At 53.2% G+C, this 57,671-nt stretch carries 50 protein-coding genes and 1 tRNA gene (2 of these 51 only partly in view); 19 read left to right on the forward strand and 32 right to left on the reverse strand.

The window, feature by feature from the left end; all coding sequences use genetic code 11:
* A protein-coding gene (locus JMJ04_RS14840; protein WP_201371237.1) for an ABC transporter substrate-binding protein crosses the window boundary here: on the reverse strand, positions 1 to 1,147 show its 5' portion. 152 nt of this gene lie to the left of the window's left edge; the window shows 1,147 of its 1,299 coding nt (coding positions 1-1,147); the start codon lies at positions 1,145 to 1,147; the stop codon falls past the left edge of the window.
* Positions 1,148 to 1,363: 216 nt separating this feature from the next.
* Positions 1,364 to 2,422, reverse strand: a complete 1,059-nt coding sequence (locus JMJ04_RS14845; protein WP_201371238.1) for a LacI family DNA-binding transcriptional regulator — start codon at positions 2,420 to 2,422, stop codon at positions 1,364 to 1,366.
* A 587-nt stretch (positions 2,423 to 3,009) separates the two neighbouring features.
* Here JMJ04_RS14845 and JMJ04_RS14850 point away from each other — a divergent pair.
* Complete coding sequence (locus tag JMJ04_RS14850; RefSeq protein ID WP_201371239.1) at positions 3,010 to 3,549, forward strand: SMI1/KNR4 family protein; 540 nt, start codon at positions 3,010 to 3,012, stop codon at positions 3,547 to 3,549.
* A gap of 212 nt (positions 3,550 to 3,761) precedes the next feature.
* On the opposite strand, the gene JMJ04_RS14855 is transcribed toward JMJ04_RS14850, so the two are convergent.
* From JMJ04_RS14855 to JMJ04_RS14905, 11 genes are all read right to left on the reverse strand, one after another.
* Positions 3,762 to 4,718 carry a hypothetical protein gene (locus JMJ04_RS14855; protein WP_201371240.1) on the reverse strand — a complete coding sequence of 319 codons (957 nt, stop codon included), beginning with the start codon at positions 4,716 to 4,718 and terminating at the stop codon, positions 3,762 to 3,764.
* A gap of 561 nt (positions 4,719 to 5,279) precedes the next feature.
* Positions 5,280 to 5,738, reverse strand: a complete 459-nt coding sequence (locus JMJ04_RS14860) for a RidA family protein (RefSeq protein WP_201371241.1) — start codon at positions 5,736 to 5,738, stop codon at positions 5,280 to 5,282.
* Positions 5,739 to 5,857: 119 nt separating this feature from the next.
* Complete coding sequence (locus JMJ04_RS14865; RefSeq protein WP_201371242.1) at positions 5,858 to 6,970, reverse strand: alanine racemase; 1,113 nt, start codon at positions 6,968 to 6,970, stop codon at positions 5,858 to 5,860.
* 19 nt (positions 6,971 to 6,989) lie between these two features.
* Positions 6,990 to 8,606 carry an N-acyl-D-amino-acid deacylase family protein gene (locus tag JMJ04_RS14870; protein WP_201371243.1) on the reverse strand — a complete coding sequence of 539 codons (1,617 nt, stop codon included), beginning with the start codon at positions 8,604 to 8,606 and terminating at the stop codon, positions 6,990 to 6,992.
* Between the two features lie 207 nt (positions 8,607 to 8,813).
* Positions 8,814 to 9,836: an ABC transporter ATP-binding protein gene (locus JMJ04_RS14875; RefSeq protein WP_201371244.1), complete on the reverse strand. Its 1,023-nt coding sequence runs from the start codon at positions 9,834 to 9,836 to the stop codon at positions 8,814 to 8,816.
* A gap of 11 nt (positions 9,837 to 9,847) precedes the next feature.
* Positions 9,848 to 10,927, reverse strand: coding sequence for an ABC transporter ATP-binding protein (locus JMJ04_RS14880; RefSeq protein ID WP_201371245.1), 1,080 nt, complete (start codon positions 10,925 to 10,927; stop codon positions 9,848 to 9,850).
* A gap of 22 nt (positions 10,928 to 10,949) precedes the next feature.
* The gene (locus tag JMJ04_RS14885) at positions 10,950 to 11,885 is read right to left on the reverse strand and encodes an ABC transporter permease (RefSeq protein WP_201371246.1); all 936 of its coding nucleotides are present in this window, start codon (positions 11,883 to 11,885) and stop codon (positions 10,950 to 10,952) included.
* Between the two features lie 11 nt (positions 11,886 to 11,896).
* The gene (locus JMJ04_RS14890) at positions 11,897 to 12,859 is read right to left on the reverse strand and encodes an ABC transporter permease (RefSeq protein WP_201371247.1); all 963 of its coding nucleotides are present in this window, start codon (positions 12,857 to 12,859) and stop codon (positions 11,897 to 11,899) included.
* A 238-nt stretch (positions 12,860 to 13,097) separates the two neighbouring features.
* A complete protein-coding gene (locus tag JMJ04_RS14895) occupies positions 13,098 to 14,786 on the reverse strand; it encodes an ABC transporter substrate-binding protein (protein WP_201371248.1) in 1,689 nt (562 codons plus the stop codon).
* 263 nt (positions 14,787 to 15,049) lie between these two features.
* Positions 15,050 to 16,654: a response regulator gene (locus JMJ04_RS14900; RefSeq protein WP_201371249.1), complete on the reverse strand. Its 1,605-nt coding sequence runs from the start codon at positions 16,652 to 16,654 to the stop codon at positions 15,050 to 15,052.
* A 100-nt stretch (positions 16,655 to 16,754) separates the two neighbouring features.
* Positions 16,755 to 20,513 carry a GAF domain-containing protein gene (locus tag JMJ04_RS14905; RefSeq protein ID WP_201371250.1) on the reverse strand — a complete coding sequence of 1,253 codons (3,759 nt, stop codon included), beginning with the start codon at positions 20,511 to 20,513 and terminating at the stop codon, positions 16,755 to 16,757.
* Between the two features lie 235 nt (positions 20,514 to 20,748).
* On the opposite strand from JMJ04_RS14905, the gene JMJ04_RS14910 reads away from it, so the two are divergent.
* From JMJ04_RS14910 to JMJ04_RS14920, 3 genes are all read left to right on the forward strand, one after another.
* Entirely contained in the window at positions 20,749 to 24,315 is a 3,567-nt protein-coding gene (locus tag JMJ04_RS14910) for a WD40 domain-containing protein (RefSeq protein ID WP_201371251.1), read from the forward strand.
* 194 nt (positions 24,316 to 24,509) lie between these two features.
* Entirely contained in the window at positions 24,510 to 25,049 is a 540-nt protein-coding gene (locus tag JMJ04_RS14915; protein WP_201371252.1) for a DUF4126 family protein, read from the forward strand.
* A 224-nt stretch (positions 25,050 to 25,273) separates the two neighbouring features.
* Positions 25,274 to 26,725, forward strand: coding sequence for an aminotransferase class V-fold PLP-dependent enzyme (locus tag JMJ04_RS14920; RefSeq protein ID WP_201371253.1), 1,452 nt, complete (start codon positions 25,274 to 25,276; stop codon positions 26,723 to 26,725).
* A gap of 71 nt (positions 26,726 to 26,796) precedes the next feature.
* On the opposite strand, the gene JMJ04_RS14925 is transcribed toward JMJ04_RS14920, so the two are convergent.
* The gene (locus tag JMJ04_RS14925) at positions 26,797 to 28,962 is read right to left on the reverse strand and encodes a serine/threonine-protein kinase (protein ID WP_201371254.1); all 2,166 of its coding nucleotides are present in this window, start codon (positions 28,960 to 28,962) and stop codon (positions 26,797 to 26,799) included.
* A gap of 188 nt (positions 28,963 to 29,150) precedes the next feature.
* Here JMJ04_RS14925 and JMJ04_RS14930 point away from each other — a divergent pair, with 188 nt between their 5' ends.
* The 3 genes from JMJ04_RS14930 to JMJ04_RS14940 all read left to right on the forward strand — a co-directional run bounded on the left by JMJ04_RS14930 (position 29,151) and on the right by JMJ04_RS14940 (position 31,200).
* Positions 29,151 to 29,807 (forward strand): hypothetical protein, encoded by a 657-nt coding sequence (locus tag JMJ04_RS14930; RefSeq protein ID WP_201371255.1) that lies wholly within the window; start codon positions 29,151 to 29,153, stop codon positions 29,805 to 29,807.
* Between the two features lie 119 nt (positions 29,808 to 29,926).
* Complete coding sequence (locus JMJ04_RS14935; protein WP_201371256.1) at positions 29,927 to 30,481, forward strand: hypothetical protein; 555 nt, start codon at positions 29,927 to 29,929, stop codon at positions 30,479 to 30,481.
* A 251-nt stretch (positions 30,482 to 30,732) separates the two neighbouring features.
* On the forward strand, positions 30,733 to 31,200 hold the full coding sequence (locus JMJ04_RS14940; RefSeq protein ID WP_201371257.1) for a hypothetical protein: 468 nt from the start codon (positions 30,733 to 30,735) through the stop codon (positions 31,198 to 31,200).
* A gap of 63 nt (positions 31,201 to 31,263) precedes the next feature.
* On the opposite strand, the gene JMJ04_RS14945 is transcribed toward JMJ04_RS14940, so the two are convergent.
* Positions 31,264 to 31,848 (reverse strand): hypothetical protein, encoded by a 585-nt coding sequence (locus tag JMJ04_RS14945; protein WP_201371258.1) that lies wholly within the window; start codon positions 31,846 to 31,848, stop codon positions 31,264 to 31,266.
* Positions 31,849 to 32,062: 214 nt separating this feature from the next.
* Here JMJ04_RS14945 and JMJ04_RS14950 point away from each other — a divergent pair, with 214 nt between their 5' ends.
* The gene (locus JMJ04_RS14950; RefSeq protein ID WP_201371259.1) at positions 32,063 to 32,455 is read left to right on the forward strand and encodes a hypothetical protein; all 393 of its coding nucleotides are present in this window, start codon (positions 32,063 to 32,065) and stop codon (positions 32,453 to 32,455) included.
* A 127-nt stretch (positions 32,456 to 32,582) separates the two neighbouring features.
* Here JMJ04_RS14950 and JMJ04_RS14955 read toward each other — a convergent pair whose 3' ends face one another.
* On the reverse strand, positions 32,583 to 33,122 hold the full coding sequence (locus tag JMJ04_RS14955; protein ID WP_201371260.1) for a hypothetical protein: 540 nt from the start codon (positions 33,120 to 33,122) through the stop codon (positions 32,583 to 32,585).
* 375 nt (positions 33,123 to 33,497) lie between these two features.
* Between JMJ04_RS14955 and JMJ04_RS14960 the strand changes: the two genes are divergently transcribed.
* Positions 33,498 to 34,592 (forward strand): class I SAM-dependent methyltransferase, encoded by a 1,095-nt coding sequence (locus JMJ04_RS14960; RefSeq protein ID WP_201371261.1) that lies wholly within the window; start codon positions 33,498 to 33,500, stop codon positions 34,590 to 34,592.
* Positions 34,589 to 35,635: a proline racemase family protein gene (locus JMJ04_RS14965; RefSeq protein ID WP_201371262.1), complete on the forward strand. Its 1,047-nt coding sequence runs from the start codon at positions 34,589 to 34,591 to the stop codon at positions 35,633 to 35,635. The genes JMJ04_RS14960 and JMJ04_RS14965 overlap by 4 nt, the downstream gene beginning before the upstream one ends.
* On the opposite strand, the gene JMJ04_RS14970 is transcribed toward JMJ04_RS14965, so the two are convergent.
* Complete coding sequence (locus JMJ04_RS14970) at positions 35,625 to 36,194, reverse strand: hypothetical protein (RefSeq protein ID WP_201371263.1); 570 nt, start codon at positions 36,192 to 36,194, stop codon at positions 35,625 to 35,627. The two genes, JMJ04_RS14965 and JMJ04_RS14970, sit on opposite strands and share 11 nt — an antisense overlap.
* Positions 36,195 to 36,576: 382 nt before the next feature.
* On the opposite strand from JMJ04_RS14970, the gene JMJ04_RS14975 reads away from it, so the two are divergent.
* Both JMJ04_RS14975 and pheA read left to right on the forward strand, forming a co-directional pair.
* Positions 36,577 to 36,765, forward strand: coding sequence for a hypothetical protein (locus JMJ04_RS14975; RefSeq protein ID WP_007906583.1), 189 nt, complete (start codon positions 36,577 to 36,579; stop codon positions 36,763 to 36,765).
* Between the two features lie 148 nt (positions 36,766 to 36,913).
* Positions 36,914 to 37,831, forward strand: coding sequence for a prephenate dehydratase (gene pheA / locus JMJ04_RS14980; protein ID WP_201371264.1), 918 nt, complete (start codon positions 36,914 to 36,916; stop codon positions 37,829 to 37,831).
* A gap of 91 nt (positions 37,832 to 37,922) precedes the next feature.
* Here pheA and JMJ04_RS14985 read toward each other — a convergent pair whose 3' ends face one another.
* The 3 genes from JMJ04_RS14985 to JMJ04_RS14995 all read right to left on the reverse strand — a co-directional run bounded on the left by JMJ04_RS14985 (position 37,923) and on the right by JMJ04_RS14995 (position 41,146).
* Positions 37,923 to 39,455: an alpha/beta hydrolase gene (locus JMJ04_RS14985; RefSeq protein ID WP_201371265.1), complete on the reverse strand. Its 1,533-nt coding sequence runs from the start codon at positions 39,453 to 39,455 to the stop codon at positions 37,923 to 37,925.
* Positions 39,456 to 39,785: 330 nt separating this feature from the next.
* Positions 39,786 to 40,631: a sulfite exporter TauE/SafE family protein gene (locus tag JMJ04_RS14990; RefSeq protein ID WP_201371266.1), complete on the reverse strand. Its 846-nt coding sequence runs from the start codon at positions 40,629 to 40,631 to the stop codon at positions 39,786 to 39,788.
* Complete coding sequence (locus tag JMJ04_RS14995; protein ID WP_201371267.1) at positions 40,631 to 41,146, reverse strand: DUF1634 domain-containing protein; 516 nt, start codon at positions 41,144 to 41,146, stop codon at positions 40,631 to 40,633. The genes JMJ04_RS14990 and JMJ04_RS14995 overlap by 1 nt, the downstream gene beginning before the upstream one ends.
* Before the next feature lie 353 nt (positions 41,147 to 41,499).
* Here JMJ04_RS14995 and JMJ04_RS15000 point away from each other — a divergent pair, with 353 nt between their 5' ends.
* Positions 41,500 to 42,522 carry an alpha/beta hydrolase gene (locus JMJ04_RS15000; RefSeq protein WP_201371268.1) on the forward strand — a complete coding sequence of 341 codons (1,023 nt, stop codon included), beginning with the start codon at positions 41,500 to 41,502 and terminating at the stop codon, positions 42,520 to 42,522.
* A 67-nt stretch (positions 42,523 to 42,589) separates the two neighbouring features.
* Here JMJ04_RS15000 and JMJ04_RS15005 read toward each other — a convergent pair whose 3' ends face one another.
* Both JMJ04_RS15005 and JMJ04_RS15010 read right to left on the reverse strand, forming a co-directional pair.
* Positions 42,590 to 43,501, reverse strand: coding sequence for a ribonuclease Z (locus tag JMJ04_RS15005; protein ID WP_201371269.1), 912 nt, complete (start codon positions 43,499 to 43,501; stop codon positions 42,590 to 42,592).
* Between the two features lie 19 nt (positions 43,502 to 43,520).
* Entirely contained in the window at positions 43,521 to 43,706 is a 186-nt protein-coding gene (locus tag JMJ04_RS15010; protein ID WP_007906563.1) for a hypothetical protein, read from the reverse strand.
* A 181-nt stretch (positions 43,707 to 43,887) separates the two neighbouring features.
* Here JMJ04_RS15010 and JMJ04_RS15015 point away from each other — a divergent pair, with 181 nt between their 5' ends.
* The gene (locus JMJ04_RS15015; RefSeq protein ID WP_201371270.1) at positions 43,888 to 44,568 is read left to right on the forward strand and encodes a DUF3267 domain-containing protein; all 681 of its coding nucleotides are present in this window, start codon (positions 43,888 to 43,890) and stop codon (positions 44,566 to 44,568) included.
* A gap of 30 nt (positions 44,569 to 44,598) precedes the next feature.
* On the forward strand, positions 44,599 to 45,525 hold the full coding sequence (gene mutM / locus JMJ04_RS15020; protein ID WP_201371271.1) for a DNA-formamidopyrimidine glycosylase: 927 nt from the start codon (positions 44,599 to 44,601) through the stop codon (positions 45,523 to 45,525).
* Here the strand turns inward: mutM and JMJ04_RS15025 are convergent.
* Complete coding sequence (locus JMJ04_RS15025; protein WP_201371272.1) at positions 45,512 to 46,006, reverse strand: hypothetical protein; 495 nt, start codon at positions 46,004 to 46,006, stop codon at positions 45,512 to 45,514. The genes mutM and JMJ04_RS15025 overlap by 14 nt on opposite strands.
* A gap of 456 nt (positions 46,007 to 46,462) precedes the next feature.
* Here JMJ04_RS15025 and larB point away from each other — a divergent pair, with 456 nt between their 5' ends.
* Positions 46,463 to 47,329, forward strand: a complete 867-nt coding sequence (gene larB, locus JMJ04_RS15030; protein ID WP_201371273.1) for a nickel pincer cofactor biosynthesis protein LarB — start codon at positions 46,463 to 46,465, stop codon at positions 47,327 to 47,329.
* Between the two features lie 89 nt (positions 47,330 to 47,418).
* Positions 47,419 to 47,700: a KGG domain-containing protein gene (locus JMJ04_RS15035; protein WP_007906556.1), complete on the forward strand. Its 282-nt coding sequence runs from the start codon at positions 47,419 to 47,421 to the stop codon at positions 47,698 to 47,700.
* A gap of 154 nt (positions 47,701 to 47,854) precedes the next feature.
* Here JMJ04_RS15035 and ftsZ read toward each other — a convergent pair whose 3' ends face one another.
* The 7 genes from ftsZ to JMJ04_RS15070 form a co-directional block, all read right to left on the reverse strand.
* Positions 47,855 to 49,471, reverse strand: coding sequence for a cell division protein FtsZ (ftsZ, locus tag JMJ04_RS15040; protein WP_201371274.1), 1,617 nt, complete (start codon positions 49,469 to 49,471; stop codon positions 47,855 to 47,857).
* A 426-nt stretch (positions 49,472 to 49,897) separates the two neighbouring features.
* The gene (locus JMJ04_RS15045; RefSeq protein WP_007906554.1) at positions 49,898 to 50,317 is read right to left on the reverse strand and encodes a response regulator; all 420 of its coding nucleotides are present in this window, start codon (positions 50,315 to 50,317) and stop codon (positions 49,898 to 49,900) included.
* Between the two features lie 802 nt (positions 50,318 to 51,119).
* Positions 51,120 to 51,695 carry a hypothetical protein gene (locus JMJ04_RS15050; RefSeq protein WP_201371275.1) on the reverse strand — a complete coding sequence of 192 codons (576 nt, stop codon included), beginning with the start codon at positions 51,693 to 51,695 and terminating at the stop codon, positions 51,120 to 51,122.
* A gap of 54 nt (positions 51,696 to 51,749) precedes the next feature.
* Positions 51,750 to 52,013, reverse strand: coding sequence for a hypothetical protein (locus JMJ04_RS15055; protein ID WP_201371276.1), 264 nt, complete (start codon positions 52,011 to 52,013; stop codon positions 51,750 to 51,752).
* A gap of 129 nt (positions 52,014 to 52,142) precedes the next feature.
* A complete protein-coding gene (locus tag JMJ04_RS15060) occupies positions 52,143 to 52,979 on the reverse strand; it encodes an endonuclease/exonuclease/phosphatase family protein (RefSeq protein ID WP_338001069.1) in 837 nt (278 codons plus the stop codon).
* 355 nt (positions 52,980 to 53,334) lie between these two features.
* Positions 53,335 to 53,868, reverse strand: coding sequence for a TetR/AcrR family transcriptional regulator (locus JMJ04_RS15065; protein WP_201371278.1), 534 nt, complete (start codon positions 53,866 to 53,868; stop codon positions 53,335 to 53,337).
* Between the two features lie 256 nt (positions 53,869 to 54,124).
* Positions 54,125 to 54,382 carry a sigma-70 family RNA polymerase sigma factor family protein gene (locus JMJ04_RS15070; protein ID WP_201371279.1) on the reverse strand — a complete coding sequence of 86 codons (258 nt, stop codon included), beginning with the start codon at positions 54,380 to 54,382 and terminating at the stop codon, positions 54,125 to 54,127.
* 123 nt (positions 54,383 to 54,505) lie between these two features.
* Between JMJ04_RS15070 and JMJ04_RS15075 the strand changes: the two genes are divergently transcribed.
* Entirely contained in the window at positions 54,506 to 55,918 is a 1,413-nt protein-coding gene (locus JMJ04_RS15075; protein ID WP_201371280.1) for an ATP-binding protein, read from the forward strand.
* Positions 55,919 to 56,003: 85 nt separating this feature from the next.
* On the opposite strand, the gene JMJ04_RS15080 is transcribed toward JMJ04_RS15075, so the two are convergent.
* Together JMJ04_RS15080 and JMJ04_RS15085 are read right to left on the reverse strand one after the other, a co-directional pair.
* Positions 56,004 to 56,642, reverse strand: coding sequence for a hypothetical protein (locus JMJ04_RS15080; protein WP_201371281.1), 639 nt, complete (start codon positions 56,640 to 56,642; stop codon positions 56,004 to 56,006).
* A 283-nt stretch (positions 56,643 to 56,925) separates the two neighbouring features.
* A tRNA-Arg gene (locus JMJ04_RS15085) sits at positions 56,926 to 56,999 on the reverse strand.
* 323 nt (positions 57,000 to 57,322) lie between these two features.
* Between JMJ04_RS15085 and JMJ04_RS15090 the strand changes: the two genes are divergently transcribed.
* Positions 57,323 to 57,671: the beginning of a YncE family protein gene (locus JMJ04_RS15090; protein WP_201371282.1), read on the forward strand. 827 nt of this gene lie beyond the right edge of the window; 349 of the gene's 1,176 nt are visible here — the first part of the coding sequence; the start codon lies at positions 57,323 to 57,325; the stop codon falls past the right edge of the window.

Consider the following 57,671-nt stretch of genomic DNA (forward strand, 5'->3'; position numbering starts at 1 on the left):
TAAGCGCATTGACAAATACAGCTTGTTTGGGGTCCTGGATGAATGCGGAATCCTTGCCTAGATCTATACGACTTGGTAGTGTTCCGTTGCCCAGCAGGCACTTCTTGAGAACAGACAGTTCCTGTGTCCACTTGATAAACTCCCATGCTTCGGCCTGGTGCTGGCTGGTTGCAGTGATAGCCCAGTTCTCACCGCCCAGAATAGATGCTGCTTGCTTGCCTTGTGGCAGAGGAACAACGTCCCAGTTAAACTTGGCATTCGAGCGAGCAGCAGGAAGGTTCCAGGGGCCATTAATACACAATGCAGATTTGCCAGCGGTCCACTGCGTCATAGCGTCCTGCTGTGTCCAGTTCAAAGCATCCATTGAGAGCAGTCTCTCTTTGGTCAGATCGACCAGGTATTGTAAGGCGGTCGTAGCCTCAGGACTATCCAGCGAGTTCAGGTCCGCTCCTGCTTCCCACAGGAACGGCAAGAACTGGAAGGCCCCCTCTTCACTTTGTACCAGAGACATCGATAGCCCATAGACACCCTTGGTGGTCAACTTCTTCGTCGCATCATGCAGTTCATCCCAATTTGTAGGCGGGTTGATACCGGCCTTCTTCAGCATATCCGCGTTATAATAGAGCGCCAGGCAATTACTATTATTTGGAATGCCGTAGTTTTTATTTTTCCAGGTTGTTGATGTCCAGGGACCGGTAATATATTCGTTTCCTTGCCCCCACGAGGAGATTTGTGAGGTTAAATCTGCCAGAATACCCATGGAAGAAAATGCCTGGTGATCAGGATTATCAATAATCAAGATGTCAGGAAGCTGGCGGGCGGCTGCACCCTGAATAATTTTCTGTTTGAGGTCAGCGAAAGGGATGGCCGTGCGCTGAATCTTCACATTTGGCTTGGCTTTGGAGTAATCGGCCAGGAGCTGTAGATATCCAGCACCAGGCGGGTTGAAATAATCCCAGATGGTCAACGTCACGGGTCCGGAACCGGCACTACCAGCAGTGCCACCACATGCCTCAAGAAGCGTAATTGCAGCGCTCGTGCTGATGCCCAGGGCCGCCGTTTTTGCAATAAAAGCTCGACGGCTCATTTGTCCGGTACGAACTTCGGTCATCATGTCTTTCCAGGGTTCTTGTTGTTTGTGGGTCATCTATGACCTCCTTGTAAATGATGAAAATACTGAAACTCTCTCAGAGATACATCATCCTCTTCCATTGAGGAACATTGTCATCATTCAGACCAACCAACCATAACGAGAGAACGTCTGACCACTTCCATACGAAATTCGTTGCCAATCAACTGATCATACAACGAAAGATGTCTCCATGAACTCCATCCTGTGCTGATTAACCTCCATTCTTGCTCACTACCCCGGTTGTGAGGGATCACTTGAACCGCGTAAAATCAAGCTACAGGGAAGACGCACAATACCAGAGCGTTGTTCACCAGCAAACAGCGCTAGTAAGCTTTCACCCACATAACGTCCCACCTGTGCAAGGTTCATATCTACAGTTGTCAACGGCGGTCGAGTCGCACATGCCATGGGTTCCCAATTGTCAAAACCTACGACTGAAACATCGGTTGGAACACGTAGGCCGCGCGCTTGCAATGCCTCCATAGCTCCTCTTGCCAACTGGTCACTACCACAAAAAAGCGCGTCAATCGAAGGATCTTGATCAAAGAGAAAATTCGTTGCGGTATATCCCCAGCTTTCCTGCCAGGGACCCGATAGGACACGATTGTGGGGCAGCGCAATATCATGCTCAGCAAGCACTTGGCGCATGGCCCCTTCGCGTAAACGGACCGCTTCAAAATAACTGGGGCCTGTAATATGGGCCAATTGACGCCGTCCCAGATCAACAAGATGTTCAGTTGCTAGTCTCGCGCCTTGAGCATCATCGGGTAAGACGCACAAAGCGTTGGGATCTTCGACATAGGTAAACGCATAGACAACAGGTATTGCTGTCCTCCCTATGTTTATTGGCGGGCGCGAATCTTCACGCCGGGCAGATACCACGATCCCATCAACTTTGCGCGCCAGTAAATGCTGCAAATGTTGTTGCTCGCGACTCTGATCGCGTGAATTACAGAGCATCGCTGAAACCGGACGTGTCCCAAAGGCGTCTTCAATCCCCATCAAGAGGGGAAGACTAAAACGTCCATAGTTGTCGGTTGTTAATACGCCAACCATGACTCCATGACTTGCTGGAACATCCTCTTGGAGGCTAAAAAAACGAAAACCCAGGCGCCTGGCTTCAGAACGCACACGTTCTCGCGTTTCCGGGCTTAATTTCCCCCTCCCATTTATTGCTTTAGAGGCTGTCCCCAATGTCACACCAGCGGCATCTGCAACATCACGCAAGGTAACATTCTGCCTTGGCTGTGGTGATAGATCAAATAATTGTTTGTCCGGTTCAGACACCATCTAGCTATTTTCCTTGAATTTCATCCATACACGAGGAAACTTTTCACTCATAAATGGAAATATATAACCCCTCGAATCGAAGAATACCTAATATGCGCCATAAAGTCAAGCATGTTTCCCACCAAAAACGAAAAAAACAGCGTAATCACCAAAATTTGCAGCAGACAATGGCTCCAATAAGGAAAACTTTCCTGTATTTGAGAAAAACAAGATGCGCGAGTATTATCACCATCCCGAGAACGATCAGGCTCGCTAGGCCTGATGAGGCATGCGTGAGAAGGATCGTTCTCGGGATGGTGCTCACGCTGCTGCTCATTCTCATGGTTCTGCCAGAACTAAGAAGAACATCGGGCAAGGTGGACGGATCAAACGACAGGGACAAGCCGGAACCTTCTGGTATGTGCCCATTCAACGAGGGGAGAACAAGAAGGAGACCTCAAACGAGAGCGGGGTTATCAATGAGGAGAACAAATGGAATGAGAAACCCTCTTTCTCTCTCCCCTTTCTGGCACTCTCCCAAGAATAGATCATGAGTAGACCTCGTGTCCAGAGAACATAGTTCATTGTGAAGGAATGACATGTACACGATGCAAGCAATCTGGGGGCGTATTGAAGCGTGGTTAAGCAACTATGCCCCAGAACTTCTGGAGAACCTCCTTCCTGGAGTAGATGACGATGACATTCAAGAGATTGAAGCAGAGCTTGGATATATGTTTCCTGAAGACATCCGAGCTTCTTTGCGTCTTCATAATGGCACAATTGATAATTTCGCTGATATCTGGAGTCTCTTGAATATCGATGAAATAGCCGAAGCACAGCAGAGATTGTCTTCTGAAAATTCTTTGAAGCGCGCCTCCTGGATACCTCTAGTGAGGGATGGGTGCGGCGATTTTTTGTGTGTTGATATGCAGTCAGAGGCAGACGAGCCTCTGGGACAGATTGTGCATTATGATCGTGAAACCGTAAGTATCTGGGTTGCTTCCAGTTTTCAGGCCCTGTTGTCTGCATTTGCAGATCATCTCGAAATGGGGAAATATGCTCTTGACGAAATAGGGAGATTACATAGTCAGGAGCTTCTGTTTGATCGGCCTCAGCTTCCGCCTGGCTCGAAGCTAAAATACTATTGATTGTAGGCGAAAACAGGTACTCACAAGTGTTCCATTTCTCAAGTGGCCTGCCAGATGAGTCTACACCAGCATAATGGTAATTGGGCTGAAAGTTTCGATGGTGGCAAAATGGGCGATCCACACTTTTTTGAGGTAGCAATGACCCGCATCATTATGCTGGTTTCGCCCATGTCGTTTCCACATTTACAGTGACCGGCAAAGTGGTATCTATATTATGAGGTCTTCACCTTTTTGTCTGGTTGAGCTAATACTGCCACTAGACCCACTACGCAGGCAATGGTTATCAGGAGGGGAAGCAGAAGGTTCCCGGTGCTGATATCCCCTGGAATGGGATGGAGAAGATCGCTCTTTTCACCCAAATTCTCAAGGATGAGGAAGAGAATAAAGAAGCCGATGGCTGAAATGACAATAGCACCAAGTACCATCTGAATCGCTTCCTTCATACGCGATGCCGTCCCGGCTGTGGGACGTTGTGTGCTAGTTCGCGAGCGCGCAACGAGGGCCCGCATCAGGGCAACAATTGTGAGCAGGATCAGCCCGGAGCAAAGAGCGATATCTGCCCAGTAAAAGATCTGGAATGGAAGATATCCGCTTGTCCAGAGGAAGCTTCCCTGGGACTCCAGTTGAATCTGAATAGGTGTATTTACATTCACGGTCTTATTGTGGAAAGCAAAAAGTGGACCTGAAGAATCGCTGGAATTGGGATCTCTCCCAGGGGCGGGATAGTCGATGCTACCACTAAGGGCGCCTTTGAGGGTATGCTGGGAGTCACTAATGGAAGAGGGAATGGTGAGCGTGCCAATCACGTCTAGGGAATTGCCGGGATCTGAGAGTGTGGTATGGATACTATCATTCCAATCCCTCTCTTTTGGCTCCACAACCGTCAATGGCTGATTTATTCCATCAAGAGTGAGTGTCAGACCATTGGGGCTTGCCCAGTAATTGTTTAAACTGCCATCGATCTGAAAACCTAGCAGAACGTTTGTGCCCTGCGCCGCCGTGAGCGTAAGTGGCTTGTCCTTGTGAGCAACAAAGACCGTATGGGAAGCATATGAATGCGATGTGATGATGTATCCAGGGATGCCGAGCAGCAAGAGTAGAAGAAAATCCAGTAACGCGAGAGAAAACAATGCATGATTTTTTGCGAATGAGGGGATAGATAATGACATAACATTCTCCTACAAATATTTCGTGTGCAACCTGGCTCTTAATTCAATCGCGGCATGGACGATTGCTTTTCAGAACATAGTTGTGCAGAGAGTATGGCACCAAAGGCGTATGGCATCAAAGGGAGATAATGTTGTTTGTCTAAATTCTTTTCAGTTTTCCTCCACATATATTTTTCACATTTACAACCAGTTCTCCCCATAATTGTCAGGATAACGGCCTCTGCTCCAAATACATACTCTGCTTGCATTATAACATTTCTATCCCTGGTGTATGATTTATCGTGGCTGTCACACACCAGTGTGAATGAAATCCAGACGGGCTTTTTGCGATGTCTTCCTGATGCAGTAGGGAAGGATTCGCCAGCAGTATCACCAAAAGTGATACTGCTGGCGAATCCTTCCTCTCAAAGGTGATTTTTTATATTGAGGTTACTGATCTGCTACAAGGCGTGGAGAACATGCTGGATATTTGTGACTGCCCGAAGAGACAGCTGAGGGCATCGGCGAACCAGAAGGTGACTCGACCTGGCCTCCAAATAGAGAGCGCCCAACCCGCCAGTATTAGCGGACCTCGACGACCATTTCCACTTCGACCGGGGCGCCAGCAGGCAACTCCGCGACGCCAAGAGCGGCACGAGCATGTTTTCCCGTCTCCCCAAAGATTTCTTCAAGAAGGGTAGAGGCACCGTTGATGACGCGTGGCTGTTCCGTAAAACCTTCCGCCGAGGCGACATACCCATTCAACTTGACAATGCGCACTATAGCATCCAGCGAACCCGTCAGGCCACGTACCTCGGCCAGGCAGTTGAGCACCGCCAGGCGGGCTGCCTCCTGTCCCTGCTCAATCGAGACCTCGCGCCCCAATTTGCCTTGTATTGTCAACTTCCCCGCCACAGTTGGGGTCTGACCAGAGGCAAAAACGAGCTTGCCCACCTGAACGGCGGGAACATAGCTAAAGGCCGGCTTGGGCAGTTCCGGCATGGTGAAACCCAATTCTTTTACTCGTTCTTCAAAAGACATCGTATGCTTCCTTTCCTAGTGCTTGCTATAAATAGAGATAAGCAGGCAAGTAAGACGGTATCTCCAAAGGGTACCCTTACATGTTGCCTTTTTTCAGGAGGGGGAAACCAGTGTTTTTGTTACTGCCTTCGCCCACGTGCCGCAACGCGCCAAATAGCCTTGACAACCCCTCCCTGTGTCACAATGACTTCATCCGACAGATTGACTGTCGTACAAACGTGATTTGGGAAAAACAGTAGTTTGTCGCCAATTTCAGGGCTAAAACCTGGAGCAAGGCGTACTGTTCCATGCTCCTCGTTCATACGAATCACCACCCCGTTCTGACCGTCTATTGTGGCGCCGTATCCCTCCAAGCCTGCATTGGCGGGGATGACATCGCCACAAAAGGTTTTCGACCCGGCATCGATGATGGCCAGGTCGGGTGTAGGACGGCTAACCACTGTTGCTAGAATGGAGAGCGCGAGCTCATCTGGTGCGCTCGTTCCCACTTGCGTGGTCATGCGATCAAAAAAGACGTAGGTTCCCGGACGTACCTCGGTTATGCCTGGTACCTCGGCGGCCGATGACGCAGTCGGTGTTGAACCCACACTGATCTCTTGAATCGGGATACCAGCATGACGCAGCCGTTCAGCGATCGCAACCATCATCTCTCCCTCCATACGGCCTAAGATCTGTGGGTCTCTACTGGACGCCTCGGGGAAAGAGGCTCCGCGAAAGGTAAAAATGCCATCCAGGCTCAAACCTGGAGCGTCCAGCACTTGGCGGCACAGCTTTCCTACGGCCTCCTGCCCCACTCCCGTACGACCCAGGCCTGAGTCGATCTCTACGCGTACCAGGAGCGTGGAACCAATCTGGCTGGCGGCCTCAGAGAGTTGTTGTACCCCTTTCTCGCTCTCGACGCCCACAATCAGGCGACAATGTTGAGCCAGTCGCGCTGCGTGCCGCGCTTTTTCGGGCCCTATGATGGGGTATGCGACAAAGATGTCCTCGATGCCTGCCTCTGCGAAGACTTCTGCCTCGCTTAATTTGGCCGCGGTAATTCCTCCCGCCCCAGCCTTGAGTTGCATCTTTGCGATTTCTAACGTTTTATGCGTCTTGATATGGGGTCGCAAACGTACCCCTGCCTTCGCGGCGCTATCGGCATAGCGGCGGATATTCTTCTCTAATCGCGCAAGGTCGACAAGCAAAGCTGGCGTATCTACCTCTGTGATTGAGTGACCAATCATCGACATCCACTTCTCCTTCCTGATACTATTCCACGACGTATGTATCTTCATGAGCTGGGGCTATCAACTGTCCAGGCCGGTGCGGCGTGAGTTGCTTTTCTCGCACAACTATCTGACCTGAGACAATAACGGCCGAAATCCCTTCAGGATACACACGGGGTTGCTCATAGGTAGCGAGATCACTAATGGTTTCGGGATCAAAGATCACGAGATCGGCGACCTTGCCCACTGCAATCATACCGCGATCCGCAAGACGAAAACGCTCCGTGGGCAGAGCCGTCACCTTGCGCACAGCCTCTTCCAAAGCCAGGCTCCGCGTCTCGCGGACGTAGCGCTTAAAAAAACGGGGAAAGGTGCCATACAGCCTGGGGTGAGGACGTCCCGAGCGAAGAGGCAAACCATCCGAGCCAATCATCGAGAAGGGCGCTCGCACCACCTCGTCTACATCACGTTCATCCATATGGAAGATGAGAATGGTCATCTGTCCCTGCTCTTCTACGATCAGGTGAAAGAAGGCCTCTTCCGGCGCCATACCCAGGGTCTCAGCCACTTCGACCATGTTCAAGCCCTCAAGCGATCGCAAACGCTCCTGGCGCACCGTTGAGACAAATACACGATCCCAGCCGTTCGCGCCAACCTGGTTCTCCCAGCCCTCAATACCATGCGCGAAATCACGACAGACCTTGTGCCGTGTCTCTGGCTCGCGTAGTCGCTTGAGCATCGTTGCAAGGCCACCTTCTTGCAACCAGGGTGGGAGAAGTTGCGTGCCTAGCGTCGATCCTGCATTGTATGGATAGACATCGATGGTCACATCCAGGCCGCGTGTACGTGCATCCGAAATAAGATTCAATGCTCGCTGAATACTGCCCCAGTTATTGCGCCCGGTTACCTTCAGGTGGCTGATATGTATTGCGACCTCTGCGCGCTCAGCGATGGTGAGCATCTCTGTAAGGGAGCTTAGAAGTTGGTCCCCTTCGCCACGCATATGTGAGGTCACTACGCCACCATAACGGCCTACTACAGACGCAAGCCGTATAAGCTCAGATGTGGGCGTATACATGCCGGGCACATACATCAAACCCAGGGACATCCCGGCCGCGCCCGCCTCCATCGCTTCTCTCACCAACCCTTCCTGCGTGGTCATCTCCTGCTCCGTAGCATCACGCGGCTCAAAGCCCATGACCGCCACACGCACAGGGCCATGCCCAAACAGGGGACGTATATGCTGCCCCAGCGCCACGCTGCGCAACGTCTCAAATAAAGCCTCCGTTGTATACCAGTTCCATGGGTGCGTGTCCTCCCCCAGCACAGGGGCTGAATAGTTTTTCACCGCGTCCGCGTGCGTGGGAGCCAGAGGAGCCAGGCTGAAGCCACAATTGCCGGTTATAACGGTGGTGATGCCCTGCTGGACCTTCATCGGGACCACACCCTCTCTCAGCACCGTCAGGTCATCATGTGTGTGTGCATCAATAAAGCCAGGTGCGACGACCTGCCCTCCGGCGTCAAGTACGTGATGCGCCTCCGAAACAAGCTGAGAACCAAGCGCGACGATACGCTCACCGACGATGCCGATATCGCCTAGAAAGGCTGGAAAGCCTGTGCCATCGACGATACGAGCATTCCTGATGCAAAGATCATACATTTATATTCACCGACCTGCCATTTTTCTGCGTTCTTGAGGAATACCTTTTCTGCTCTTTCTCTCCAGGTGAGCGAAAAGGCAAAGAAGAAATCACACAGCTCTATGCAGCGTACCATATGAACCGCTATCTTGCCTACCTAACGCACCTGGGGTGTGGAAATGAGAAGAGGGGCCTGTCAACGGCGTTGACAGGCCCCTCTTCTCATTTCAATTTGCTCCGAGCCGGGCGACCTGCTCGGAGAAGTGGCAGGCAGCGTAGTGCTCACGCCCCTCTTTGGCCTCGAAGGCAGGTTCTACCTCGCGGCAGATATCCTGGGCCATGGGACAGCGGGTGTGGAAGCGACAACCCTTGGGGATATTGATCGGGCTGGGCAGGTCGCCGGAGAGGATGATGCGCTTACGCTGCTTCTCAATCTGGGGACTGGGAATTGGCACGGCTGAGAGCAAGGCCCGGGTATAGGGATGTTGAGGCGCCGCGTAGAGTTCATCTCTATCCGAGATCTCAACGATCTTGCCCAGGTACATGACGGCGATGCGGTCGGCAACGTGTCGGACCACGCTCAGGTCATGCGAAACGAAGAGATAGGTCAGGGAGAACTGGCGCTGTAGGCTTTGGAGGAGATTGAGCACCTGGGCGCGTACTGAGACATCCAGGGCCGAGACCGGCTCGTCGGCGATAATAAAATCGGGGTTGATCGCCAGCGCGCGTGCCACGGCGATACGTTGGCGCTGCCCACCGCTGAACTCATGAGGATAGCGGTCATAGTATTCTGGACGCAGACCTACCACGCGCAGTAGTTCAAGGATGCGCTCATGAACATCTGTTCCCTCCGCGACCCCGTGGATGTGCATTGGTTCCCCAATTAGTGAGCCGATGGTGAAGCGTGGGTTGAGTGAGGCGTAGGGGTCCTGAAAGACCATCTGAATGCGCTGGCGCACCTTGCGTAGCTCTTCTCCCTCTAAACTGGCCAGGTTCTGCCCATCGAAGACGATCTGGCCTGCGGTTGGCTTATAGAGGCGTACCAGGGTTCTGGCGATGGTCGTCTTCCCCGAGCCACTTTCGCCGACCAGGCCCAGCGTTTGCCCACGCACAATGCTGAAACTGACATCATCGACTGCACGTATATCTCCGACCTTGCGCTGGAAGACCAGGCCCCTGGTCAGGGGAAAGTAGGTCTTGAGGCCCTGCACCTCCAGGAGTGTCTGACTCCCTACGGCTGTGTCTGTCATGATTTTCCCCTTTAGCTTGAATGCAGAACTTTCTCGATGCTTTCCTGGCCCAGGCGGCGCATGGCTTCAGTGCGTGCCTCCTGTCTACGGGCCGCGTATGCCTTTTCCTTGGGATCAGTGATATCGGGCCAGCAGGCCTTATGGTGCGCAATGTTCCCAGGTATGGCCTCCAGAGGCGGCATCTCGCGACACTTTGGCCGGGCGTAGAGGCAACGTGGCATAAAAGGGCAGCCCGTAGGAGGATGCAGCAGGTCGGGCGGCGCGCCCTCGATAGTTTTTAACTCTACCTGTCGCGCTTCATCCAACCTGGGGACAGAGGCCAGCAGACCAAGTGTATAGGGGTGGCGTGGATTGGCAAAAATCTCGTCGGTTGGCCCCTCTTCAACGACTTTCCCCGCGTACATGACGATGACGCGGTCGGTCATGCCCGCGACAACCCCCAGATCATGCGTGATAAGCATCAGGGCTGTCTGAAACTCTGTGCATATCTGACTGATGAGTTCCAGAATCTGGGCCTGTACGGTGACATCCAGGGCTGTGGTTGGCTCATCGGCGATGAGCAGGCGCGGGTTGCAGGCCAGGGCGATGGCGATCATGACGCGCTGGCGCATGCCGCCGCTGAACTGATGAGGATAGGCGTTGAGGCGCTCCGCCGCCGCTGGAATGCCAACCTGCTCCAGCAGGGTAATCGCGCGCTTGCGTGCCTCGCCCTGCGAGACCTTGAGGTGAATGCGCAAGGCCTCGATAATCTGGTTGCCAATGTTCATTGTGGGATTAAGACAGGTCATGGGGTCCTGAAAGATCATACTCATCTGGGCACCGCGTATCTTACGCATCTCGCTCTCAGGCACGCTGAGCAGGTCGTCGTCCGCGAAAATGATGCTGCCATCGGCATACTTTCCAGGCGGTTGGGGAATCAGGCGCATGATTGAGAGTGCAGTGACGCTCTTGCCGCAGCCACTCTCGCCGACGATGGCCACCTTCTCTCCGGGCCGAATGCCAAAGTTGACGCCATCGACGGCATGCACATCGCCCTGTTTCGTCTTGAAATAGGTTTTGAGATTCTGGACATCTAAGAGATACTCACTCATGGTTGCTTCCCTTTTTTCGCTACTAGCGCTCAGTCATATGGGGGTCGAGGGCATCGCGCAGGCCATCGCCCACCAGGTTGCAGCTCAGGACGGTCAGGAAGATCAGAATGCCGGGAATAAACACTAGCTTGGGATCGATATCAAGCTGTCCCTGTCCGTCGTTGATAAGTGTGCCCCAGCTGGGGAAGGGGACCTTGACGCCAAAGCCAAAGAAGCTGAGAACTGATTCTAAGATGATGTTATTGCCTACTTGCAGGGTCGCGTTCACGATAATCGGACCGATGGCATTGGGCAAGATATGGCGAAACATCAGGCGGAAGTCACCGGCGCCAATCGTACGCGCCGCCATCACATATTCGCGCTCTTTTAAGGCCAGGAACTCACCGCGCACCAGGCGAGCAGCCGTGGTCCAACCAAAGACCGCGATAAGCGTGATAATGCTCAGCGTTGATCCATTAGTAAACGAGGCCGAAAGCACGAAGAGCAGGAGATAGGTGGGAACTGAGAGGAAGACGTCGGTCACGCGCATAAGGACATTGTCGATCCAGCCGCCATAGAAGCCAGCCAGCGCGCCAATAGTGGTGCCAAGAATGATCGCGGCCAGCATGGAGGAGAGTCCCACCAGTAGCGAGACCTGGCCGCCAATCGCCGCACGCGCGAAGAGGTCGCGTCCCAGGTCATCCGCGCCAAGGGGATATTGCCACGAGGGCGCGGCCGAGGGATCGGTCAGGGCGGGCTGTGTCGCGTTGTTATGCCCGGTGATGATGGGTCCCACAAAGCAGAAGAGGAAGAGCAGGATCAGGCAGCAGGCGCCAACAGTTGCCGCGCGGTTGCGTACAAAGCGATCAAAGATGATGCGTGCCTGGCTGCGCCGCTTGCGCGCAAGCTCTGGCGTGACATCGAGCAAGGGCTCTAGTTCATCTTCTGGTGTCATGTCGAGTTGTTTGGGTGTCTCCATACAAAGCCTCCTCATGCATAGCGTATGCGCGGGTCCATGACGGCATAGAGGATATCCGCTAGTAGATTAAAGAGAACCACAAAGACCGCGCTTAGTATCAGGATTGCCAGCAAGACGGGATAATCGCGGTGCTCTGCCGAGTCCAGGAAGAGTCTTCCCATGCCGGGCCAGGCGAAGACGCTTTCGGTAATTGCCGCGCCGCCGGCGACCGAGCCAAAGTCGATGGCGACAACCGTAATTAGTGGGATAACCGCGTTGCGCAACGCGTGTCGCCTCAGAAGCGGAATGGGGGGGAGTCCCTTGGCGCGGGCGGTGCGGATATAATCCTGGCGTGTGACTTCAAGCATACTTGAGCGCATATAGCGGCTCCAGCGTGCGGTAAAGGTCAGGGCCAGGACGGTCATGGGCAGGATGAGGTGAATGAGATGGTCGAGCAAACCATTAAAAAAGTCATAGGTGTAACCTGCGGTCACGTCTCCCGATGGGGGCAGCCAGCCAAGCCAGCGTGAGAAAATCTCCTGCATGAGTAGGCCCAGCAAGAAGATAGGGAGCGAGATACCTACATAGGTCAGTGTCGTCACAAAGTAATCTGTCAGTCTCCCCTGACGCGTCGCGGAGAGCGTTCCCAACGTGATCGCGATGAAGAGCGCCAACAGCAGGGCCAGGGAGAAGAGCTCCAACGTCGAAGGAAAGTGGTCGAGAATGACGGAGGAGACGGTCTGGTTGGTGAAGAATGAGTAGCCAAAGTTGCCATGTAGTGCGCTCACCAGCCATTTAAGGTACTGGATAGGCACCGGGTCATCTAATCCCAGGCTGGCGCGTAAGGCCTGGCGTCCCGCTTCATCCAAGTTGGGGTTATAGAGCACCTCTTCGGGTCCACCCGGCAGGAGGTGGATGAGGGTGAACATAAAGATGGAGAGCAGGAAAAGGAGTGGAAGCGCTTGAAGCAAGCGCCTGATCACATATCGTCCCATAGAGATCTCCAGTACTGCTAGAGGTATATGGACAACCAACATTTATAGTGTAACATAGCCATCCCTGCGTAAAAGCCATTTCGTATGATGCGCTCTAGTTGACTAGATATACAAGCTATTCCGGGTAATGAGTGTGATGCGGGTTGGCAGCCTTCGGCTGCCAACCCGCATCACACTCATTACCCAGGCGAGCGTCATAGGCGCGAGAAGTCACGCCAACACGTTGCCTCTAGAATGTCTAGGCGGGACACTTGCCGTTGTCGCACCACCACTGTGCTACACCAACGGTCTCGGAGTTGGCGAAGGGCCCCGGCTTATAGTTGTGGGTACCCTTCTTATGGATTTCAAGGTCGATCAGGTTGTAGAGGCCGATAAACGGTAACTTGTCCAGCATCGCCTGGTGAATCTGGTTAAAGATCTGCTGGCGCTGTGTGGGATCGGATATGGCCTGCTCCTGCTGAAAGAGCTGATCAAGGCCTGAGTCGCAGAAGAAGTTCAGATTCTGCCCATGTGGTGGAATCTGGTTGCAGGCGAAAGAGGCAGCGTCATCGGGATCATATGTGTAAGAACTGGCCCACTCCGCCAGGTCATACTTTCCAGGTTGCCCAGCATTAAGGAAGGGGCCGAAGAAGGTGCTACCGGGATAGTTGGTGATGTCCAGCTTGATACCAATCTTGGCGAAGTTGGCTTGGATCAAGGCCTGGTCTTTCTCACGCCAGTGGTTATTGGCCGTGGTCGAATACTGGAACTCCAGCCGTTGTCCACCCTTCTGGCGCACATTATCGCTGCCTAGCTTCCAGCCAGCATCGTCGAGCAGCTTGTTTGCTCCCGCGATGTCAAATGCAGGACACTGTAAGTCTTGCTGGTAGCCAGGATGATAGGCAGGACCGTGATCGGTACACAGGGGAATAGCCTGTCCTAGGCGCGCCACCTGCTGTAGTTGCTGGCGGTCGATGGCCATGGCCATGGCCTTACGTACGTTGATGTCTTTAAAGATGGGGTTATTGGAGTTAATGTGTAGGCCCTCATAGCTCGCGGACGGATTGGTCACGATCTCGTAGTTTGAAAGGGCTTTATAGGATGGCGTCTTGGTGACGTCCAGGAACCAGGCCGAGTCGGCGGTGCCAGCCTGGAGATCCTTCAGGATGGTATCCTGGCTGGGGACGGCGCGGAAGACGATCTCATCCAGGTAAGGTAGCCCCTGGGAGGCCAGGTAGTAGTTGTCGTTGCGTACGACGGTGTAGTGATCTCCAGGCTTGCTCTCCTTCATCTTGAAGGGGCCACTGGTCACCTGGGGATCGAGTCCCTCGGTCTTTTTAATTTCCCCCGGATTCATGCTCTCGAAATGATGCTTGGGCAGGGGCGCGAGAGCACCATCGGTCCAGGACGCGATAAAGGGAGCATAGGGCTTTGAGAGGTGGAATGTGATCGAGAGCTTGTCGGAAGAGACCTCTGCCGACTCGATCAGGTGAATAGCGACGGTGTTGGCTGCTGCAAAGCTCGGATTACTCCAGGTCTTCCAGCTAAAATAAACATCGTCGGCGTTCAGTGGTTGTCCATCGGACCATTTTAAGCCAGGCTTGAGGGTGAATTTCCAGGTTTTAAGATCAGAGCTGATCCCGCCATTCTGCTGCGTTGGCAGGTCGGTGGCGAGCGCAGGATGAATCTGTCCAGAAGCATCGCCTTCAAAGAGTGCGGAGTAAAGGGTTCCATCTACCATGTTCGCGAACGTCTGCACTGACGCGTTAGGGATGAGTGCATCTGGCTCGTTGAAGAGATCGTCAACCCAGATACCACCACGCTGGGGTTTACTCGTATTGCTGGTAGTTGGCGTCCCCTGAGGGGCGCAGGCGCTGGCGAAGAGCATCAGCACCGAGGAGAGCGCGACAAGTATCGTCAGGAAGCGTGAACCAGGTCGCTTGACCATTTGATCCTCCTTGCAGATAAGGGCGAACAGGTAGCGTGTTGAGATTGGCTGTATAAGCATGTTCCCTCGTGCTTATTTTTACGCTACCTCTTCAACAGTTTGAAAATGCGTTTCCTTTGTCGCTGGCTTGCTTGGGGATATATACGTAGCATAACATACAAACAAGCCTTTATTGAAGTCTAGTTTGTATTTGCCATATACTACGCAAACTATCCCTTAATACTCACAAGGAAGAGCTAATAGCGGTCAGTTGTCGAAGCGTTTTATTTGTGCCCATCGATGTTGTCCAGGAGCAGGCTGGCGCAGAGGAGTGCATGCTGGCGTTGCTGGGGCGAGAGGGTCGAGAACGTCAGTGTGCGCAAGGCGTTGTGAAGGAGCGCAATAAAGTATTCGCTCATATCGTCATTGCTGAGCCTATCCAGGTGGCGAACCATACGGCGAATGTGGATGACGGTGAGGTAGGCCTTGCGTAGGGCGGCATTCTCTGTCTGGAAGGTAGCTTCAGCCTGTGCTAACTGGGTGAAACGCGTGATGCGGCAGAGCGCCTCCTCCATGTGCAGGCGTTCCTCCAGCGAGGCTGCGCGCGAGGTCAGTAATTGGAAGCGTACGACAGAGTCAAGCATCGCCAGGTCGCGTAGGTAATGTCCCTGACCTGTGCTACAGAAATCAATCAGCCATGCTCGGTGCTCCTCGTCAATGAGAATGTTATGCTGATTGAGATCGCCATGCGTCGTGCTGATATAGGTGGAGCGACGGAAGGGGCGTGTTGCTGCGGGCAGGGGATCGGTGAAGGTGCGCTCATCGTCGAGGGCGCGTAACGAGAAGCGCTGTTTGGGGTGAGGTACAATCAGGCCATCCAGGGTCTCCTCTAGCGGACGCGAGGCCTCACCAAAGGTCTGGTTATAGTTTTCGGTGAGATCACAGAGCTGCTGGCGTCCCAAATTCGCGTACCAGGATTTACAGGTATCAAAAAAGAGGTTATCGAGAACTTGCTGGATGGCCTCGCTGTCTGCCTTCTGGTAGAAGGTGCCAAAATCTTCCAACTGCTCATTCGCCGTTCCGAGCAACGAATAGATGATACCTCCCAATAAGGGCGTATAGCGTACGCTCTGGACCATCGTGTTACGCCCGCCACCGATAAAGGGGAGAACATAGGTATTAAAGTTGGTGTTCTCCTTCTCGATCTTCTGCGTTGCGCCAAATTTGGTGACCACGACGCGTGCCCCACCATACGGATTAAAGGGCTGCACGAGCATGACCCCTGTGCCACTAAAACCCGGGGCCAGCGGCCTGACCAGAACACTGTTCGCCGTGCCAAAAAGGCGGCAAAGAAGATCTGCCAGTTCTTCACGTATCTGCTGATAGCGCTGGGTGCCGGGGCGAATCCGTTCACGCTGGATATCGATGTGTGAGAGTACCTGTTCTTCGGCTTCGAGTGGCTCCCAGTGGATTTCTAGCTCCAGGTTGATCTTTTTTAGTGCTTCGCGTACGCATGTTAGTAGCTTATCGGGACTGAAACGATCCTTGGGTAGAAAGTCTGCTACCTTGTGATCATGAAAGGCTTCGTGTACATGGTCGAAGGTACCGTGTGCCGAGAGAATCACAATTTGCAGCGCGTCATTGAGGCTGTACTGGCTCAAGATCTTGAGCATGGCGACGCCTTCAAAGTTGCTAATATCCGATGAGTTCATGCGCAAGTCGAGAATGAGCAGGTGGAAAAAGGTGTCCTGTAGCTTTTGGAAAGCCGCGTCAATGGTGGCTGCGCTGTCGACCAGGTAATTCTCGGCCTGCAAGATCTCTGTAAGCTCTTCACGCCATTGAGGTAGGTCATCCACAATGAGTATGCGTCCATGCCGCTGCTGTGCCATTGTCCAGTACTCCTCTCTTTGCCAGAATTGATTACGCGTCACGCTCTCTACCTCTTAGACGATGTGTCACCGCGTTTCTTGAAAAAGCCATTGTCCTTTTCTACTCCTTTGGTAGCAGCAGCGTAAAAGTGACGCCAGGGCCATCGGGGTTGTCTTCAAACCAGAGATACCCATGCTGGCGTAAGGCGTTGCGGCGGGCGCTCCAGAGGCCAAAGCCCGAGCTGCCCTTGGTGGAGTAGAATAGACTAAAGACCTTGTTCTTGATGTGTGGCTCGATGCCCTTGCCGTTATCACTAACCTGGATGGCAACCTTATCTTTCTGGTTATAGGCACGCAAGCTTAAGCGTCCAGTGGGTTGCTGCTGCATGGCCTCTATCGCATTATTAATTAGGTTACGCAGGATGTCATGGGCGAGAGCTTCGCGCACATGCACATGGCCAGCATCTGGCGCGATATCCTGGTATACCTCGATATGGGCCGGGATGTGACTCTGGAGGATGGCGCTCTCAAGGAGCGTACGCGGTGAGATAGAGATTTTTTCGTCGGCAGCCCCTGGACCCGGATCTGTGATCACTTCTTTGAGTTCTGTACTCAGGTCAAGAACCGTACGTACCGACTTCTCCGTCTTGTCGAGCTTACTTTCTATAATTTCATCACGCATATGATGATAGTCCAGGCGTCGTTTTATGCTGGAAATATAGGTTTCGACCAGGCCAAGATCATTGCCCAGGCGATGGGTCAACTCGAAGGCCGATTGCCCGATCAGACTCACCTCCTCGGCGGCCCTGGCGCGCTGTTCGGACTCTAACCGGGCCTGTGACACTTCCAGGCGATAAATGGTACTCCCAAGCTGCTGAGCCAGGCTATCATAGAATTCGATATCGGTCTTGCCAAAGTGTCCTGCTTCACGATGGACCAGGGTGAGTGTGCCATACAGGCGTCTGTCGAAGCGAATGGGGAGGAGGAGCATGGCCTGACCATCTCTGGGTTCTGGCTGCGAGGTGGATGTATAAGCCTGCTTGCCGATAATGATCTTCTCATGATGTTTGAGGATCAACTGATAATGCTGCTCAGCGGTGCTGATGGGTCCATGTTCATGTAGGATGCCTGGTGCGGAGAAGCGCAGACGCTGGAGTGCATCAGCGTGCTCATCATAGCGGCACAGTTCAACATAGCTCTGGCTATAGTGTTCCGCTAGTTGAAAAACGATCTGGTATCCTTGCTCGAGCTGGCTGATATCGTTGAGTTCTCCCAATTCGCGACTGGCGCGATACAGTAGGGCGAAGTGTTGCTTCTCCTTCTCTGCCTCCTGGTAAAGCTCGGCGTTGCGTAAGGCGACAATCGCCAGGTCGGCCAGTCCCTGGAGCAGGCGCTCATCGCTCTCATCAAAGGCCTGTTCTTCTGGACTCTCGATATTGAGCACACCTTTGAGCTCACCATTGACGAGCATCGGCACGGCCAGCTCTGAGCGCGTATCCTGAATGTAGCGCAGGTAGATCTCTTTCCAGCCTGGCTGTGAGGGATCGATATTCAACAGTTGCCTGGTGCGGGCAACCTGTCCGACGATGCCTTCGTTCACGCTATGTTCCCTTCCTTTCTTATCGGGTAAGACGCCACGCTCGGCAGCCATCCAGAGGACTTGCTCTTCGCGATCATAGAGCATGAGGCAGCCCGTACGCGATTTGTTTTGCATGAGTTCGAGCGCTTTATCGAGGATAAGCGCAAAGACACGCTTCGTTTCTAGCTGGCTGGTAAGCTCCTTGCTAATGGCGTAGAGCGCCTGCCGTTCGTTGGCGAGGCGCTTCTCTCGTTCATAGGCCTGAGCTTTGGCAATGGCCAGTACGGCCTGTCCAGCCAGCGTCTCCAGAAATTCCTGGTCTTCCTGGTGAAATGCGCCGATACGCGTGCTTTCAAAATTGAGCACACCAATGGCTTGCTCGCCATTAAGAAGGGGAATATCTAATTCGGAGTTGGTATCAGGCACCTTATTGATATAGAGGCTGCTCCAGGGAGCATCGCTATGCACGTTATCAACGCGCACTGAACGTTTGTAGTGAATGGCCCAATTGGTCAGGCCGCGCCCCTCAGAGAAGGGGATTTTAAAGGGCTGCTTTAGAACGGCATGGGTCCCATAGGCGGCTTTGGCCTCAAGTGTTTGTTTCTTGCGATCATAGAGCATGATACATGCCCCTTCGACGGGGACATAGGTAAGGGCCTGGTGTAAGAGCGTCTCCAGAAGCGCCTCCAGGTCGAGTGTGCTATTCAGCTCTTTATCAATGCGTTGTAAGATTTCTAGCTCGCGTACCCTGCGTTGTAGGAGACTATTGAAGGTCTGCGCGTTGCGGATCGCGATGGCGGCAAAGTGGGCCAGGCCTTCAATCAGCAGCTTTTGCGACCGGTCGAAATATTGGCTTTGCTCGTAGAAGATGAAGAGGACTCCAACCGCTTCCACGTCCACACGTAAGGGCACAATGGCCAGTGATTTAATGCCTTCCTGGACCAGGGGGAGCCGAACTCTTTTGAGTAGTGGCTCGCGGGTCGAGCTACATGTAGGTTCAAAAAGGGTATGGGGATGGAAGGTCATATGCTCGGTCACCTGTTCTTGCCAGTCTCTCACCAGGGGGTCATGCTTGAGGATATGAGATGGTTCGCCGCTCAGGAGGCGCTCTGGTGGTGTTGGGTCATAGGTAGTGCCGACCAGGGTGGGTTTCAGAACAACGCGTTTGGCCCCGCTTGCGATCTGGATGCGCTCTATGATCTCTCTAAGGGGATAATGGAGCTGGCTGGTGAGCAGGCGACCGGCCTCATTAAGCTGTGTCAGACTATCATAAAGGCGGATATTATTGATAGCCATGAGGATATGGTTGCCCAGCACTTGCAGAATAGCCATATCTTCATGCGTGTAGGCATATGGGTGGGGATGCTGGACGGAGAGCACACCCAGAGGAATCTCCCCCAGTAGCAGAGGGACGAAGATAAAGGATTCCTTGGGCAAGGTGCCACGCACCGGAGCGATATGAAAAGGTAGCTGCTGAGCCTGGCTACTGAGATGTTCGACCAGGACAGGGCGACGTGTTTGTAAGACATACTTGCTGGCCCCACTGGGTGGGCGATCTCCTTCGCGAATCGCATTTCCCTCATCGATGCCATAGAGGTCACGCGTATGCGTTGGGGCCTGGTAGATCGCCAGCATCAGAGCATGGCGAGCATCGAGCAGATTATTTAAGAGTGGATAGAGGGTAGGAAGCAGGGTATCAATGGATATAACCTCCTGGTTGATAACCTGCCCAATATGCGTCACCTCGCGGTAACGTTGCAGCATCCATGTCTCTTGTAAGACGAATGTTGCCAATCTGGAAAATTGCTTCAATAGCTCCTCTTCGAGAGAAGTTGATGGGGATAATTCACGGAAGGCCAGGGTGAGCATCGCAAAAGGAGGATGACCTGGTCGATTGCTCAGAGCAAAAGAGATTAAGGAATGTACCTGCTCTGCCCGTGTATAGTCGGAGTGATAGAGAGGCCTTGCCCGCAAGTCTGAGACATAAAGGATTTCTGGCTGTATCTCCTGAACCTCTCGCGAGAGGGAGGGGGCTATGGTCTCCTCGCGAAGGATATGCGCGCGCGGCGCGGCAGGCGACGAGTCTCTCTGCTGTCTCTCGGCGTAGAGGGCACGTGCGTAGTGAAACGTTCCTGTGACGGGATGATAGGCGGTCAGAATGCAGATATCAGGTGTAAAGAGGGCGCGCGCCTGCTCTGCTATGTGCAGGAGCGCTTCAGCGAGATTCCCGCGCTCATATATCTCAGCCGTGAGCCGCTGCGCAAGCTGAGCAAGGGGGATTGAGGAGAATGGGGAGCGCATAGTGTATTCCTCCACCTGAAAATAGAATACGTTAGATGTTTTTGCAAATATATTGTAGTATTGAGTGTACTTTGTTATGCTAACAAAAACAATTGTTTTGTAGCTAGCTCCTGTTTTGAAGATACTCTAAGCACGTTGGTGGGAGAACCCCATATATGGGACAGGTGGGGGACATCTAGGGGGCATCGTTCGCTTTTTTTAGAATGCCAGGACCATTTGTATCAAAGGGATTTACATGGAAAAGCGAGTACACTGGTACGAAAACCTGAGGCGTGAGCGCAAGCTACGCGGATTATCCCAGAGCGAGGTCGCGACTGCGCTCCAATGTGATACAAAAACCGTAGGGCGTTGGGAGCGAGGAGAAGCCTTTCCCAGTCCGTATTATATCCAGCGGCTGACCCATTTTTTTCAGAAAGACGCGCTAACTTTGGGCCTGTTTGAGGATACTCTGGTACCTGAGACGGGAGAAGCATTGCCGCAGTTACAGGCAGCCACTCTACAACCAGCGGAGCCAGAAACTGTGGCGCATACCGAGCCGCGCCTGGAGGTTATACCTCGTCATGAAGAGTGGGGCGAGGCTCCCTACGTCGAGGAGTTCTTTGGCCGGGACATAGAACAAGAACTCCTCAGAGGTTGGGTACTTGAGGGGGGCTGCCGAATCGTGGCGTTTCTGGGGATGGGTGGCGTAGGAAAAACTACCTTCGCGCGCGTTATCGCTGAGCAGCTCAAAAGTGCCTTCTCATCTGTCCACTGGTTCTCGCTCCAGAATGCGCCTACCCCTGAAACCTATATGCGCGCCTGCCTGCAACACATGGAGGCGCTGACCCCCACGGAGACCCTGTCATTTGAAGCCTCCCTCGCTCGCCTGTTGCGGTGCTGTGCCGAGAAGCGCTGCCTCTTGATTCTCGATAACATGGAGTCGATCCTTCAGGGAGGCGAGCAGGCCGGGCGCTATCGCGTGGGCTATGAGGCGTATGGCCAACTCCTGACCCACCTCGGTACCCATCCTCATCAGAGCTGTTTGTTGCTAACCAGTCGCGAGAAGCCGAAGGAGATTACACGCCTGGAGGGGGGGAGCGCCCGCGTGCGCTCACTTGTGTTGCCAGCGCTGGGAGTGGCCGAGAGCCAGCAACTCTTGCAGGAGAAGGAACTGATTGGCTCAGATGCCGAATGGGAGGCGCTTCTAGGGTTGTACGCAGGTAATCCCCTGGCGCTCAAGCTCGTCTCGGCCTCCATTCGTGAACTCTTTGATGGCTCTATTGGCGAATTCCTACGTGAGGGCGAGGCCGTCTTTGGAGATATTTCGGTGCTTCTGGAGCAGCAATTTCATCGCCTCTCCAGCCTGGAGCAGGACCTGCTCCAATGGTTGGCGATTGAGCGCGAACCCGTCAGTCTCCAGACCTTGAGTGACGACCTGATCATCCCAGTCGCGAAAGGGGCGCTTCTGGATGCGCTCAATTCCCTGCGGCGGCGCTCGATGGTGGAGATAAGCGTCGAGCATCGTTTTACCCTACAGCCCGTGATTATGGAGTTTATGATTGAACGCCTGGTAGAGTTATTGTTTATGAACCTGTGTGCGGGCGACCTGGCGGGATGTAGCGGCTACGCGGTACTGAAGGCGCAGGCCAGCGACTACGTCCGCGAGAGCCAGGTGCGGCTGATTGTCCAGCCGTTGCTCAAGAAGTTGTTAGCAGCATTGGGGCATACGCATTGTGAGCGTCATTTGCGAACCTTACTTGATCGCCTACGTGAGGGGGAGGGTCTGGAGAGTGGCTATGGAGCTGGAAACATTGTGAATCTACTTGTAACATTAAATGCGAACCTGCAAGGGCTGGATTGCTCCTCACTCACCATTCGCCAGGCTTATCTGCAAGGCAAAGTCTTTGCCTTTGTGAACCTGGCGCACGCCACGCTCTTGAACTGTGCGCTCAACGACTCCTTTGCCTGGATACTGTGCCTGGCGGTCAGCCAGGATGGACGCTTGCTCGCGACAGGTACCACTGTCGGGACCATACATGTCTGGAGGACCGATGACGCCACGCCTGTCCTGACCTGTAGTGGGCATAGCGAGGAGATACGCTCGCTGGCCTTTAGCCCGGATGGTCGCTACCTGGCGAGTGGGAGCGAGGACCATACGGTGCGTCTTTGGGAGGTCGAGAGTGGAGCCTGTCAGCATATCTTACATGGGCATCGCGACCAGGTGCGCACCGTTGCCTTTAGCCCGGATGGACGCTATGTCGCCAGCGCGGGTGAAGATCGGCTCATTTATCTATGGGATACCTTTTCTGGGCATGTAGCGAGCGTACTGGATGGGCATAGCCAGAGGGTGCGCTCTCTGGTCTTCCATCCCAGCCTGCCATTGCTGGCCTCAACTGGAGATGAGACGACAGTACGTTTGTGGGATTATGAGCAAGGTGCGCATGTCGCGACCCTGGCTGGGTCGAACCAGGCAGTGCGCGTCGTGGCCTTCAGCCCTGACGGACGCTTGCTGGCGGCAGGAAGCGAAGACCACACGATTCGGCTCTGGCGAACGGAGGATTACGAGCAAGTCGCGGTATTGCAGGGCCAGGGGAGCCGCGTTCGTACCATGCATTTTAGTGCCGATAGCACCTTGTTGGCGAGCGCGGGCGACGATCAGATGCTGAATCTCTGGGATATGACAAGCCATCAACGCATCCACCAGGTACATGCTCACGGGAGTCGCATCTGGTCAGTAGTATTCGTTCCCAATACCACACAGCTCATCAGTACCAGCGAGGATGACACAATCCGTTGGTGGGACCGGCGGAGTATGCTCTGTTTGCGTACCTTACGCGGCTACACCGACCTGTTGAAGGCGCTGGCCTATAGTCCAGATGGGCGCCTGCTATTAAGTGGGAGCGAGGACCGTACCCTTCGCCTCTGGGAGGTAGAGACCGGGCGTAGTCTGCGTGCGCTGCGCGGACATCAGAATCGCGTCCGCACCGTTGCCTATAGTCAAGATGACTTTACTATTGCCAGCGGAAGCGAGGATGAGACAGTTCGTCTCTGGGACGCGCGCACGGGACACTGTCTTCGTATCTTACGTGGACACACACACCTGGTCCGCTCAGTAGTCTTCAGCGCCGATGGCTCCTTGCTTGCCAGTGGCAGTCATGATTTGACGGTATGCGTCTGGGAAGTCGCAACTGGCCAGTTGCTCAGACGCATAGAGGGCATCACTGGGTATATCTGGAAGGTCGCCTTTCATCCAGTCACCAGGCAGCTTGCCTGTGGCACTGACGATCCCGTAATTCGCTTATGGAACAGCGAGACGGGCGAGGTGGTGCGCGAATTTACCGGTCATACCCATCGTGTCTGGGCTATAGAGTTTAGCCCGGATGGGCGCTACCTGGCCAGCTGTAGTGACGATCTAACGCTGCGGGTATGGGACGTAGCGAGCGGAGCCTGTCTGCATATCATGGATGGCCATACTGGCTGGGTACGCACGCTGGCCTTTCACCCTGACGGCACGCTGCTCGCCACGGGCAGCCATGACCAGACTATTCGCCTCTGGGAGGTGCAGACGGGGCGCTGCCTGGCGGTATGGCGCGGACATGAAGGCTGGATCTGGTCGGTAACCTTTCGTCCCGATGGGGCACAGTTAGCTAGTTGCAGCGATGATGGCACAATCAAGCTCTGGGACATGGCGAGTGGTGCCTGTATACGCACTCTACGCAGCACACGGACCTACGAAGGCACAAACATTTACGGCGTCATTGGCCTTTCAGAGGCACAACGCGAGGCACTCCACTTCCTTGGAGCCATCGAAGAGGAGATATAATATCGCAAGGTTATGAGACGTGCTGTGGTAAGACCTCTGGTCTTACCACAGCACGTCTCATAACCTTGCGATATATTTTGTTGGAACCGACGGGGGCGGTTCCAACGTGCTAGAGAATAGAGATAGGAGAGCGTCGCAAAGCGCACAACATTAATTGCTTGCAGTTCTCTTATAAGAGAGAAAGGCTGGATCTTATGTCTATCGAGAAAAAAGAGACGCTGCCAGAAGTTATCGCCGCCGAGTTTGAAAGTATACGTGATGATGAGGAGGCGCGGGCTATCTACGCACGTGTGTTGGGATTGGGCCTTGTCGCAGGCTTGCGCTCAATGACCCCCTTTACGCTGCTTGACTGGACCAAAGAACGCGATCCTGAGCCGAAGAATGGCCTGGAGGAGTTACTGGCCTCGCCCGCGACCCGCGTCGTCACCAGCTTTCTCGCCACCGGCGAAATAGTAGGCGATAAGCTCCCCATGACCCCCTCACGTACCGAGCCAGCTCCCCTGATTGGCCGTCTGGGCATCGGCGCGCTGACCGGTCTGTTGCTCAGTCGCCGCTATGGCAAGTCGCTCTGGCTAGGTGCGGCTCTGGGGGCTGCAGGAGCCGGTGTCGGCACCTTCGCAGGCTATAATGTACGCTCATGGCTCACCAAAAACACCTTCCTGCCCGATCCGGTCGTTGCTCTGCTAGAGGATGGCCTGGCCCTGGGCCTTGGTTACCTCGCAGTTAAAGAATAAACAGTATTACTAAAGAGAAGGCCGCGCTGTGTCTCCTGGGGCATAGCGCGGCCTTCTCTTTAGTAATACTTGACTTATATTATCAAGTGTATCAACTCGACATTAGATCACAAATTTTGTGGGGAAACTTGATATTTGCGCGATACTCTGGGTATACTTTTAGGCAAGGTAGAGAATGCCTGGATTAAAAGAAGCTGTATTGTCTGGGAAGGAACATGGAGCTAATGATAACGACCGCAGAGCATCGATCCGATCGATACGTAAAGGGAACAAGAAAGTCAGCCTATGCGCGCCCACGCGTGGTGGGTATAAAGACCGAGGTCCCCCTGATTACTGGTGAGAAGGTACGCTATGTAAACCTGGATAGTGCGGCGAGCACGCCGCCACTGGTCAAGGTACGCCAGGCCGTCGATGACTTCCTCCCGTGGTATTCAAGCGTACACCGGGGCGCGGGCTATAAGTCGCGCCTCTCGACCCACCTCTATGAGCATGCACGCGATGCCGTGATGCGCTTCGTTGGCACGACGCCAAAGACGCACGTGGTGGTATTTGTACGCAACACAACCGAAGCCTTGAATCTCCTGGCTCACCGGACATTGCTGGAAGACGATGAGCTTATTTTGACGACGAAGATGGAGCACCACTCCAATCTCCTGCCCTGGTTTCGCAAGAAGCATGAGATAGTGCAGCTCACCGAGGATGGCCGCATCGACATGGCGGACCTGGAGCAGCGCCTGTATCAGCATGAGGGGAAGGTCAAGCTGATTACCATCAGCGCCGCCTCGAATGTAACGGGCCTGGTCAATGATGTCCACCAGGTGGCGCGCCTGGCCCACGCGCATGGCGCGAAGATCGCCGTCGACGCCGCCCAGTTGACTCCACATCGACACATTTCGATGGGAACATACGGGACTGCTGATTGTATCGATATCGTGGCCTTCTCAGGCCATAAGCTCTATGCGCCCTATGGTGCCGGTGCGCTGGTGGTTCCCGCTACTCTCTTCGCTGATGGCGACCCCATGCTCGTGGGTGGTGGTACTGCCTGCCTGGTGACAAGTTCGGGCATTAAGTGGGCCACGGGTCCCGATCTAGAGGAAGCGGGTTCGCCAAATGTGATTGGCGTGGTGGCGATGGCTGCCGCTCTGGAAGAACTGATGCGCTTCGGCATGGAGCGCGTGGCGGAACATGAGCGTGAACTGACACGCTATGCCATCCAGCGTTTGCAGGGTGTGCCAGGCCTTACCCTGCGCGGCCCTGCGTGGGAATCGGTGCTGGCAGGTGAAGAGGATCGCCTGGGCGTCTTCTGCTTCACCATGGAGGGACAAAGCTATGAGAAAGTCGCCGCGGTGCTGGCGAACGAGTGGGGCGTCGGTGTGAGGAGTGGCTGTTTCTGCGCGCATCTCTACGTGGCGCACCTGTTGGGGATCTCCGAGGAGGACGCCTCAGAGGCGCGGGAACGTTTACTCACAGGTCTCCCTGTCGAACTGCCAGGGATGGTGCGTGCCAGCCTGGGCCTGGCCAATAGCAAGGATGATATTGACCGCCTGGCATCTGGCCTGATGGCCATCGCTCGCGGCGAGATCCGCGCCCAGTATGTGCATAATGAGCATGGCGACCTGGAGCCAGTTGGTGATAAGCATGCCTTCGAAGCCCACGGCATGAGCTTCCTCGCCTAATAAGGGAAAGAGATGAGCAATGGCCCCTATGCCATAGGGGCCATGCTGGCCTGGCCAGAAGCTTGAGGGACTCATGGCGCAGGCTTAGAAATCGCAATGATATTTCTATGTGCGTCGATGACAACGATGTTTTCGTTGTTGACCCAGTGAAGTACTCCTCCACCATACCCTTGCTCCGGCCCAGGTACAGAGCCTAGAAATTTTTTGGCGGTTGCATCCCAGAATGCAGTTGCATTCCAGAAGTAGATAATATTTTGCTGGTCAATTGCAGCTATAGTGTGTCCATCTGGCGACCAGGCCAGGTCAGAGAAAATAGATGCCTGTGTGCCAGCGATAAGATCAAAGGTAAATGTCTGTCTAGTTGTGAGTGACCAGAGGCTCACCGGCCCTGAATAAGGCGCGGCGGCGATCCATTTCCCATCGGGCGACCAGCGCACAACGATGCCGTTGTAGTCGGGAACCTTTGTTTGTGATAGAAGGAGCGCATACGTGTAAGTGAGCTGGCGAGAGCTTCCGATTTCCCAAACTTGTAACATGTCATGCACATTGCTGGTGGCTAGCATTTTGCTATCGGGTGACCAATCAAGCCCAAGCATGGCGCCCGTAGGAGCCATGTATTTGGCGACGACTTGCCCGGTTGTGGGATCGAGTATCTGAAAGTTCGCTGCCTGGCTGGCTCCTTCTTTCTGGACCATTGCCAGGTAATTGCCGTCTGGCGACCAGGCCAGGTGTATGGTTACTTCGTTCGCCGGGGTAGATGTATCAGGTGCTGTAATCTGTGTGTGTTGCCGCTGCCGCCAATTCCAGATCGTGACGCTGCCATCGCCAGCGGCGGTCGCAAAGCGCTGGCTATCTGGCGACCAGGCAGGACGTGTCTCGGAGATGATATTTTCTTCCCCTGCCCAGATTGACTCCTGTTTACGAATATCCCACACATGAAAGATATTCTTAGCGAGGCTAATGCATGTGTGTCCATCGGGCGCGATGATGCTGGAATAAATTACTTGAGAATCTGTGGCGGCCTTGTCTAGTTTATTGAGAGAGGTGATAAGATTTTGTATCCCACCGATTGTCGCGCCACCAGCGATTGTGGCGACGCTTAGGGCCAGTCCTCCCGCGACAATGGCTCGCCGCGAGAAGCGTCGTCCAGGCGTGGATGGCCCGGGCTTTGGGGTCGGAACCTGGATCTGAACCTGGCCTGCCCCTGGCGTGCCACCAGGCATGCCCAGCGGTTGCGTTGGCGTATGAGGGCGAGTTTGCTGGTTGCTGCCAAGTATAAGAGACGCGATCCGAATACCCTGGCGGCGCGCGATACGCAGGATTTCGTGGTAAACCTCGGCGATGGTGGAGGGGCGCTCAGCGATATTGAGGCGCACCATACGGTCAACGAGCGTCGCTAGTTCAGTAACGCCTGCCTGTCCATAAGCGTATGAGGAGGAGAACTTAAAGGGGGTCTCCGCCGGGTCCTCACCTGAGAGCAGGTGATGCAGGAGCGCGCCGAGACTATAGATATCCGAGGCGGGTGTTGTCTGAGCCTTGCCATATTGCTCGGGTGCGGCATAGCCGGGGGAGCCAAAAGGGATGGTATCTCTGGCCTGGCCTGGTTTAAAATGGCGGGCGATGCCAAAGTCAATCAAATAGAGTTGCCCCGCCGGGCTGCGCATAATGTTGGAGGGTTTGAGGTCGCGAAAGATAACCGGGGGCTGGCGCGTATGCAGGTAGCTCAGCACATCGCAGAGCTGTAGCGCGATTGAGAAGATCTCTTCAAAAGCCAGGAGAGGCGCTGGCTGAGCTGAATGTCCAGGTGTCCCCCGGCCCTCAAGATAGCTTTCAAGCGTCTGGCCTTCGATAAAATCCATGACCAGGTACCAGTGTTCAGGATCGGTAAAGTGGTTATAGACGCGTGGTAGGTGGACATGCGTCAACTGTGGAAGAAGGCTTACCTCGCGATTAAAGGCATCCGTCGCCTCGATAGCTTGCTGAGGAGTAAGGTTGCGCAGGTTGATCTGCTTTAGCGCACGGACTGTATTCTGCTCCTGTGTATCCAACACTTTATAGACCGCGCCAAAGCCACCCAGGCCGACCTGCGCCAGGATGAGATAGCGCTCTCCAACGAGAAAAGGCGTCTCCTCCTCGCTCTCAGGTGACGTTAATTGGCGTTGGCAGGCGAAGCAGGTGGCGTCTTGCAGAGAATTGCCTGCCCCACAATGGGCGCAGTAGAGCGTTTCTAAGGCCATCGTTGATATCCTTGTATTGGCGTGGGCTGGCTGCCTGGTAAATAAGGGAAAGAGGTAGATTACGGAGGGATAAAACCCCTTATATAGTATAGACGCGCATTATTGGTTTTTGTTACATCAATTTTGTGTTCAAGTAAGAAAATTTAAATAAGCCGTTTTTTCTTATTGTGGGTAGTTTAGGATAAATAATGCTGGAAGAAATTGAGAGATTGAAGCATGCTTTGCAGCATGTCTATTGGCTGGGTGGTTCACCTTGCGCGGGGAAAAGCTCGATTGCGAATGAACTTGTTACTCGTTATGGCTGGCGGCTATACCGCTGTGATGACGCGTATGCCAGGCATGCCCAGGAGGCGACTGTGACAAATGAGCCAACGCTCTATCACTTAAGCCGCCTGACGCCTGATGCCCTTTGGATTGAGAGAAGCGTCGAGCAGCAGATTCGCGAAGAATTTGCTTTCTACCATGATGAGTGGCGTTTGATTGTGCGTGACCTTGAGGCATTGCCGCGTGATGTCCCTATCCTGGCTGAGGGATCGGCCCTATTGCCGGGGTTGGTTGCTCCTCTTTTGTGCGAGAGATCAAAGGCGATGTGGATGGTCCCAACTATGGAGTTCCAGTTAACGTACTATCAGCAGCGCGCCTGGGCCAGAGAGGTTGTGAGGGAGTGTCGTGATCCTGAACAGGCCTTTGAGAACTGGATGCAGCGCGATAGCGGTTTCGCGCGTGCCGTAATCCAGGAAGCGCGGCAATATCACCTGGATGTAGTAGTCGTTGACGGCACACGCACCTTAGCGCAGAATCTGGCCTATGTGGAGCAAGCCTGGCGTGGTGATGTACAGGTTTAGCGTGGAAAGCAGGATGATTGTTCAGGTATCTCAGAACGCTATACTGAATGTGGAATGGGTGGCCGAGCTGGGGATAAGGAGCTATTTTTTAGAATCGATGAATGGATGGAAATTGATGCATGGATCAGAACATAGGCACCGGGTGCGCTGACCTCGTGAGCGCGATGGAGCGCTGGTACGATAGCGGAACCAAGGCTCCGCTTGAGCAGGTACATGCCTGGATGGCCTCAGATTGCCGTGACGCGCAGGGCTATCTCTGGGACTGCCTCTTTGAGCATCCTGGACGCCTGGAAGCGCCAGATATCTCTGAGATCGTCGCGTTTGGTTCATGTTATCTGGAGCGCTGTGTCGTCGAGAATAGTGAAACGCTCTATGCAGATGGGCGCTTCTCCGCGTGCGATACGCTGCGTTCCTGGTTCCAGCGTGCCTGGAACAAGCGGGAGGAGCAGAGCGCAACTATTGTCGCGCTACGGGATCTGCTGGCACGTTTGTGTTGCCGAGGCGACGAGCAGATAACCGATGTGGTTATGACTGCTGTTCTTGAGCATCTTTTTATCCAGCCAGAGATCCGCGAGTTTTTTCGTGCCTGGGAACAGGAGCCTATGTTGGCGAGTGTCTATAGAGACGCTCTTACCCTAAGTGATACCTGGGATGTTTTTGAAGAGGGCAGATAATGTCGCTTTCTTGCTGGATATCACGCATGTTGTTACTCTTTTGCCGCCAGGCAGTTGTAATAAATACAAGCTAGCATAGCAGCCGAAGCCAAAAACTTCCTCGTGTGACAGTACCAGAAAATGCTATCACTCACTACAAAAGTGGAATTCTGTATTCATATATTTCTATGTGAAATTGTATGCAAAGCGTTGCCTGGTATGTGGGGGAAGGCATGTGAAGTGGCTGCAAAGCATGGAAAAGGAAAGATGAAATGCGCTTAATTACCTGGCTTATTTATCGTTTTATGGGCCGCAAGGTTGGTCGTATTGTTTCTGGTAGTATTATGACCCTGCTGGGCCTTCTCTGCCTGGTCGTGAGTCCATTTGCTGATAGCGATGCCTCAGGGACAGTTATCGCCGGCCTGGTCTGCCTGGCGTTCGGCATACTTCTCCTGGTATTAGGTATACGTGATACTGGTGGTTCTAGCTTCGGTAGGAGCACCTTTAGTGCGCGCAAGGCCTCGGGAGTGCAGGGACAGCCCCAGTATGGTCAGCAGGTGCCACCCCAGCAGTATGGCCAGCCAGCCCCCTATGGGCAGCAGGCTCCTTACGGCCAGCCAGCCCCCTATGGGCAGCAGCAGCCAAACCAGGCATATGGCCAGCCGCCACAGTACCCGGCGCAGAATAGTCCCTACGCGCAGGAGTATCAGAACCCCCAGCAGTATCCTCCGCAACGCTAATAAGGAGAGCATAAGCCAGGAGCGACAGGCATAAAGTGCCTGTCGCTCCTGCTTTTTTCTTTCTCACATCGTGGGGTAGTGGGCCTGGGGCTGTTCTTGCTGGTCAGAGTGTGAGGGGGAGGAAACGGGATAGGTCAGCCCACCCTCTTCATAGGTTGCCTGCCGCGGTTGCGCCGCCTGGTAGCCCTGTTCATAGGAACGTGGGGAAGGATTGGGAGTGCTTCGTTGCCTCCTGGGCTGATAATAGACGCGTGTTTGGGGCCTATTAGCTTGAAAGAGGGGGAGCCGCCGCAGGGAGGTCAGGATGCTCTTGCCGTTTGTCCCTAGCAGGATGGTCATGCCTAGAGGAATGAAGATCCATAGGCAAGCCACGAGATCCGCGCCAGGAAGTTTGCTCAGCGCCACAGCGAAGCCAATGCCCGCTATCCAGTTCGCGAAAAAGAGAAAGACATAGAAGATGGTCGCGCGCCGTGGCGCGGCTCCGATTACTAGAGTTCCCAGGCCAAGATAAAGCGTCATCAAACAGGCCGTTAGAAAAGGCGGAAAAATGGCGGTGACGAGCGAAGCGATGGGAATACCAATAATGACAAGCGCACAGGCCAGAAGGAATGCGCGAAAGCGACGATAGCGACGTACTGGCACCGACATTGATCTACTCCTGATAAAATTCTGCCTTGTCTCTAGAAGATTAAAATACTTACACGAAGTATACGTTCCAGAAGAGAGAGAAGTTTGTTTCACCTGAAGCAGATGAGAAAAAAGAGCGATATCTTTGACTTATTGCGTCCTCAAACGTTTATATCATTGTGTGTCAATTTTATTCTGGCATCATGAGAGATCATCTTCTAGAAGTAGGTGTTCTATGTCCGGATATGTCCTTTCGACCGGGCCATTGAAGCGCCTGGGAAATACGCCCAGGGTTCATACTATCTTCAACACGCTTATGTGTTTTGTCGTTGGTGCGGGCTTGTGGCTGCCTGTGTTGGGGATCTGGCAGGGCTTTTTCTACGCGCCCAGTCTGCTGGCAACGGATCGTGCTCAGGCGGAGCAGATCTATGGCAACGCGCTTGGGATGACGCTCTTCCCTCTGATCGCTGATTTCTTCGTCTTCCTGGCGGTTGGCGTGTTTATGACCGCCTGGAGCCGCTCCCGCGCGGAGCGGCTCGCGTATCGCCTTCTCCTGGGTTTCGCAGTCAGCATTCCCGCGCTTGTGTTTGTGTTGCTGGTCCTTTTCGCTTTTAAGGTTGGTATGTAGTTAGCTACTCAGCACTTCTCGCTACTACGTGGCTCGCAGGATAAGAGTGTGTGGTGATAGCCTGGCTCTGCCAGGCTATCACCACACACTCTTATCCCATTAAAGCACTGGAGGTGCTGAGATGGAATTACCTGCTATCCGTGTAGGTGATGGACACGTCGCCTATCTTTGTGGCGCGTAGCTTCTGGTCGTAGCTGATCTTGGACGCACCAACATTGTTTGCCAGGTTCTGGCTATTATAGGTGACCTTCTCATCGCCAATGCGCGCCACGCGCTGAGGGATGTCTTTGTCAAACTCAATCTTGGTCGAGCCAACGCTTGTAATTTTGCCCTCGTCATACGTTACAGCCAGCTTGCCAAGTTTCGTGATACGCCCTTCATCGTCGTAGCTCATCTTCATATCCCCGACTTGTGTCAGGCGCCCTTGAGTATAGATCACCTTGTCTTTCCCGATGGTATGCATGTTGTAGCGGAGCAGGCGCAGCACGAACAGGTATTGTGTTGCCGTCTGTGCGTCATGAATCGGCTTGCCGCTGGTGGCCTGGATACCCGCAGCCCCTGTGTTAGTGCTATTCCCACAGGCGGTAAATGATAACAGCAAGAGGCTGAGACAGAGCGTGCATAGAAGCAGGCAGATAGATAGTGGACGCGATATTGGATGCGGCATAGCATTCCTCTCTCAAGAGCTGTCACAATAGCCCTGTTTTTTTACTCTCTACGTTGCTGTTACCATTATAGTAATTGCCTCCTATTGGTGGATGTGCGTCCTGGCTGCCAGGACGCACATCCACCAATATACTCATATAGCATCTATCGCATCGCAACGTAGAAAGCACCCGCGCTAAGGCTCAGGTTTGTCAGTGAACAAGGTAGAGAAGGTGTAAATAATTATTTGAATATGGAAAAGTATATTAATTATACAGAATGATTATAATGCATATATACGTTCGCTTTAGGCAAAGTAATACTTGCGAAATACATCTCTCTTACTGGTTGGTCAACTATTGTTTGTGTTGTTTGTGTGGAAAGGGATGTGTCTACGATGTCTTTACAGCTCTCTTCTGAGCCGAAGTATGCCCCCCTACCTGCGTATGCGGCCGATCTCCTTCACGCTTCACTGTATACCGCCGAAGATGTACAGCGCTTACTGGAACGCGAACTATTGATTCAAGATGCATGGGGTGGAGGACCGTTGCCAGCCTCTATTTTTCCGAGCGACGCATTGCATGTCCTGGATATTGGCTGTGGTGCGGGCACCTGGCTAAAGTCCATGAGCCAGGCATACCCCCACATGCACCTGGTAGGCGTTGATCGAGATGCGTCCGCCATTAGTGCGTCGCGGACGCTGAATACTCGCCATACAGATGTGCGCCTGTATCAATGTGATGCGCATAGCATGGGTGTGAGTGAGTGCGAGAACGCCAGCTATGACCTGGTACACCTGCGCTTCCTGGCACCTGATAGCGCGCCTCACCAGTATGCCGCTCTACTGCGCGAGGCTGAGCGCCTCTGTCGCTATGGCGGGCTGATTACTGTCTGTGAGATCGAGTTGCCCATCAGCGACTGTAATGCCTTGAACCAGTTGATGCACCTGTTGCAGCAGGCGCTAGAGCGAGATGATCGCGCCTTTACTCCTGAGACCTCGCATCAATTGGGCATTATGTCCTGGGCCCAACGCTGCCTACAGGCGTTTAACTGCAAACTGGTACAGGACGAAAAGTTCTATATTCCGTGTTCCTATGGGAGCAAGGGATACTTGCTCTTCTGCCAGTATCTAGAACAGATCATACGTTGTATCAAGCCCCTACTCATCTGCACCCAGACCATTGCCTTAGAAGAGCTAGAGGAGTTGGAGCACGAGGTGCGCTGTGAGGTCGCGAGCCAGAAATTTTATGGCCTCTGCCCACTATACGTGCAGTCCTGGCGCCGCCTCTCCCCCAATCCCACTAATGATGTACTTCTCATACAAAAAGAGCATAGGCGAGCGCGAAACCGTATGTTTCGCGCTCGCCTATGCTCTTTTTGTATGAGAAGTATAACAATGCAAGAATATTTATGGCAAGTGGTTTATACTAGAACAAGAAATATTTTTAAGAAAGCGCGCTTTGAGCGCAGCAAAGGAAGGAGCGCGACGTGAAACTAGACTTGGATGCTCGTCTGGTTGGTTCTGGAGCGAGCGTGATTAGTGCCATAGAGGCGCATGCCGCGGGCGAACCGCTGCGCATCATTACTGGTGGCTTGCCTGAGTTGCCAGGTAGAACATTGTTGGAGCGCAGGCGTAATTTCGCGCGCCACTTTGACTGCTTGCGGAAGGCACTGGTCTGGGAGCCGCGAGGGCATCACGAGATGTATGGTTGTGTCCTGGTACCTCCCGGTGATCCCGAGGCCGATCTGGGCGTGTTCTTCCTGCATAACGAGGGATACAGCACGATGTGTGGCCATGGTATTATCGCACTAGTGACTGCCCTGGTCGAGACGGGCGCGATTGAGTGTAAGGGTCAGCAGACACCAGTGACCCTGGAGACGCCCGCAGGTCTAATCCGTGCGACCGCGCACCTCAATGGGCAACGCTATGTTGACCATGTCTCATTTGTGAACGTTCCCTCCTTTGTCTATGCTCGTGATGTCCGCGTAGTGGTTCCCCAGATTGGTGAGGTGGTGGTGGATGTGGCCTATGGCGGGGCTTTTTATGCCATTGCCTCGGTCGAACAGGTGGGCCTGCGCGTCCTACCGCAATGTGTGAGTGAACTGGTTGAGGTAGGTGAAGAAATCAAGCATGCAGTTAACGGCAAGTTGCGGGTGGAGCATCCATTGGAAGATGAGTTAAGTTTCCTCTATGGAACAATTCTTGTTGATCTGCCAGAGAAGCTCAATCATCATAGCCGCAACGTATGCATCTTTGCGGATGCAGAGGTTGATCGCTCGCCTACCGGGACGGGTCTCTCTGCGCGCCTGGCGCTGTTAGATGCTCAAGGACAATTGCGGGAAGAGGAAGCGATCACGGTAGAGAGTATCCTTGGCGCGGAGAGCGCCTTTCGCGGGCGTATCGTTGGACGGACCAAAGTGGGTCCATTCAATGCCATCGTACCCGAGGTCAGCGGCAAGGCCTTTATTATTGGACGCCATGAGTTTATCTTGAATCCACGAGATAAAATTGGGCGAGGATTTTTTATGAATTAGGTCTGCCTCGTAAACCGCCCATTGCGGCCAGGCCCGCGCCCAGCAGGAGGGCCAGCACCAGAAAGCCGAAGGTGTACAGGAAGGTATCGCGAATAGTGGCAAACTTCACGGCGTCAAGCATGGTCGGGCTGGCACTGCCGTAGGATTGGGTAATCGAGGGCAGCGTCTCCGCAAAGAGGATGACCGCGCTCACAACCAGGTCGCAGATCCCAAGCACCAGTCCGGCCAGCAGACCTGTGAGGGCCGAGGCGCGAATATTGCCTCCACTGTGTCGGGCGATGGTATAGCCCGCATAGAAGTAGATAAAGCCGGCGATGCAGAGAACGGGAAGATAGATTGCGGCATTGGTAATGAAGCTCACCATTGACCAGGGAAAATAAATGACATTCATCAGGCTGGTCATAAGATGGACGGGAAAGCTAGTGAGACGTGCGAGAATAGTTACCATGAGATCGAGTCCAACTAGGATGAGGCCAAAGAACATGCCTCGTTTGAAAATCAGCCTCTCAACCTGCTGTGAATTATATCCATTGTCGGGACTATGCGCGCTGCGTTGCATAGGGATCTGCCTCCACGTCGTGATAGCGATAATGATTATGCGCAAGCACGAAATACACAAAATATATATAGGGTGATTATAGCGGGAGCAAAGGCGTTCGACAAGCATCTCTTAAGTATGGCAAAATGGCAAAATCAGAGAGATTGTATGGTGGTTAGAGCTATGGTATACTATAAAAACGCCAGGAATGGTAACTACACCTGAAGGCCTCCTTTTGCGATATAAGGAAGTTGTCACTTCGTGCTTGCGTCGTTTGGTATACTGAGCGACGATAGGGAACGGTTGCATCCTGGTTGGGAAGAAATTATGAACACGCCGTGTTTATAATAGCGAAGAACATTCCCAAAAGTAAAAGACACCAAGCGAAAGGGGTTTATACACAATGCCAAAGAAGGGTGAACTTTCAAAAACCGCTCGTGCCTCGCTGGCGAACAGAGAGACCGTCAACCACCTGACCACTCGCGTTTGCGATCAGTGTGGTGAGCGCATCATGCTTGCTGAGCTACAGCCAGTCAAGGTTCTTGGCACGGGCATGAAGTATTACCATAAAGAGCACTTCAAGGTCGGCTAGTCGCTGTCCTGTCTCAAAAAAACACAAGCCCCCATTGTTTGGGGCTTGCTTATTTTTGGTGAGTGGTGAGGTTGACCGGGGAGAGGTGTACCGCACCTTTATAGTGGGAGCATGGTCGCCGTTGTGTGTAGAAAGGCAGAGTGCTGTTATGGCACAACAGATCGAAATGAAGGATAGCAGGCAGGAGCAGAAGCAAGAGGAGACGGAGACTCCGGGTTCGCAGGTCAAGGTTGCCTTTCAGGGGGAGCGAGGAGCCTTTGGCTATGAGGCCTCGCGCATCTATTTTGGTGCTGGAGGGAAAAGACATCTTCCGGGAACTGAGGTGGAGCCGGTGCCCTATCGGGCGTTTGCCGATGTCTTTCGCGCGGTGGCTGCGGGCGAGGTCGATTTTGGCCTGGTGCCTGTGGAGAACTCGCAGGCTGGAAGCATCAACGATGTCTACGATCTCTTGCGTCAGCATGACCTGTTTGTGATCGGTGAGATCTCTCACCCGGTCAATCACTGCTTGCTCTGCCTGCCAGGACAGCGAATTGAGGATATCCATCGCGTTATCTCGCATCCACAGGCGTTGGCCCAGAGCGATGCTTTCCTGCGCGAACTGGGTGTGGAGATTGTCGCCACCTATGATACCGCGGGAAGCGCCAAGATGGTGCGCGAGGAGCAACTTCAGGGGGTAGCGGCCGTCGCGGGTAGCGGTGCGGCCGAACTCTATGAGTTAGATATTCTGGCGAGTGATATTCAGACTATTAAGGATAACTACACGCGATTTATCGCCCTGGGACGCGAGCCTGCGCCGCGTAGTGGCGCACCAGCCAAGACGATGATCGTTATGGCCACGGCACACCAGCCTGGCTCGCTCTACCACTGCCTGGGGATGTTGGCGGAGCAACAGATCAACCTCTTGAAGCTCGAGTCTCGCCCATCGCGCCAGCGACCCTGGGAGTATGTCTTCTATCTCGACTTTGAGGGGCATCGCGAGGATGTTCGTGTAAGAAGAGCACTGGCGGACCTGGCAGGTCATACGCTTTTCTGTAAAGTATTAGGCTCCTTCGACAAGAATATGTAATCCAGTCAAATAACTGTAGGGAGAAGGGAGGTGTCCCATGGCAGTTGCCATGGGACACCTCCCTTCTCCCTACAGTTATTTGACTTAAAGGCTAATCCCACTTATCCCATTTGAGCCATCCCAGGGCGTTGTACATCTGAGTGGCCCAGATGTTCCAGGAGTGGTAGCCCTTCTGGAGATCGAAGTGGTAAGGGATTTTGAGTTGATCCAGTTGTTTCATAAAGCCGAGCGTATCGCTGTAATAAGGCTGGTCTTTGGTGGCCGCGCCCAGGTAGATATGCAGTTTCTTCGCGCGTGGTGTATACAGGATAGTATATGCCGGGCTATTGTTGAGGCGGTAGGTGGGATCGTTTCCCCAGATAGAGCCTTCGGCATAGTAGTAGCCACCGAGTGAAATGAATGTGCCGAAGATATCGGGATGATGAATCGCGATATTAGCCGCACCAAAGCCTCCCATTGAGAGGCCCCCAATAGCCCGGTGTGAAGAATCTGGGATGGTGCGATAGTGCTGATCGACATAGTTGACCAGGTCGGTAGCGATATATTTCTCAATCGGTTGTTTCTGGTCATAGCTATTTCCCCATTCACTGGTTCTACCAGGACGGCCATTTCCATCGGGCATAACCAGAATAAGCTCGGGGATTTTGCCAGTAGTGATCAAGGTATCAGTGGACTGGCCTGCCTTGCCACCAGTGAGCCAGTCGATATCTTTACCAGGTGACCCATGAAGAAGGTAGAGGACCGGGTAATGCCGTGTTTTACCCTGCAAGGTGTTATAGGATGGAGGCAGGTAGACCTCGAAGGATTTTGTCGCACCAAGCGCCTTGCTTTTCACATAGTCTTGTTTGATCGAACTCACCCCGATTGATTTCTCCGCATTTTTATCACCGTTTTTCGAGGCTGTAATATGGGGAGCCGTATGTATGCCAATATCGGGCGAGAAGATGAAGAGATCGCCTGAGCGGAGCGCTAAGAACAGAATCAGCACAATGGCAATCGCCCCTGCCCAACGGCTGAGCGAGCGCCCCAGGTTTGTGTGCGCAAAAAGGCTGGGTTGTGTAGCGGTTTCATCTATATTGAAGGCGCTACGCTGGCGGCGGGCTTCCCAGCGTAGCCAGAGAAGCATGAAACCCCGTTGGAATGTATGCAGGGGAGGATCGATTAGGCTCTCGCCTGTAGCGATACCAACCGCCGAGCCAATGAAGGCACTGAGCAGGGCCAGGGCAAACATAATGAGGGAGGTATTAAAAAGGGCATTAGCTTGAAGTGGTTCGAGATGCCCACCAGGATCATATACTGGTTGTAGCTCTAAATGAATGAATCCTTTCAGGTATCCCAGGTAGAAGACGATAGCGGCTCCCAGAATAGCGGAGGTCTTAAGGCGACCAACCAGAGCACTGATCAAGGCCACAAACGCGGTCATAACGAGGGCCGCGATGAGCTGTGAGCGTAGGGGATCGAGACCCATATCGATGATGGAAGAGGCCATCGTTCCCAAAGTGGCATTGGTAAAGAGGAAGAGGCCACTGAGCAGAGCCGCGATCAGTGAAGCAGTGTAGCGCAACAGTGGTAGTAGCTCTATACGTTTAAAAAGCTTGCGCAAGCGTGGTTGCAACTTGTTCATAGCATGCTTTCTCACCCCTGTGACCTGTGACCCAGTCAAAAGTTCAGGCATTGAGCAATGGGGTTGGTTGTATAAGTATTTGGCCAGATGGCCGCCTATACAGTATACATACCTCAAGATTGAAGGAAGATTAAAACGGGGCCAATATCCAAAAGTACCTTAGCCTTGAGGCCCTCTTGTGGTACAAAAGTAGCCTCGAAGTAAATGTCTTTCCCTTTTATCGTAACGCCGTAACGTCACAAATCGCAAAGAATTGCAGAGAGGTAGAGGGGGTATGGGGTGCAGGCATTTGCCGTGCCCATGCCCCTCTACCTCTACTTGTATTGGTGTCTACCAGGAGATGCCGAAGCCATGGAGAACCATTTGGAGCGCGATGAGACTGAGCACCGGGATAAAAATCTTGCGCAGGGTGGTATTTTTCATGAGTGGAAGGATGCGGGCGCCCACAAAGGACCCGGCCAGAATGCCGAGTGCGACGGGGGCTGCGATAAGTGGATGTACATCGCCGCGTGCGAAGTAGATACTCGCGCTAGCGGCGCCAGTGACGCCGATCATAAAGTTACTGGTCGTGGTCGAAACCTTCATGGGGATGTGCATAATCGTATCCATGGCCAGGACTTTAAAGACGCCACTACCAATGCCGAGCAGGCCCGAGAGGCATCCGGCGACACACATCACGAGAAAGCCCCAGCCTGTATTCGTCACTTCGTAGGCGACTTCTCCCAGGCGTTTGTCAGGATAGCTGCTGGCGAGCGAGAGCGCAGTTGCCAGGCGATCATTCTTCACATTTTTAGGTAGCTCTTCGCCCAGTTTGACAAGGATGGGTAGTAGTGAGATCAGCAGGACAATGCCAAAGATAATATAGAGGAGTTGGGGCGCAACGATGCTTGCCAGGAGCGCGCCTACAATCGCGCCTGAGACCGTGGCCGTCTCCAGGAACATACCAACGCGGATATTCGAGAGGCGGTCGCGTACATAAGCGGCGGCCGATCCGCTGGAGGTGGCAATAATCGCGATCACACTCGCGCCAACCGCATATTGGATTGGTAGACCAAAAGCCAGGGAGAGCATGGGGACAATCAAGATTCCACCTCCCAGTCCAAGCAGGGAGCCCATGAGTCCAGCTAGAATCGAGCCAGAGAAGATAAGCAGGATGGTTGTCAGGGTGAGTGTCATTATGCGCCCCCCTTCCCCAGGAGCATTCCTAGAATCAGCAGAGCCAGGACGATACAGGTGATAATGACATAGCGATAATCGCGCTCCAGGTAGAAGGCCAGAATCGAGAAGGCCACACGTAGTATCGGCGTCGCAATGAGAATGACCAGGCCCAGCATGATTACTGCCAGGGGTTGCAGCCTGAGCAAGCCAGCGAAGAATTGATCCAGGGTATGCGGAAAGTTTGTGAGCGATTGATTTGTCAGCGCTCCCGGCTGTAGAAGCGTGAGCAAGAGACCGATGATGATAATGATAGAGCTAACGATCACGCCAATCTGTAGCAGCCAGCTAATCATATCGTTGGTGCGTGTGCTCGCGTTGAAGTGGGCAGATGGAGGTGGAGCTGACTCCAGGGACGCTGCCACGCTGCCCGCCTCTGGATTTTTTGCCTCTTCAGCAGAGGATTCATGATGATGAGATGACATAAGAACTTTGTTATACTCCTCATAGAAGATGTATGCTTGCTTCACATCCATGCAGAGAATGATCAATATCCTTTATGAATAGTGGCGAAGTCACTAACATAAATTGGCTTCCTTGTTCTCTATTTTAGAGCCGTGGAGTGGCAAAGTCCAATACAAGTTCGCTATACAATTAATAACCAGGAGGAATATATAAGTGTGAAAGCATTCGCTGGCAGCACTGATCTTCACCCAACAGCTATACGCCAGGCGTATATAAGATAGAGCGCCCTGTAGTTGTAATGTCGAAGAGATCTGATGGCAGATGGGAAGTATGGCAATACAGGCATAAAGTTGATCCACAAAATGTTATTACTAGTAAGTTTTAGAAATGCCAATCACAACTAGAAAGGTTGGCCTGTGTACCTATGATGAATAAAGCAAAGCGAAACTGGGGACGTCCCTCCTGGAAACAGATGTTACTTGGTGGTGTCGTGGGTGGTGGCATAGGCGTACTAGGAGCCATTGCTGGTGTTGGTCTCTATATTGTCGATACCCTGATTCGGCCAAAGCGGCAAACAAATTTTATTGAGCAGTATACATTTAGCCCCTTTGAGGTCAATTTACCCGCGGAAGAAGTCACATTCCCGCCTTTGTATGGCGACTACGAGGTGAGTGGATGGTTTGTGCCTTCACCAGGGGCGACCACGACGATTCTTATCTGTCCTGGCTATCGCGGGAGGCGCTCGGATCTATTAGGAACCTGCGTCAATCTCTGGCGGGCGGGACATAATATCCTGGCTTTCGAGTATTATGGACACGGGGAGGTGGTGGGGAAGCCGGTGACGCTGGGCTATCGTGAGATCAACGATTTTCTCGGGGCGGTGGCCTATGCGAAGCAGCGCGTGCCAGAGACACGCCTGGGAGCGGTAGGCTATTCTATGGGGGCCGCGGTCGCGCTTATGGCCGCTGCGCGTGCGCCTGAGATTGAGGCCGTAGTCGCAGATAGCCCCTTTGCTACGCATCGTAGCCCCATTGACTATGCCGTACGCCGCACTCTGCATCTCCCCTTCTTCCTCTTCGATTGGATGACGGATATGATTCTCTGGTGGCGTGCGGGATATCACTTCAACCAGGTAGAACCCTTGCGCGATATCGGGCGTATCGCGCCGCGTCCCGTGCTGATCATTCATGGCCTGAAGGATTCTATTGTCAATCCCAATGATGCCCCTCTCCTCTACAAGGCCGCGGGCAATCCCAAAGAGCTCTGGCTCCTGCCTGATGCCGACCACTGCGGAGCGTACTTTGAGGACCGGGTGGCGTACGTCAATAAGCTTGTGAACTTCTTCAATCTCTACTTGAAGGAAATGCCGGCTCCCATTCCCTTGCCAGAGCGCAAAGAGAGCCAGGCAGCAGATTCTGACGGGCACCACTTTTCAGAGGCAGGCTAAAAACGATCAGATGGAGTGTCCAGGGCCGGACACTCCATCTCCTTAGAGGCAAACTGTTTGTGCGAACTCAGGCATCGGCATAGTCGAGAGTGAGCACCATGCCATCTCTGGCGGCGCGGGTGTTGGGAAAGACACTACGCGCCAATTTTTCGGCTCGCGTCGTATCATTCACCTTTGGGCTAAAGTGGGTGAGCACCAGTTGATGCGCGCCAGCATCCCTGGCGATGCCAGCCGACTCGGAGGCGACCATATGCGCGTTCGAACGAGCTAGTGGCAGATCGTCAAGTGTATCATACATACTCTCGCATACCAGCAGGTCGACATCGTGTGCCAGCTCGCTAAGCGCGCTCTGGGGTCGGGTGTCGGTGATATAGGCCAGAGAGATCCCGCGCCTGGCGGCGCCCAGGACGTCTTGTGGAGTGAAGGTACGCTCATTGTAGCTGACTGTCTCGCCGGTTTGTAGGCGCTTCCAGAACTGGACAGGGATATCGAGGGCGCGTGCCTGCTCGACCTGGAAGGCTGGTTGACGTTGTAGCTCGACACGATACGCCAGGCAGGGAATGCCATGGGAAGCGGGGGCGCAGGAGGCCTGGAGATTGCCAGGAAGCTGAAAATGCTCGCCACCCTTGAGTTCATGGATGTGAATGGGGAAAGGGAGTTCAGCGGCGATGCGGCGCAGGCCCTCGACGACATACGAGGTCCCCACCGGGCCATAGATATCAAGCGGCTCCGTACGTCCGGCATGGGCGACCATAAAAAGGACGCCTGGGAGTCCCGCGACATGATCGGCATGCATATGCGAGAAACAGATTGCCCCAAGCTGGCGAAATCCCCAACCAAGCGTTTTCCAGGGGACCTGTGTTCCCTCCCCACAGTCAAAGAGTGTGAGGTGAGACCCGCTACGCACAAGCATGCAGGAGAGCCAGCGATTGGGGAGTGGCATCATGCCGCAGGTTCCAAGGAGACAAATATCTAACATAAAAAGACCTCTAGAATAGTCACTTGTCGTTCTGGTACATCCACGCAAGGGCAATAATGACGCAGGAAAAAGCCCCTGTAACGGTCAAGGCTATGCTAATGACAAGAAAAGGAAAGCCACTAAAGATGGTGAGAAAGCTCGCGAAGCCGACCCAGAAAAGCGCAAATACAATAATGAGATAATGCCATGCCTGCCATTTTCGCATTTCCTTGCCTTTCGTCTCAGCCTGCCATTGTGTCCCTACCAGGTTTGGCTTATAGTATATCAGTTGTGTGTGGCCGGGACTATAGTTTCTGTCACTATGCGGCGGCTTACCAGGAAATATGAGTCGCGTTCAGTCGTATCGAAAGATATATTGTTGCAGGACGCGAGAAGAGGAGCAGCGAATGGCGTTACAGGTCATTAATCGTTATCATCCCCAGCGTCGCAGGCTGATGCAGCGGGGTGTCGACCAGGGACAGGCGCGTGCGATTGATGAGATAGAACTGTTGGGCGAGGAGCAGCTAAGGCCCCTGGCTCTTTTGAGCCTGCGTATGTTGTTGGTGAGTGGCCTGGGTTTTCTCGTGTTTAATATCGCAGTTTATGCTCTATTTGCAGCCCAGCATGGGCAAAATGGGGCATGGTGGCAGGGTTTGACCTTCTGGAACGTCATATTATGGGTAGTCATCAATATTGTCGGTTATGTAGTGATCCTGCCCATTCATGAAGCTATCCATGGGCTGGCGATTCTCTTTTGGGGAGGCCGACCCTATTTTGGTGCGAAACTGCCGCTGGCCCTTTACTGTGGTGCACGCAGTCAACTCTTCTCACGCCAGCAATATCGCGTGATCGCGCTCGCACCTCTGGTCGTTATTACCCTGCTCGGCGTATTGCTTATCGCCTGGCAGCCGGGATGGGCCAGCTATCTTCAACTGGCGCTCAGTGGCAACTTCGCGGGCGCCGCCGGGGATGTGCTGGTGGTCGCGCGCATGCAGAAATTGCCAGCGGATGTGTTGCTAGAGGATACAGAGACAGGCTATCGCGCCTGGCAGATTCTCGAAGAGAACGAGAAAAGCCAGAATAACTAGAAAAACTAAACAACTAGAAAAGAATTACCAATGCCCGAGTTACCAGAAGTTGAATATACCGCCAGACAGTTGCAAGCCTCTATCGTTGGCGCGACCATCCGTGAGGCGCAGGTCTTCTGGGAGCGTATCATTGCACACCCGCTTCCAGAAGATTTCTGCGCCCAGGTAAGCGGCCGTACCATTGAGGGGGTCAGGAGGCGTGGCAAGTTCCTGTTACTTGACCTTAGTGGTGAGGGATTGCTTATCAGTCATCGCCGGATGACTGGGAACTTCCTGCTCCTAGAACCCGGCTGGACGCTGGATACAAGCCTACGTGAGCGCGATGCCCAGGCCTGGAGCACACGCGGTCCCAATTTCACGCTTAAGGCTGATAGCTCCCAGGTCTATAGCTCGGAGATGAACTATTGCCGGGTGTGCTTTATCCTGGAGGATGGGCGCAACCTGCTCTTCACGGACCCGCGCAAATTCGGGCGCGTCTCGCTCTGGCAGCGTTCTCAGGAAGAGGAGGCGCTCAGGGGACTGGGACCTGAGCCATTGAGCGAGGCCTTTAGCATTGAGGGACTGGCCCAGGCGCTTGCTCATCGCCGGAGCCCGATCAAGCAGGTGCTGCTGGATCAGACCGTGATCGCGGGCGTCGGCAATATCTATGCCGACGAAGCGCTTTTTCATGCCAGGATTCACCCACGTCGCGCTGCTAACAGTCTGACATCGCAGGAGATTGCCAGCCTGCACGAGGCGGTAGTGTCAGTCCTGCTCAAGGGTATTGAACATGGTGGAACCTCGTTTAGTTCCTACCGTGATCTCTGGGGCGAGGCAGGCGATAATTATAACCATGTGCATGTCTACAAACAGGCTGGTAAACCCTGCCCACGTTGTGGTACGCTAATTGAGCGTATCGTTGTCGCTCAGCGCAGCACGCACTTTTGCCCTGTCTGCCAGGTCCTCACTCAGGAGTAAAAAATGCTGGCGCGCAGGTCAGCATCTCCTGCCCAAGGGTAAAGACAACATCTGCTGTCGCGGGTATGCCTACTGGTTGACGCCCTAACAGGGGTAGATTAAAGCTGACATAGCCGCCAGTATCGCTGGTTGGATGTTGTGTAAGGACAACATCGCCATAGCGAAAATGGACCGTCGCGGTCGCAGCCATACCAGCCACGCCCGCCACATCATGTGTCAGGCGAGCATAGATAGTGATGGTACCGGAAGACGCGGGCGCGTTATTTGAAGCCCAGGCGCCACAGCGATAGGCGGGACTGGTCGTGGTGAGTGTATCTTGCTGAAAGTCCTGGTTGATGGTCATGGTATGGGTTTGTTCTGCGTCGGCTGACGAAGTCACCGTAGCACTACAGGCGACGAGGCAGGGCAGGCCGCAGAACAACAGCGTTAGACTTGCCAGGAACCAGGCCCTGGTCGCCCTGGCTGAGTGAAGAAATAGCATAGTAATCTGTCTCACGCAAAAAAGCTAATCCGGAGCACATGCCGGAAGGCCGGCGGCAGTGGAGGGTGAGGGGAAAGGATTGTTCATCTCCACATCATCCACATATCATCCACCACCTGGAGCGTATGAACACAACATAGTATAGCATAGCGCAGACGAGGAAGAAAGTGCTTTTTAGAGCCGGAGGCAGTAGAGAAAGGAGAGCGGCACATGTCTTGAAGGCGTGAAGGCCTTGGCGCAGCTAAGCTTCTTAGATGAAGAATTGCTTCTTTTCAACGTTTTTAAATAAGAATGTACTACTGTTGGCTTGCTGATTGTGATTGGCTGTGTTACACTGTAAATGTTGCACGACAGTCACATCATTACCACTATGGGAAAACATTAGATCCATGTTTTTTAGGCATGGAGCACATGTTCTCTCTGGTGTGAGTAAGCCAGGGAACCCAGGTGATTTGAGTGAATCGTGAAATTGAAGAACAACTCGACTTATTAGGTCAATTGCTCAGTGATGTACAGGATGGGCAGCGTGACAAGGACGCGGCACACATGGCTGAGCAGGTGGCACCGTTGAAGCAGATCAACGAGGCGCCACAAGGAACACAGGACTCAGTACACTGCGATGTCTCATCTGTGATGGAGACCCGTCCTGATGCTGGACGAGAGAGACGCAAGGGTGCCCCTGAGGTTATATTTGGCGAGACCAAAGAGACCGAGCAAATTCTTGCCATGGCGCGTGGATTACTGGCAGGAACGGGGCGGGCGATTATTAGTAGGATGCCTGCGCGCTCACTGGAGGCCGTACGGTCGGCTTTCGAGCACTATGAAATGCGCTATCAGGAGGCATCACATATGATGGTGATTTATACTCCTGAGTATAACAAGCGCGTCACGGGTGGCAAGGTGGGAGTGATTAGCGCGGGGACATCCGACATTCCTGTTGCGGAAGAGGCCGCGATGATTACCGAGGAGATGGGCTGTCGGGTGACACGCATCTATGATGTAGGTGTGGCGGGATTGCATCGGTTGATCGAGCCTTTGCGCGCGTTGCTGGCGGAAGATGTAGATGCGATTCTTGTAGTAGCTGGTATGGATGGTGCGTTACCATCTGTCATAGCTGGCCTTGCTCCTGTACCGGTTATCGGAGTGCCGACATCAGTGGGCTATGGTATGGGTGGCAAGGGTGTGGCGGCGCTATTATCGATGTTGCAGACGTGTGCGCCTGGCTTGACCGTGGTAAATATTGATAATGGCGTGGGCGCTGGCATTACGGCAGGGATGATCGCCAATCGCGTGGCACATGCGCGTGGACAACGTTCGCAGTAGGATGATACGGGGTGTTCTGATCTAGGGTGTCTCACCGCAATGTAGTTGGGAGAATGTGGTAAAGAAGTTAAAGAGAGGCGGGACTTTCCATGGCAAATAACAAGCGTGGACCTGAACCTGGATCACAAAAAGCCAAGCATGGCGGACAGGCCGTGCGCGAAAAGTATGGCCCCGAGTTCTACTCGAAAATTGGGAAGAAGGGTGGCGAGACGGTCAAAGAGAAACGCGGCCCACAGTTTTATGCTGAGATTGGGAAAAAAGGTGGTGAATCCACCAAACGTCAGCAAGGTTCGGAATTTTACTCGAAGATTGGGAAAAAGGGGGGAGAGAAAGGGCGTTCTTCCACTAATGCTGCTGACGCTAAGGAATAGCCGAGGCGTATGAGGAACGTTGTGTGTTCTCTCTTCTCTGCTCGCGTATCTAGCGTGCCACATAGCGCTGCCACAGTATCGCCTAGATGTAGAAGCGTCAAGCAGAAGCGGAGCAATTCAAGCTTGAATTGCTCCGCTTCTGCTTGACGCTTGTTTATTCGTGGCGTTTGAGGAAGGGAGGGACATCAATGATGTCCTCGTCGTCGGCATCGCCAGCGTATCTGCGTAGCTCCTGCCGGCGCCCCAGACCACGCAGGCCGCGTAAATCATTCAAGCTGCGCTGTGTCCGTTGCTCCGGAGCTGGTTGCCCTGGCTGCCCCGACCGTATGGGCTGTCCCGGGGCTGGTTGCCTGGAGGGCATGGGACGCTGGTCAGCGGCATTGGGCAGGGATGGCATCCGTGGTGATGTTGAACTGGCCTGTCTTCGTTCAGGGAGCTGCGTTCCTCGCTGCTGCTGAGCTGTTCGAGAAGGCGGCTTGGGCGCGGCAGGGGCCGCTGGCGGCTGATAAGGAGGTGTGTTTTGCACTACCTGTCCTGTCCCCGTAAGGGCGTTTGAGCGCGCGGCGGTATGCCCGAGACGGACTGCCTGGAGACGCGCAGTTGGAATCTCCTCCATACCAGCGGCGATCAGCGTCACACGAATAGTATCGCGGAGCGTGGGATCAATAACAGCGCCAAAGGTGATATCAGCGGCATCATCGATGGCAGCGCCAATGCGTTCAGCGACCTCATTGATCTCGAAGAGGGTCATATCTTCGCCACCACTGATATTGAAAAGCACGCGTTTCGCGCCACGGATAGTCACATTCAGGAAGCCACCCGCGACGGCCTCTTCGGCGGCAAGTTGTGCCCGGTTACGCCCCTGACCCTGTCCAATGCTCATCAACGCGGTTCCCGCCTCATGCAAGACGCTGCGCACATCGGCAAAATCAACATTGACCATGCCAGGTACGTTAATGACCTCGGCGATACCCTGAACGCCCTGGCGTAGCACATCGTCGGCCACTTTAAAAGCATCCGAGAGGCTATAGTCACGCGCGACCGTGGTTAGGAGGCGATCATTGGGAACGGTAATAAGGGCGTCAACCTCTTTACTGAGTTCGGCCAGGCCCTGATCGGCGATGCGACGGCGACGTGTCCCCTCGAAGGAGAATGGCAGGGTAACGATACCAATGGTGAGCGCGCCAATTTTTTTGGCAATGGAAGCGACGATGGGGGCCGCGCCCGTGCCAGTACCACCGCCCATGCCGGCGGCGATAAATACCATATCGGCCTCACCCAGGGCTGCGCGAATTTCGGCTGTGCTCTCGGTCGCGGCACGCATGCCTACGGCGGAGTTGCCGCCTGCGCCCAGACCCTTGGTGTGATGCTGTCCCAAACAAATACGCTCTGACGCTTGCGAGAGCGCCAGTACCTGGGCATCTGTATTTAAGGCCATATAGCGTACGCCGCGTACATTGGTATTGATCATACGGTTAATAGCATTCATACCACCGCCACCAACACCAACGACCACAATATCAACATCATACTCAGGATCTACCGCGCCAAAGTAAGATGAGGAGGAGGAGGCAGGATTCTCGTCGGTGTCACGCCGCTCCCATTCAGCACGCGTAGGCTCATCGTGCTGCTGGAATTGTTTGCCCTGGACCTCGTGGTGCAGGACAGCCCACTGGTCTGCTTGTTCCTGATTATTACCTGGTTGGGCCTTAGCCGTCCCTTGCCTCTGGACGGGGTCTCGCCTCTGCGAGTCGTGGAATAATGGCTGCATGCACACCCCCATTTCCTCTCATCGGAACTACGGCACAGGACTCTCGCCTTCAGATAGGGTGAGCAGGTGCCGGTTGATTAGATGTTTTTGCCTTGCGCCAGAGATAGGTCAGATGCATGTCTGACCTATAAAACAAGCCCCAATCCATAATAGAGAAGAAGAGACACTAAAAAAACATACTAGTCGTATTGTATCAAGAGTGTCAAGTATATGCTTAAGTGTTTGAAGACATGCCAATATGGCTGGGGTTGCTTGCCTCTCTATATAAATAACGAACGAGAAGACGAAAAAGGTGATACGACTTTTCGCTGATGAAGTCCTTGGAGGGAGAGAGGCAAAAGGTGAGGAAGGAAAATGTATATCAGGAAGAGGGATGCGCAGGAGGCTTATACCCCATGTGCCCCTCTCTCTGAACAAAGGACAATATCAGGATAACGCCTTCTCTTCTGAGGTTGCAAGGGCGTGTGTAATCATTCGAATGACACTCCCAATATCCATGGGTTTGCGTAGCTGATAGATGCCACGTTTGCCTAATTCTTCAACCGGGAGGGTCGCGCTCATCATAATAGTCGGGATATTGTGCAATGCATGATACTCTTGTAAACGGTCATACAATTCAAGCCCATTAATGCCTGGCAGGCGATAATCGAGAAGCAGCAAGCAGGGGTCGATACGAGGAGCCTCTTCCAGTGCTTTTAGACCGTTATCAATCAGTCTAGTGGTATAGGGGGTCTCCTCTTCGATGAGTTGTTGTAAGAACTGACCAATATCGGCGTCATCTTCGACAATCAAAATGGTCGTATTCTGTGGGCCCTTTGCCGCTGGTGGAAAAACATCCCCTGGCATGACAAACTCCTTTTGCAATGGATGAGATTAAACGCCAAGTGTATACGTTTTTCTTAACGAATATACGTTGGGTTCGGTGACGCTACACAATATTTTTCATATGTGCCCTGGTGAGAGCTGTTGCAGAGCAGATACGCCTTCTACTAATAGACGTAGCCTGTCCGCAAAAATAGTAGTTTCGTCTTCCCTGATATATGCATAGAAGTAGGCAGGTGCTAGGCATAACAGCCGTATTTGGCTATCGCTCTACCATCATTGTAGTCCTCTGATATATAGACATTGGATATATCAGGAAAGAAAGCTTTTTTACAATAGTATCGTACCTCTACTACTGACATTCGACAAAAAAATTGGAAAAAACAAAAAAATTCATAGCTCCCCTCTCAAGTTATGCAAGACATTGAGAAAGGAAGGTTCCTAAAACGATAGCAAGTATTGTATCACCTACATCGAAATTTGTGTATGCTTGCTGCCAAGAGTACAGGGCCTTCCAAATTTCTGCTGGCTTTTCCCTCCGCTCGCCTTCGGGGAAGGGATGTGCAGGAAAATAGTAAGTAAGGTCAAATCTGCACGAGTTTTGAGACGAACCTGAGAAAATCAGCGCGAAACATAGGAAGCAGTCAGCTTATGGCAGCGTTTTTGTCGTTGGGGCTTGATTACAGCGGAACAACTGTGCCACGATAATGTAGTTTCACAAATAAATGTGGATTATCATGAGAGCCAGCAGAGCGTGGCAGGCAATTTCCATAACCCGTTTTAATTTGTGAAACTACATTATTGGCGGTGAGTAATGGTCAACTTGCTACTTATGAGGGATCTTCCAGAGGATCTCTTTGGACTGCCGTTCGGCCAGGTGTTTGAGCGTCAATAATTGCTTACGCATCATGAACAAGTCTCCCCATGGTAACCATGGGCGCATCACGGCCCCTGTGAACCCGGGAGGATAGCAAACGAGCAGCTTGACCACGAGACGGCACCATGCATCTTCCTGTGGTAGGATGACGTAGCTGATTGTTACCTCACCAAAGAAAGCTCTGGCTCGCGGCGAGCTGAGGCGCAGCGTGAGGTGTCGATTTGGTTCGAAGTCTACCAACTGAAAAATCGTACACATGCTTTGCCCAACTTGTAGCTGGTCCAGCCCTGGGATGAGTTCGCGAGGGCTGAGGTGGCCACCGTTATCGATCCAGTCGTAGCTGTAGGGCGCCACGCGCAATTGACAGAGCCAGCGAAAGACGATGGGGGCTGGTGCCTGTACAGGCACAGCACGGAAATAGGCCGCGTCGAAAGGGGTCAGATAGTGATCGCAGGGAAACGATATCGTTCTCTCGGCGGCGGTCGTTCCCCAGGTGGAAGCAAGAGATCTGGGTAGTGTTTTCACAGCAGCGTTCCTCCTCCTAGTTATGTCTCTTCATCTCAGCGGTGACGCTTCTACTCACTGCTCACCTCCGGGAGAGGTTGCCAGGGCCAGTTGCTGCGCTATAGCCGTTGCCACAGCCTCAAGCCCTTTTGCGGGCCTGACCATCACCTCAAAGTCACTGATCTGACCTTCGGCATTCAACTGGATCATATCGACTCCTTTCACCACGAGTGGACCGATATGCGCGCGAAATTCGAGAACCGCCCCATGGTCGTTGTGAAACTGCTGGAGATAGGTAAAATCCTCCAGAACACGTGCGGCACTGCTGATGTACGACATGGTCTCAGCCTTGCCCACTTTGGGTTTCAGAGAATGGGAGAATGGAAGACATCTCTCTTCTGTATGAGATTGGATTTGATTTTCGATGAATATACTTCAATGTTCCTGCTAGTAGAAAAATCTCACTCGTTATGAGATGAGTGCGACTTCGGTTAGCACAGGGTAATGATCGCTGGGATAGATGGGAGGAGCCGCATCATACAAAATCTCGCAGGAGTGAATCTTGAAGGAGCATGTCTCATTCCTGGTCAGAATCCAGTCGCAACGAAACGCAGGTGAGAAGTGTCCTCCTTCAAATGCATGATATGTCAGGTCTGTCTTTGTTTCCTGTTTGCTCCCAGCATGATACGTATCGACAAAACCCTGGTCAAGGAAAAGGCGATAGCAAGCATTAGTGATACTGGGATCGATGGAAAGCATGAGAGCGTCAACTTCAGTGGGAACATTAAAATCGCCAGTGAGCACCAGGGGAAGGTGGTCCAGGTGCAAAGATGCTAGTCGCTCAAGGATCAGAAGACATCCTTGCTGTCGCGCTTCTTCGCTGACGGAATATAGATGGGCATTGATGTGGCAGAACTCCCTGTTCATCTCGCGGAGACGAAAGTGCGCCCAGGTAACGGCACGTACATACGCGCTTCCCCACCCACGAGACCACTGCTCAGGCGTTGGACTTAGCCAGAAGCCACCGCTGGAGAGCATATCCAAAGAAGAAGGTTTCCAGAAAATGGCATTATAGTTTTTGCGTGTTTCATCCATCGTTGGCGGCCCTAGAACCCACTGATACATGCTCAGGTGCTTCTGGTACGTCTCCAGGTTTCCGTTCATGAGTTCTTGAAAATCTATGAGATCGGGGGCTGTCCGCTCAATCAGGGAGAGTGTGAGTGGGGCACGATGTTCCCAAGCGTTCGAGCCATCCCGATGCGGGATAGCTCCGCGGATATTGAAGGTCATGACTCGAAATGTCATCACAAAGCCCTCTCTACGTTCCGATCAAAGAAGCATCTGCCTGCTGCAGGCTCACCAATCAATGGTGCGAAGACGTTCCCCCCGCAAATACCCTTGTTCATCTTGTTTCTCTACCTTCTTCTAGTCTGTGAAATACTTCTACATACATTGGAAGCGCGAGATCTAGTTGTACTGCCTCATGGATTCCAAACCAGCCGAGTTCCTCGTTTTCGTCAGGCGAAGCGTTCCTAGGCGCCACGCGGCATATACAGAGGAGCATGATATGTTTTTGCCATAATTTCCTTTGGGTCTCTCCTTCCACAAAAAAAACATACGTGGGCGTATGTTTTTTGGACAAAAAAAGCACAAGAATTTTTCAGCTCACATAGGTCATTAACGTTTGATAGAGGTCAGCAATCTCGCTCGCAGGATACTCATTTCTCTGGCTCCAATCGATCCAGCCGAGACAGATAAGGTAATAGATGCGAGCGATCTCACGAGCCTGGGTAAAAGGTTTCCCCATATCGCAGAGTATTTTTGTGGTATAAGCTTTGCGCATATCCTCTGTCCTGGCTACCCGCTGAGCGACCGAAGCATCTACGTTGGCCCAATGGTGTACCGCCGCCTCCAGCCTTTTATCACCTGAGAAGGTGGACTCAAACAAGCGCCGAAAACGTTCATGGGGAGAGGTGATTTTCTCCAGCTCGTCAATTATCCTGCGCGTCCCGTGCACCTCCCAGTCCACAAGCAGGGCCTCTAGAAATTCTGCACGATCAGACCAGTAGTGATAAAAACTCCCTTTGCTGATGTGCAGTTCTTTCGCCAGAGCCTCGACTTTCACCCCTTCAATACCGGAAGAAGCCAGGGTTCGTAATCCAGCACCTATCCAATCTTCTCTCGTTCGTTGCAAAGCACCCTCCATCAGAGCATACGGTTCCGTATGTTTCTCTTACTAAGAAGATACCGCAGCTTGATACAGTATGTCAAGGGCACATGATTTCTAGCGTTCGGCCACCCGCCGCAAGGTTTGGGCGGCCCCTCATAATCGCGAGCGAGTCGACGGAAGCGGTTGAGCGAATCTTTGTTTGGCTCAAGGAGGAGGAATATGCCGTAATTTATCCGGATTGCCAATCATATTGACCTCACGGATCTTTTGTTCTGCTATGTCAAAGACCATTACAGAGAAGGGGGACATCTTTCTGATATTTGATGATCCCTGGCTGACCGTTGATGTGGGCAAGACGATACATGAACATTTCCGGCGCCTTATGTTTGACTACCAGGAGAAAACGCGTGGTCTTGAATGCTCCATAGAGCGACTTGCGAGCGGCTTTGACTTTGCCACCACCGTCAATAGAGAGCGCCACATCGTGGGTAAATAAGGAGAGAAGACTCTCCGTATCGCCACTGAGAAGGTCGCACATCCCTTCCCCCTTCTTCAAAAGAAAAGTTTCCCATAGGGAGGATTCTTTACTGGTAGCCAGAGAGTTCGTGTGGTACAACATGTGGTTATAGAGGCAAAAAAAAGAGTGATTCGGGGTTAATGCATGACAACAACGCAAGGCAAAAATGTGACGACCTCTTTTCTGGTCAATAAACGCATCGCCTCGGCGATGCAAGAGGCGCTGTATGGAGCGCAGGGGTTGGCGCTTTTAAAACATGTTCTTGATGATGAACCAGGGCAGGCCTTCTTACACCTACTACGGCTTTTAGCAGGTGCCGAGCAGGTGCCTATGCAGGTTGCTTCGGCCTATAGCGAGGTCTTTTACGCATTGGCTGCATCAGAGCATGTGTATATAACAACAGAACTGTCAGATGCCTGGCAGGCCCACTTGGTGGGTCGCTTGTTTGAGGATGAAAATCCCTGGACGGCTCAGGTCGAGCGGCAGGGGCGCGCATGGTGGGGGAGTCAGGCGCGGATTTCGGCTACGCTGCATCGCCAGGCCGCGCGTGAGTTGAAGGCGCTACAGCGACTCTTCGCCCTCTCGGCTGAGGTGGTGTGGGAAGCAGTGCAAAGCGTGGTGGGTGAGACGATGCCCGTGTTGCGCGATGCCTGGGAACCCTGGCTTGACCTGGGAACAGCTCAGGAGTCAGGGCAGAAGAGTGTGCGAGCCGCTCTTATACACCAGCTTGCTGAACTGGCGGACTGGAGTGAACTGGCGGACATGCTGGAAATGCATTGGGCGCGTCAGGGAACAGGCACGTTGGCTCGCTATGCTGTCCTACGCTGGCAGGGAAATACGCAGATCCTTGAAGGAATTGCTCATCCCGACGCTATTCATCTCGACAATTTTGTAGGCTATGAGCGGGAGCTGCGCAAACTCAAGGCAAATACTGAGCGTTTTCTCGCCGGTATGCCGGCACATGATGCCCTGCTTTATGGGCCTCCAGGGACGGGGAAGTCATCGAGCGTAAAGGCGCTGATCAATACCTACGCCGACCAGGGGCTGCGCCTGGTCGAGGTGCGCAGGGAGTATATTGGTGATCTGCCGCAGATCGTGGCGCAATTGCGCCAGCGCGCGCCGAGCTATCTTGTGTTTATTGACGATCTCTCCTTTGAAGAGCATGAAACCGAGTATAAAGTATTAAAAATGCTCCTTGAAGGGACGGCAGAGGCTCGTCCACAAAATGTACTCATCTACGCGACGACCAATCGGCTTAACCTGGTACGCGAGCTACATACTGATCGTAGTAAACCTACCGAAGAGGTAAACTGGCGCGATACCATGGATGAGAAGCAATCGTTGGTGCATCGCTTTGGCTTGCGGATTACATTTAGTGCGCCAAGCCAGGAGCAGTATCTACAGATCGCCCAGGGGTTAGCGCAGCAGCGAGGGCTAGCGTTTGAGGAAGAGGAACTGCGTAGCCGGGCTTTGCAGTGGGAGCGCCAACGAGTTGGCCGTTCTGGTCGCTTGGCTCGTCAATTTGTCGATGAATTAGAGGCTGAGATCGGCAGGTAGGCATGGAGAGGCCAGTACATGTACTGTACTGGCCGTGCCACGACAACAATCCCAATGGCGCCACCCCGGCGGCGAGCAAGAATGATTAAGAGGACTGGCGCAGGATAATTACGCCCTGCGAGATCATTGATTGCAAGATGTCGCGCATATCCTGGGGTGAGAGTGTGAGCATTGTCGCGATTTTATCAATGGTCATATCGCCATTGGCGAGCATATAGATTTGACGCCACTTGCGCGGCCAGCGTGAGAGTTCGGGAAAGGGGATCTCTCTGGCGCGCAGAGGGTAGATTTGTGTCGCCTGTGGTGGGCGTATCGCTGGCAAGGGCCGTGTCACGCGTGGCTCCATTGCTGGAACCTGGGGCCTTGCTTGCGAAGGAGTGGGCAGGTGAAGAGCGGGAATGGGGCGGGTTGTGCGGTCAGGCGAAGAGGATTTAATGGCGGGATGAGAGGGAGCAGGCGTCTCCGGGTCCTGGTAAGACTTGAGTGACCAGCTAAGGGAGTTGGCTTGCTCAATCAGGTCCTGGGCCTCTTTCCCGGTCATAAGGACCTGCCCATCTTTCCCGGCAATATAACAGGTCTTAATCTCCCCCTGGTAGATGGAGAGCACGATACGGCATGGCTCCTGAATATGCCCAATACCTGCGGGCAAGGTGGCGTAGCCCCAGCCGTTGTAGCTATAGTCGCGTAACATGCGGTTGAGTGCAGTGAGAGTAACGGTATACACCTGTAACCCCTTGGTATTGTTTTTTTGAAGTAGCCAAAGAACGCGGAATAGCACCCTGATAAAAGGGATGGGAACATCCTGACCGCTCAGGATATTTGGTGATAATAAGGCCGAATCGAGTCATTGATTTGTGTAAAGGAAGGAAATGCCTGGGCAATAATAACATGTATAGCGACGTGCGTCAATACGCTCCGAGAGCCAAACCAAGTCTATGTATGTATCAAGACATACGTTGATAATACTTAATACAAAAAAACGCATTTGTAAAAGAGCATAAAAAAAACGCACCCAGAGGGATTCGAACCCCCGACAACCTAGTTCCGAAGACTAGTGCTCTATCCACTGAGCTATGGGTGCAGCACGCTTAGCGCTTTTATAAACTACCATATTATTGGCATGCTGTCAATTCTTTTCGTGTAGAATCTCCGCTTTCGTGAAAACGAAAGCGGAGATGTTTGCATGTAATTATTTTCATGCAAGTTACTCCTCCTCCAACTCTAGAGTTTTATATGATGAGAACGAGAATATTTCTATGCATCGTTTGAACAAAGTCCTATATGTAAACTTGCAATGCTAGTGCTGGGCCGGGATGGTAGGGAACTTCCTTCACTGTATAACCTCCTGTAGATAACAAATATTGCCTCACGCTGGTATTGACAGAAGATGTGGAAGGGTTGTTTATGAACATACTACGTAAATATAAGAATTTGTTACTCATTTGCTCCCTCTTGCTGATTGTGCTGGCCGGGTTCTCATTCGTGATGATGCGTTCCAATCAAGTCGGGGCGCAGGGAGCGTCGGTCCTGACTAAGCATTATCTTTATGTTATTCCCGATGGGGGCGTAGATGTCTACGATATCGACCGTGCGCATGCGTTTGTCAGGCATATTGATTTGCCCATGCTCAAAAGTGGGCGGGGTGCGGTCGCCGATCCATTGACCGCTAGCCTCTTCATCAGTTATGGTGGTAATGGTGGTGCGCATGGCAACGGTTCACTGCTGAAATATGATTTGCTGCATGATAGGGTGG

This window comes from Ktedonobacter robiniae (assembly GCF_016587375.1).
GTDB classification, from domain to species: domain Bacteria; phylum Chloroflexota; class Ktedonobacteria; order Ktedonobacterales; family Ktedonobacteraceae; genus Ktedonobacter; species Ktedonobacter robiniae.

Coding starts and splice junctions, on each gene's coding strand:
- JMJ04_RS14990 (WP_201371266.1), bottom strand. CDS start 40,631: ATGACACTCACCCTGACAACCATCCTGCTTATCTTCTCTGGCTCGATT.
- JMJ04_RS14985 (WP_201371265.1), bottom strand. CDS start 39,455: ATGAACAAGTTGCAACCACGCTTGCGCAAGCTTTTTAAACGTATAGAG.
- JMJ04_RS14875 (WP_201371244.1), bottom strand. CDS start 9,836: ATGACAGACACAGCCGTAGGGAGTCAGACACTCCTGGAGGTGCAGGGC.
- JMJ04_RS14895 (WP_201371248.1), bottom strand. CDS start 14,786: ATGGTCAAGCGACCTGGTTCACGCTTCCTGACGATACTTGTCGCGCTC.
- JMJ04_RS14890 (WP_201371247.1), bottom strand. CDS start 12,859: ATGGGACGATATGTGATCAGGCGCTTGCTTCAAGCGCTTCCACTCCTT.
- ftsZ (WP_201371274.1), bottom strand. CDS start 49,471: ATGCAGCCATTATTCCACGACTCGCAGAGGCGAGACCCCGTCCAGAGG.
- JMJ04_RS14945 (WP_201371258.1), bottom strand. CDS start 31,848: ATGTCGGTGCCAGTACGTCGCTATCGTCGCTTTCGCGCATTCCTTCTG.
- JMJ04_RS14955 (WP_201371260.1), bottom strand. CDS start 33,122: ATGCCGCATCCAATATCGCGTCCACTATCTATCTGCCTGCTTCTATGC.
- JMJ04_RS14905 (WP_201371250.1), bottom strand. CDS start 20,513: ATGCGCTCCCCATTCTCCTCAATCCCCCTTGCTCAGCTTGCGCAGCGG.
- JMJ04_RS14910 (WP_201371251.1), top strand. CDS start 20,749: ATGGAAAAGCGAGTACACTGGTACGAAAACCTGAGGCGTGAGCGCAAG.
- JMJ04_RS14880 (WP_201371245.1), bottom strand. CDS start 10,927: ATGAGTGAGTATCTCTTAGATGTCCAGAATCTCAAAACCTATTTCAAG.
- JMJ04_RS14855 (WP_201371240.1), bottom strand. CDS start 4,718: ATGTCATTATCTATCCCCTCATTCGCAAAAAATCATGCATTGTTTTCT.
- JMJ04_RS14940 (WP_201371257.1), top strand. CDS start 30,733: ATGCGCTTAATTACCTGGCTTATTTATCGTTTTATGGGCCGCAAGGTT.
- JMJ04_RS15055 (WP_201371276.1), bottom strand. CDS start 52,013: ATGTCGTACATCAGCAGTGCCGCACGTGTTCTGGAGGATTTTACCTAT.
- JMJ04_RS14920 (WP_201371253.1), top strand. CDS start 25,274: ATGATAACGACCGCAGAGCATCGATCCGATCGATACGTAAAGGGAACA.
- JMJ04_RS15035 (WP_007906556.1), top strand. CDS start 47,419: ATGGCAAATAACAAGCGTGGACCTGAACCTGGATCACAAAAAGCCAAG.
- JMJ04_RS14975 (WP_007906583.1), top strand. CDS start 36,577: ATGCCAAAGAAGGGTGAACTTTCAAAAACCGCTCGTGCCTCGCTGGCG.
- JMJ04_RS15015 (WP_201371270.1), top strand. CDS start 43,888: ATGGCGTTACAGGTCATTAATCGTTATCATCCCCAGCGTCGCAGGCTG.
- JMJ04_RS14860 (WP_201371241.1), bottom strand. CDS start 5,738: ATGTCTTTTGAAGAACGAGTAAAAGAATTGGGTTTCACCATGCCGGAA.
- JMJ04_RS14845 (WP_201371238.1), bottom strand. CDS start 2,422: ATGGTGTCTGAACCGGACAAACAATTATTTGATCTATCACCACAGCCA.
- mutM (WP_201371271.1), top strand. CDS start 44,599: ATGCCCGAGTTACCAGAAGTTGAATATACCGCCAGACAGTTGCAAGCC.
- JMJ04_RS15005 (WP_201371269.1), bottom strand. CDS start 43,501: ATGTTAGATATTTGTCTCCTTGGAACCTGCGGCATGATGCCACTCCCC.
- JMJ04_RS15070 (WP_201371279.1), bottom strand. CDS start 54,382: ATGTGCGACCTTCTCAGTGGCGATACGGAGAGTCTTCTCTCCTTATTT.
- JMJ04_RS15045 (WP_007906554.1), bottom strand. CDS start 50,317: ATGCCAGGGGATGTTTTTCCACCAGCGGCAAAGGGCCCACAGAATACG.
- JMJ04_RS15025 (WP_201371272.1), bottom strand. CDS start 46,006: ATGCTATTTCTTCACTCAGCCAGGGCGACCAGGGCCTGGTTCCTGGCA.
- JMJ04_RS14865 (WP_201371242.1), bottom strand. CDS start 6,970: ATGTCGATGATTGGTCACTCAATCACAGAGGTAGATACGCCAGCTTTG.
- JMJ04_RS15000 (WP_201371268.1), top strand. CDS start 41,500: ATGATGAATAAAGCAAAGCGAAACTGGGGACGTCCCTCCTGGAAACAG.
- JMJ04_RS14885 (WP_201371246.1), bottom strand. CDS start 11,885: ATGGAGACACCCAAACAACTCGACATGACACCAGAAGATGAACTAGAG.
- JMJ04_RS14930 (WP_201371255.1), top strand. CDS start 29,151: ATGCTGGAAGAAATTGAGAGATTGAAGCATGCTTTGCAGCATGTCTAT.
- JMJ04_RS14935 (WP_201371256.1), top strand. CDS start 29,927: ATGGATCAGAACATAGGCACCGGGTGCGCTGACCTCGTGAGCGCGATG.
- JMJ04_RS15060 (WP_338001069.1), bottom strand. CDS start 52,979: ATGACATTTCGAGTCATGACCTTCAATATCCGCGGAGCTATCCCGCAT.
- pheA (WP_201371264.1), top strand. CDS start 36,914: ATGGCACAACAGATCGAAATGAAGGATAGCAGGCAGGAGCAGAAGCAA.
- JMJ04_RS14960 (WP_201371261.1), top strand. CDS start 33,498: ATGTCTTTACAGCTCTCTTCTGAGCCGAAGTATGCCCCCCTACCTGCG.
- JMJ04_RS15010 (WP_007906563.1), bottom strand. CDS start 43,706: ATGCGAAAATGGCAGGCATGGCATTATCTCATTATTGTATTTGCGCTT.
- JMJ04_RS14870 (WP_201371243.1), bottom strand. CDS start 8,606: ATGTATGATCTTTGCATCAGGAATGCTCGTATCGTCGATGGCACAGGC.
- JMJ04_RS14970 (WP_201371263.1), bottom strand. CDS start 36,194: ATGCAACGCAGCGCGCATAGTCCCGACAATGGATATAATTCACAGCAG.
- JMJ04_RS15075 (WP_201371280.1), top strand. CDS start 54,506: ATGACAACAACGCAAGGCAAAAATGTGACGACCTCTTTTCTGGTCAAT.
- JMJ04_RS14925 (WP_201371254.1), bottom strand. CDS start 28,962: ATGGCCTTAGAAACGCTCTACTGCGCCCATTGTGGGGCAGGCAATTCT.
- JMJ04_RS14950 (WP_201371259.1), top strand. CDS start 32,063: ATGTCCGGATATGTCCTTTCGACCGGGCCATTGAAGCGCCTGGGAAAT.
- JMJ04_RS14995 (WP_201371267.1), bottom strand. CDS start 41,146: ATGGATGTGAAGCAAGCATACATCTTCTATGAGGAGTATAACAAAGTT.
- JMJ04_RS14900 (WP_201371249.1), bottom strand. CDS start 16,654: ATGGCACAGCAGCGGCATGGACGCATACTCATTGTGGATGACCTACCT.
- JMJ04_RS14915 (WP_201371252.1), top strand. CDS start 24,510: ATGTCTATCGAGAAAAAAGAGACGCTGCCAGAAGTTATCGCCGCCGAG.
- JMJ04_RS14850 (WP_201371239.1), top strand. CDS start 3,010: ATGCAAGCAATCTGGGGGCGTATTGAAGCGTGGTTAAGCAACTATGCC.